The organism is Pseudomonas sp. PICF141, assembly GCF_002286815.1.
In the GTDB taxonomy this organism is placed as follows: domain Bacteria; phylum Pseudomonadota; class Gammaproteobacteria; order Pseudomonadales; family Pseudomonadaceae; genus Aquipseudomonas.
The window spans coordinates 1-56,919 of the sequence record NZ_MUNM01000078.1; the positions used below are offsets into that span (position 1 = coordinate 1).

A 56,919-nucleotide genomic window follows, 5' to 3' on the forward strand; every position below is an offset into this window, starting at 1 on the left:
ACCCGCTTAAAAAGCTAGAACTGGTGCCCACTTAAATTTAAGTGCACACCATGTCTTGGCCTTGAAGGGCTGGGTAGATGACTTGGCCGGACGCATACAGATCACCTCGCTTTAGCCTCACTGTTGTTGCGACGCCTAGAGCAGAGTGGGCTGTTTTAAACCGAGCTGGGCGGGACGTTAAACCTTATCCTCAGCATGGATAGAGGCGGAAATGATGATCCCGCCCCATCGGCGCTCGCCGATGCAGATTGGTACCGGGTTGCCGCTAGCCGTGGTGTTCTTCGCACTTCCGAACGCGTAGCTCGGTGCGTTCTCGGGAGATGCGCTTTGCTTCAGGCCGGTAGCCTGAGGGCTTAGCATCTGGATGACTCCCCCCGCTGCAAGCGCGATACCTGGTGCCAGAGTCGCGCCATTCGTTATTGAGCTCATAGCAATCAAAACAACGCCAAGCACCGTTTGAAATAGGCCTGCGCGCTTGCTGCCGGCAATCACCGGGACGATCCGGATCTCCTGAGCGCTGCCCATCTTCAGTTCCCGCTCGCCGATATTCTTACGGTTCCGGAACACCGCGAACTCCAGTCCTTTCCGCTTGGCGTCTGCGAGATATTTTGCAAAGCCAGGGTGATTGACGTCGATAGCCTTCATCGCCTCGCGCGTATCGCCCGTAGATAGCTCGTAGATGTGTTCGCGCCCGAACAGCTTCGCAGCTGACCCTCCAAGCAGGATTCGGGTCTTGGTGCCGTAGTTTGTGGCCAAAGCCATGATTTACTCCTTGGCGCTCTGGGCGCTGTTATTGGGCACTTCAACGCCCAATCGGATGGCGAGTAGCGAGCGCGACATACGCGCCTGGTCGACCGTTACCTGTTCGTGTCGAGGGTCGTAGTTCCAGATCCGGTCGTAGATTCCCTGGTAGGCGCGGGCGCCCCGGAACGTGCCGCGCAGAAGATCTGCCGACACCCGAGCTTCGTCCTCAGTGAAGAATGGCCCGTCAATGGTTACCTTCTGGCCGTCGCGGACGTGCTGGACATCCCACACCAGGTAGCCAGAATTTGGGCCCTCTTTCAGTGGGTACGACTCAAAGCGGGCTGTCTTGCACGCTTCGGCGAAGCGCTCTTGATAGGTGGTCAAGGTTGGTTCTCCAGTCAAGCTGCGTCCGCATCAACGCCCTCTGTCTCTGCTGCTTGTTCTCCTTTTTCTTCAAGTTTCAGCTTCGTCGCCTCAGGCTTTTCCGCTGGTGTGCGCGACGGGAGTTTATTCAGCCATTCGCGCAGCAGCTCAGAGCCATCGCAGCCGAGGCGCCATTTTTCAAAACGAAGTTTGTAGCCTCCCGAGTTGTCGACAAGGCCGCACAAAGCCATGCAGGTCTGCGAGGTCGTTGCCATGACATCGTCATAGATGGCAAGCATATGGCGGAGCGCGGCAACATCTTCCGCGCGTGATGCTGCGATGCCAGCTCGCTCCAAGCTCCCCGCTGATTCTGAGCTCAGACCGGAGAGCAGGGGATTGGCCCGCAAGATCGCTTCGACAATCTCTGGATGTCCGCCTTGGCGTGCGGCGAAGACAAACGCACGACGATCGTCGCTGCTCATTCCCCGAACCAAACCCCGTAACTCTTGATCAGCCAGAAAGCCGACAACGTCGGTGCTGTTTCGTGGGGATACTGATGAAAAACCTCGCTGTACCGTCTCAGTAAGGGTCTGCATGTTTTGGGTGACAGTCTTGATTTTTGGCAGCAGATTCTCTGTCAACTGTTCGATTTTTTCTTTGCATATCCGCTCAATCGCTGCCGGGTTGAGGTCTTTGTTCCCGCGGACTTTTACGATCTCGGCCCCTACATCGTTGAAGCTCTCCAGAGAGTTCATTTGCAGGTCGCGAAACGGCCTGGCCAGACTGCCGGCCTGCCAGGTCACTTTCCTGCCGTCTGCCTGCAGAATGGTAAAGCTGCGAGACTCGACTGCTGCGTGGTCGTACTCGGAGTAGTGAATGCTCGCGGAGCCGACTTTCAGATTCATTCTCTTGCCGATTTTCATGGGGTTTTCCTTTGGTCAGGTTGAAAGGATGAAAGGATTTCTTGCAAGGTAACTTCCTGGATGGCGAGGCCACCTCCAGCAGCAAGCGCGCTCAGCTCGTCCATCAAGCTGCTGATTTCTCGCACGTCATTGCTGAATTGAGAGCGGCCGGCTTGTTGCTGTAACCGGACAATCTGGCTACGGATGTTCAATGCGGGCCTCGATGATTTCGCTGTATTGGTTGGCGACGTATTCCTGCACGCTGGTCCCCTTGGGCGGACGCTGCATTTGCCAGGCACCCGGAGGCGGGAATGGGCGCATATCCATAATCCCAACTTGTGCAGGGTTCCTTGGGCGCTCCATAGTTCGGACATGAAGGATCATCGCTTTGGCCATCTCCTCGGCCTCTGAACTGTTCATCTCGCAGAAGGGAAAATAGAAAGGGACGTTCAAGTCAGCGATGCGATAGTCAACGACATGACCGACTGTTTCCGGAAGGTCCATCGGTGCCTTGCTGCAATTCACGACCGCGAGGACGATCAGCACCACCATTTCTTCGTCGACGCCGACCTTCTCGGCGATGCGCTTAATTTCGGCTTTCAATGCCTTGAGGCTCATTGCTGCATTCCCTCCATCTGTTCGCGAAGCTCCTCGACGGCCTTTTGCAGTTCGGCAACCTCGATCACCCGGGCAACGGCGCCCAAGCCTTCGATGAGTGACTTGCCCTGGTCAGGAGCGAGTTGCCCGCCGGCGACGGCGCGCATAATTGATCGGGCGGCGCTGGGCAGGTCCGTATCGTCGAGTTCGAATTGCACGGCCTCGGAGGTCGGCTTGATCGGTGGCACCAGGCGCTCAAGGATCAGGCGGCAGGCCTGCATATCGCCCTTCTTGGCCGCTGCCAGAACCTTCTTGGTAACGGCTTCTGCACCCTCGGCCAGTCGGGCGCGGATTTCCTGCGTCTGGCCAGAGCGGCCCCCAGGATTACCCGATTGGCCGGGCTTCCATTTACCGCCCTTGTCGCGCTCAGTCATGCGGCGGGAGATTCCATGGCAATGACCGGTTTGTTTTCTGCGAGTGCGATCAGCAGGGCGGATGCTTGAACGCTTCCATCTGCGGCGGCTTCGCGGAGTCGACCCCAGGCCGCAGCAACTTCAGATCGTGTTGGTCTGTGTTGGCGTCCTCGGGCTGGCTTGGCTGTGTTCATGGGTTGCCTCGAATGGGATTTTGAAGTGCTCAAAAACTCACATTAGGCATGATCTGATTATTTATCCAGTGCTTTTTAGGTGCACCTAAGGTGCTACACGCAACCGGATTAAATGGGACTGAAATAGTTGGTTTGCAGCGGATGGAGGAGGGCGGTTTTGTTGCAGTAAGTCGAAGGTAGGCAAAGTGTTACGTTGAAGGCGCTACCCCGTTTCAAGGTTGTGTTGAGCTGGTCCGTCCAGCCCCCAACGGGGATGAACCGATGCAGGAACGCACGGCGAGCTCGTCCTCAATTCGAGGAATATCCACCGTTGGTGGGAATTGGCTTTGAGTCGGAAACCCAGTAACAAACCTGGTCTCCCATTTCGGTAGGGCAGGTGTCGCGACACGTTTGACGAATTATGAAAACGTGTCGCGGAGCTGACCGAGGCAAAGTGAGAAAATCCCACTTCGGTCCGGATGGCTCAAATGTGAGCCTGGATCACCATTGAATGCGCCTGCTCTGACGTGCTGTCAGGGCTATAAAATTGAGTTAATTATGTCGTTGTAGGCGCCTGAATCATAAGATGTAAAGCCGTTTCCATCCTCGTCTATCATTCCAACGACTAGAAGTATTTTAGGAGAAACACCATTTATGGCGTGAGATCTTAACGCCGATCTGATTTTGTTTACTTCATGTGGGGTTTGGAGAGCGAACGTTAATGTATAGCTGTCGACAACGCCGCTTTGAAGATGCGCATCTGCTCTGGCGATGACATTTTTGATCAAGATAGGGAAAATCGATTCGTCCATCATGAATGGCCTGATCTCGTAACCATGCTTGAGATTATTATATTCAACAATTAAATCTAACTGGTCGCTTGGTATTTCGACTCCTCCCCAAGACAGCACCCACTCTCGCACAACTCTCTTTGCTTCTAGAATATTTGCTAGTAACTGCTTGGGAGACTTTCTAAAGAAGTTCTCTTCGGATGTGTCGCGTACGTCCTCGATAGTCGCTTCGGAGATATCTGTATTTAAAAAGTCTTTGGCGTACTGCAAGAAGCCTTCAGGGTTGTACATGATGAAGGTGTTGATTCCCCCAGTTAAAGTGGCCTCCTCTATTAACTCCGGCCTAGGTCCAATTGTTTTTGGTCCGTCCAAGTTGTATTTGAGCCACCAATCTTCTTTAGCATCGTCTGTTACAAATATTACTTTATTTTTTTTGTTCTCTTTTGCGAATTGCAAGAGTTGCGTCCATATCAAGTAATCACCATATTTTCGCTTGTATATGATGTTGCTATGCGCGAACTCATCGGGGGAGTCCTCGTCTTTTTTGTTATCCATATAGCCAGGAGGGATTTTGAATTTATATCGCTGTTCTGCTAGCTTAAATAAATCGTCAATGGTCTTCTGGTCTGATGGGATAGGGCCAACACGGTTTTCAAATAGACTTTCGATTCGTTCCTTTAAGAAGTCTGGGTCAGTTAGTTTTTGCTGTGTTTTTTGAGAGTTGTCTAGCTGAGCTAGAAAATTTTCAGCTAAAGCGTCGAATTCGGAGGTTAAATAGTCAAAATCGATTAAGGTATGTCGTTTTGCAAGATTTAATCTTGTTGCTTCCGCTGAAATGGCTCCCTTGATTTTTTCAATGCTCTTCCGTACCTCAGAGAATTTTTTTCCCTGCTCCGAGATTACTTTAAGTCTATTTCTTTGGAATTCTAATGCGACATGGAAGGGGATCCATATTTTTTCAGATAATTCTTCTAATACTGACAGTAGTTCATCTCGAGTATTTTCTTGGTATCGATATAAATTTAGTAAAACATTTGTGTCAAATACGAAAATTGCGTCTTTCCACGCAGCTTTGTAATCTAGCTGACGCGATGTTTCGTACTGCGGAAAGAGTCCTTTCATGAGCCCTCCAGGCAGGCGTGCTATTGATATGGCATCATATTGCCGTCTTTTCGTATGCTTGTCTAAACGAACGCCAAGAGCAGCATCTGCGCGAATAGGGTGGCACCTCTTCATGGGGGGCCAGCCACGGTCAACTCTGCAATTCCCTGCCTGATGAAGTCCAGGTCTTCATCCAGCGTGGCAAGCGCGCAGCGCACGTTGTCGGCGATGTCTGCCGATCCGCGCTGCTCTACCCAATTGAAAGCTCCTCCACTGCGGCACGCAGAGCGATCTGGTTTTGGTTCTCCACGATCTGTTAGACAATCAGATCATGGGGCGCGCGGAGCTAAATAAACGGATTACGACCTAAAGGCGGGATTGGGATCTGTACGTCATGGAGATCTCTTATTAGGTCGTTCAATTGATTTTGGTATTGTTCACCAGCGCTGAGATTGAATCGTAGGCGAGTACTTAACTCTGCAGGGATAACAACTTGGTCGGTCGACTGGCGAACAATTGGGATGAATTTTACGGTTCCCAAATCCTGCATTAAGGCACCGGTTACAATCATGTGTTCGAAGCCCACGCCCCCTCTACGCCCAGCCGCTCTCTCGACATAACCCTCACTGCAAATAACAAGGACTCGGTCCGCCTCTCTAATAGAGCGATCCATGAAGGCCGCTAGATCCTCACCACCTCTCACGTGCCATTGATCAAGGATGACGTCTATGCCCTGAGCTCTTAGATTGGCGGCCAATAATGCAACCCATTGCCTATGTTCGGGCGAGTCCCATGAGTAGGATATAAACACTTTTGGTGGTCTTGGTTGAGGTGGAAGCTGAGCGAGGTTTAGAAGGTTAGCCCTCATTAGAACGTTAACCAGATCGACATCTTTTACAGCCCAATGTGTACGACTATGCTCCCAATTTCTTATGTTGATATCCAGCTCCTGGTAAATACTGCTCAAAACAGTCTGCGGTATAGGCGTAACTGCAGGGTCAAGAGCAAGGGTAACTCTCAATTCGTGTTGCAACTGTTGAATTTCGGTAATCCTACCTACCCGCGCTGGCTGATCCCGGAACTCCTCATAAGCAAATAGAGTGGGCATACCTTTAAGCTGCTCGACAACATCACCAGTCAAAGTATTGAATCTGTCCCTAAGCACCGGAACTGTGTGCTCAAGGTAGCGGCCCGTAGACAGTGACCACGTAGGGTTATCCCAGTCATCTTCTCCTGCAGTCATCAATAGGTTGTACATCTCACGCTTCCTTGAGCCTAAGCTCGGTTGTGGTCGTTGATACACAGAGCAGGCGTATCAGGAGGGGGAGCCGTGGGAAGCATAGTCGACGCAAAGGCGGCGCGCGTTGGAAGCCTCCGGCTTGACCGTCACTAGCTGCTAATAAGATCGGCGAGGTTTTCCGCGCATAAGGTGAGGCAAGGCCGTCAAAGTAAGACCATAACGTTATATGTCGCGATATTCCGCTATTAGATTTTGGTATTGCGGGATATTTACCTAGGGTATGGAGATGCACTCAAACCTGAGGGCATTAGCCCGATGCGCGGAATTCTGCTCACATCTCATCCAAGCACCTGGTGTGCTCAGATCTGAGCACATCAACGATGACCCAGTATTGGGCCATCCCCACCCTTCGGATTTGAAATCCAGAAGGGGCGGATTTGATCCGACCCTTGGCTCTGGGTTCTATATGCTGGCTTTTGTTGCGGGCTCTTCAATTGCATCTTGCGCAGCAAGTCCATTTTCGACCTTTTGATTTTCAGCCTTGAGTATGCGTTCTGCCGTTTCACCTAGTTTTTTTGAGATTGCTGAAAAGCCTGGGATTTTAGAGAGTGCTTCCATCGAGTCAGACAGCTTCGCGCTGTTTTCCAATGCATCCATCAATGGATGGTCGGACTTGTTGTAGTCAGTAATGAGTTTGCCTGGGTTTTCAGAACTGACTTGGAGTAAGTTGAAAAGCAGTCTGGTTCTTAATTCGTCTCGCACAAGGTTGTCTCGTGGGAGCGATTCTATTTGATTTGATAGTCCAGAGAAGGTTTTGCCAAGCACGGCTTTGTGTGTGTACTCTTCAATAAGTCGTTTCGAAAGATTGAGCTTTTTATTCGATGAGTAAGCGAACCATAATACAGGAAAGTAAAGAGGTAGGATTGAGACGATCAAGCTTGGTGTGTCCTTGATGACTTGAACTAAGTCGGAACCTTTCCATCCAAGCAGATATATGTCTACGAAAAACGGAATCAATGAAACTGCAACCATTAGCGCAATAGCAATGGCGAAACTTTTCTCATATTTCACTTGTGACAATATTTCATCGTCTTTCTTTTTTTCATATGCTGCGCTCAGGCCTTCTGCCATTGCACCGGGTAATAGGCCGGTTAGCTGTGCATTGATAGCCGCGATCCTGCTGTCTGATTTGTTAATTAGTTCTTCAAAGATGTCGTTGTTTTGTTTTAGTTTGGTTTCATGTTTTTCTGTTATGGTGTCGGTTAAGCTTTTGACTTTGTCATTTAGCTCAAGCGTAGCCTTTTCGATTCCGTCATATGCGGTTTGTAATTCGTCTATTAATCCATCAGTTCGTGCAGTGGTGCCGTCGCTACTTTTTATTTCTGCTCCGAGGATTTCTTTGTGAAGTTCGTCTATTTCTGATTTTCTTTTCATTGAGTGAGAAAGCAAGCTGTCCATGCTTTCACTCAATGTTTTAGAGTTGGTAAGTAGTGTTTTTGTAATTTCCACTTGCTCAGGTAATTTTTGACTTTCAACTAAAGCGGTTTTTATCACTGTATAGTTGGCTGTCACCTCGGATGCTTGAGTTTCAGCCAGTTCTTTGGTGTTTAGTAGTGCTGCGTAAGCCGCTTGATTGCTTGTGATAATTGATTCGGTCAGTGCTTTATCTTGTTCTATAAGTGCTCTGGTTTTTCGTGTTTCAACGAGCTCTGCCTTCGCTTCAGTGTTGCATGCCGCAAGCTCCGTTAACGCGGTGTCGATATTTGCTTTTGTTGCGAGTATTTGCTCTTCAATCGCTTTGGAGTTTTTTGCGGCTTTGTTGGCGATTTCTTCCGAGTCAGTAGCCCTAGTTCTTATTTCTTGTCGCAGTGTTTCAAGTTTTTGCTCAACATCTGAGCGAAATGTGTCAAAAACTTTCTGGTCAACACCTAAAAGAGCCATAAATTCCCCAATATCCTTATACGTGAAAGTTGATTATTAAAACGGCAGAGGCTCAGTAGGCTTCTTTTGCCGCTGGAGCAGGCATCTATTTTCGTGCAAGCAGACAGCTTCCGCCACGTTCGGGGCATCAGTCAACGAGAGGAAAGCGCATTTTTTACAATCATGCGTTGCGTTACCCGTAACGTAGGTTTATAGTATTGGTTCGTTACGGGTAACGGATGGCGATTAGCGGAGGAAATATGACTGACGAGAAGAAACCCAAAGGTCTAGCCGAAAGGCAGCGACTGTTTCGCGAGCGACAGCGTGAGGCCGGGTTCACGCAGAGGACGTTGTGGATTCATGTTGAAGCTGAGGACGCGGGCAGGCGCGCAGCTGCCAATGGTGAGCCTTGTGAGCCCATGGGTACCATGCACCCTCTAAGCTGGGCGGCAGGATGGGTTAGCGAAACAGAAAGCATGGGCCCGGAACTTGTGGAGGATATCCGGCGAAGCAAACACCCTTGATCTGGGTGATTTTTATCGGCTGAGGATTCAGCCCATTTTAGGAAAAGGTGCCAACCCGGTGCGCTAACACCGGGCCTGGCTATCACACGACGCAACTTCAAGGGACACGTCATGCAACTTAAACAGAATACCATCCAAATTCTTGATGCGCGTGGAGAAATCATCGGCACCATGAAGCTGCCGGCCAGCATCAAGCTGACCGATCTGGCCTCGCTGAAAATGCTGGGCGCTATCAGCGTGAAGGTCTTGCCTTGCTCCACTCCGTTCAGTGGAATCACTGTAGGGGGTGCCCAATGAGCCAGGCCAGCGCCAGCATCGCCGACGAGGCTCTTGAGCTACTGCGCGCCACGCATGAACGCATCAACAATATGCGGGTGCTGTTCAACGCCATCATCAAGGACCTAAAGCACGGCGAGTCGCACGATATCGAAGAGCTGGCCAACCTCGGCGGCTTCCTGGGGTACGACTGGGCGAACTATGTCGACTGCGAAATCGAGAAGATGCAGGCCGCTCTGGACACCGCGGAGGTGGCCAAATGATCGGGCAAATCAAAAGCCGTGATGATCTGAGCTTTACGAAGCGCGACGACGGGGGGCGGCTTATCAATTGGCCCCTGTATAACCGCGGTGTGCCGGCGGACTGGGCAAAGGGTATCGCCTGTTTCGATGGTGAGGTCTTTGAGCTGGCCTCCCACGATGAAACCGAAGCCTTCCACGCCATCCAATTCGCCATTGTGGGAATGGGTGGGCGGTGCACAAGCCTCGAAACTGGCTTTATTGATCGCGTGGCCCGGGCGGCGGTAATTGGGCTTCGTGCACTGCGTGATGGAGCCGAGCCGTTCGCTCCCACAGACACTGACTGACAACAACGAAAACTCCGTAGTAACCAGGGCACTACCCCGCAACAGGGTGGTGCCTTCTTGTATCAGGCCCACCGGCGGCGGATGAGCAATGCCTGTTTTGACAGACTGGTATGGTAGATATTTATAAGGGTGTATTGATTCGATACAGGAAGAATTGATTTAGTGGTATTGAATCAATACACGATGGGTTGATTTCTGAACCCAACCGGACAGAACGGTACTGTTAGTTTTTCTACGTGTATTGATTCGATACCGCTCTGTGTATTGATTTGATACCGGATCAAATCGAATTTGTCAGGTCTCGGACCGTTCTCGGCGGGGCGCTAGTTGGGGATATTTCGAGTTCTTTGCCCGGGCAATCGTCGATCGAATACCAGGAAAGCGCGTACAGGGCGCACCGCGAGCCGTGCCGGGAGAAAACGCTGCTTCGGGTCTGGATGATCCATCCACCACTCAAGAGATCAGTCAGCGCCTTTTGCAGAATGTTCGGAGAGCTCACTCCCCACTCTTTCGCCATTGTTCTTGTGGCTGACAGGTCGCCGTTGTTATTCCCGTTGTACTGCATGTGCAGCTCCATCAGCACCCCTCTGGCAGTGAAACTCAGCGCACGATAGGGGGCAGACTGCCCCATCTGCCACAGCATCATGGCAAATGGTTTAGCCTTGGGTTTGAACCCCTTTCTTTTTGTAGCCATACGGCCGCTCACAGGCAGGCGCAGAAATGCCCTCAACGTTGAGGGCATTTCTGCTGTCTTTGGGTTACGACGCTTCGCGCATGAGAATGTACTTGGCCACACGGTGAGGTGGCCGGCCTGGCTCAGTTGACTGATGCGTCCAATAGGTGCGGATCTCGTGACCCTTTTTCCTGAGCCGGCGGATGGTGTTTGGTGGCTGGACGATATCCAGGTCCTTTGCCGCCTCTATGGTCGACACTGGGCCGTTTCTCAGCGCCTCGATCATCTTACGGTCTTGCTCGGTTGAAGAATGGCGTGTCATAGTTTGCCCTTCACGTTGGTGCTATCCAGTGTGTTTTCGCTGAGGCGGTGCTCGAACACCGCCTTGGCAATCTTCCGCGCAGCCCTGCGCAATACTTCCTCCTTATTCTTTTCGCGCTTCACCGTGCGCCTGCCTTAGCTGCACGCTCAATGAACGCCTTCAGTTCGGACGCCAGTGCGAGACGCCGGCGGCCAATCTTGAAAGTTTTGATTTCCCCTTGGGCGATGAGCTCATAAGTAGCTGAGCGCGAGATCCCCAAGATGCGCGCTGATTCTTCGACGCTCACCGATAGCGGTGCCATTTGCTGCTGTGTTTGTTCCATGGTTGTCTCCTAGATTCCGACGCCGAAGAGGGTGCCAGATGTTGCTAGGTTACAACGCATAAATCTATCGGTGCAAGCAAATGCTAAACAGTATTGTACTTGCACGGATTGACAGTGGTTTGCGTGTCGCGCAAGCTGTGCCTATCAGGTCAGTTCCTGACCTTTACAGAACAGATGGAATGGTATGGCCACTAAGACAAGTAAGCGGACCGGCGAGACCAGCACGACAGTCAGCGTGGGAATAAGGATCGACCCAAAGATTAAGTTCGCCCTGGACATGATGGGGAGACTACAAAAGCGATCGCTCACCGCTGTGATCGAATGGGCTATTTCTAATGCGATGAGCCAGCAAGCTATCGATAGCTCGCATGGCGTCACTAAAATTACCGAAGCTATCGATGCGATTTGGTCCACAGACGAAGCGACCAGATTCATCAATATGTGTTTCGAAGTTCCAACGATGCTCACCTACGATGAACTGAGGCTTTGGGATACGATCAAGCTAAGCAAGCTTTTTTGGACTACTGGGTGCGCTACTGAATTTAGGGCGCACCTCGATGAATGGAGGCTCCGGCTAAACTGGAGCTTGCTAAAAGATCACGTCGAAGAGCACAAAAACTCGCCGTCGGTGGTCGAATTTAGTGACGTCCCGTTTTAGCGGATCAACAATCAGATCAACTCCACGGCCGCCGCCTTGGTGCCCGGCGCTAGATGGGCATACCGAAGCGTCATCTTGATATCCGCGTGCCCCAGCAGGTCCCGCACCGTGTTGAGTGGCACGCCGGCCATCACCAAGCGTGACGCGAAGTCGTGACGCATATCGTGCCAGCGAAACCCCTCGATATTGGCTCGCTCTAGTAGCTTGAGCCAGGCGCTTTTAACGTCCTCCAGGCGGCCGCCGGCCTGACTCGGGAAAACGTACCGAGACTTCCCGACCTGCTTTTTCCAACCCTCCAGCACGCCGAAGGTTTCCTTGTTCATTGGGATATGCCGTGTGTCGCTCGTTTTCGTGGTGGCGCCGGCGGCGGTTATCGTTTTCGTTTGGAAGTTCACCGCTGACCATTTCAGGTCAAACAACTCGCCGCGCCTCATGCCGGTATTCAGCGACACCAGCACCATGGGCTTCAGGTGATCTGTGAAGGGCAGTTGCAGCAAACCTTGCATCTGCTCTTTACCGCGGTCTGCTCGCCACTTGTTCGCAGTCTCGCGCTCGGCCCGCGCTTCGTCTTGACGCGCGTCCAGCGCTTGGCGCAGTCGCTTGGTCTCGTCGGCATCCAGATAGCGGACCAGCCCCATGGAGTCGACCTTGAGGGCTTTGAGCCTCTCCATCGGATGGGCGTCGATGTACTCCCATTCAACAGCTCTACTGAAGACGCCGCTGATGGAGCCCATTTTGCGGTTGACCGTCGACGGCTTGTTGCCAGACTGCATCCATCCCGTGCGGATTTGGTCCAAGTCGCGGCCGGTGATCGCGTTGAGACGCTGAGGCATGATCGCCTCGAAGTTGTTGTCGAGCGTGTGCAGGGTTTTCTCATGCCCTTTGTGGTGCGTCTTGAACCACGGCATATAGGTATCGTCGATGAATTGACGCAACGAGGGGAGGGCGGCACCTTTCCGCCCTTGGGCGACGGCCAGCGGCTCCCCGTGGGCGTGCGCATCGGCTAGGTACTGGGCGGCCTCAGTGCGCGCTTGATCAAGCGTCACCACTCCAACGCGGCCGAGGGTGGCATTCTTGTTGCGGCCCCAGGTGACCATGTACGATTTATGCCCGCTTGGCAGCACACGGATGAACAGTCCGGGCTGTACAATGTCATGAACGCGGTAAGCTTTCGGCTCAGTGGGCAGGCTGCTGATGAGTTTTTGGGTGATCTTCGTTTTCAAGCAGTACAGCTCCGTGACAGCACCGTGGCAGCAAAAATAACTATACGGGGCCGTTTTCACGGACGCAACCGGACGAGAAGCCCCGTAAATACTGGCCTACCTCAAGCCATGCGGCTTCTAAACTGACCCTCCTAAGGGGAAGGTTGGCAGTTCGAACCTGCCCTGGGACACCATATAGTTGAAAGCCCCACGCAGAGTGATCTGGTGGGGCTTTTTTGTGGCTGTCTGCAGCGATGGATTCGTTTCCAGCCCAACATCAAGCCGTCAGCGTATGGTCAGCCTCCCCAAACCACGTACGCACCAGATCGGTACCGCTTGTGCCCGTGTTGGCAAGGACCGCCACATCGGCGAAGTTCGTACCATTGGCTGCGCCGTCGGCATCCACCTTCACGGTGATGTCGCTGCCTGATTGCGCCAGTTGGACGAAGTCGGACGCCTGGCTAATACCGCTAACGAAGTTGGCGCTGAGCAGGGCAGAGAGGTCGAGTGCGTCGCCTTCGGCGAAGTTGTAGTCGAGGATGGTGTCCCCGCCTTCCGCCGCGTTGAGGTAGGCGAACATATCGGCTCCCGCGCCGCCACTGAGCGTGTCCTCTCCACCACGACCGGCCAGGATGTCGTTGCCGTCGCCGCCACTGAGTACGTCTGCCGTCATGCTGCCCACGAGTGTGCCGCTGGATGCGCCGTTGTAACTGACCTGGGTACCGGCCTCGCCGTCGGTGACCTGGAAGTCCTCCGCTATGTAATGCCCTAGCAGGTTCACCTCGGCCCGATGCGTGCCGTCGTTCACCGTCAGCAGGCCGCCGCTGCCAGAGGCGTTGGCGCTGTAGCTGAGCTGGGTGTTGGCGCCGAAGGCGAGATCGCCGAAGGTCAGCATGTCATCGCTTTCCAGACCGAGGATGCCGACCAGCGAGCTCGCCGCTTCGGCCTGTGCGATCACCAGCGTGCCCGCACCTTCGCCGTGGAAGGCGACGGACCCGTGGGCGGCGCCGGAAAAGGTCAGGGTCGCGTCGCCGTCGATGGTGGCGCTGCCGTTGCCCATCACGTCGGCCAGCAGACGCATGTCGCCGCCATTGGCCCATAAGTGACCGGAGTTGTCGACCGCACTGGCGACCGTCATGCCGCCTTCACCCGTGGATTCCAGCACGCCGCTGTTGGTAATGCTGTGGGTGCCGGTGTCGAGCACCAGACTGTTCAGTCCGCTGGCCAGGATCAGGCCTGCATTGACCAGTACCAACTGCCCGGCGCCCAACTGGCCGGCGCCGGAAATGCGGTTGTCGACGTTGGTCAGGACGGTGTCGGCGCTGCCACCGAAAATCACGTTTTGCGCGCTGTCGGATAGCAGGACCTGGCCGCCGCCGGTCAAGGTCGCACCGCGGAAAAGAATTTCCAGCTCGGTTGCGCTGCCGGTGGAACCGAGTTCGATGGTGCCGCTGTTATGAATGCTGCCACCGAACGGCATGATCGCGCCGTCGGCAATGGTGAGGGTGCCGGTATTGGTCATGACCGGGTCCACATCGAACTGGAAGTTCGCTTCGCTCAAGTCAGTCGCATCGACACCTTTCAGGGTGACCGACTGGCCGGCGCCGATGCTGACCAGTGCATTGCCGTTGGCGTCGTTAGTGATGTTCAAGTCAGCAAAGCTGTTGATGCCCGGGAAGCCGATCAAGTCGATCTTGTCCGCCGTGGCATCGAAGCTGTAGATCTGGTTGTTGCCGATCGGCTGGGCGAAAACGAAAGTGTCGGCACCGGACGAGCCAGTCAGGTTGTCGTCAGCGGACAAGGCGAAGATTGGTGCGTCGGGGGCATAGACTTCGATGTTGTTGAACACATAAGCGCTACCGTCGCTGCCGTCACTATTGCTCCAGTACATATTGACATCAAGCACCAACGCTCCCGCGAAGTCGCTTGGGGTTGTCACCGTCAATGCGCCAGGATCGCTGGTCTGCACGGTCCAGGTGCCATCGCCGTTGTCGGTTCCCGCATTGAATATCCATCCCGAGGGAACACCGCCGATTGAAACCGTTATCGGGCCGCTGATAGCGCTCGACGGAGTAGTGAGGGCTAGATTGATAGGTTCGCCGGCAACGCCTGCCGGAAGGTTTGCACTGCTCCCGGCAGCCCCAGCATTACCCGCCAGATCGGTGTAGCTATTCGCGCTAACGTCGACTTTCACGCTACCGGTCAGCGTTCTGGTCAGCGTCGCCGTATAGGTATCGCCGTCTACCTGCGTGAAGTTACCCCAGGTTCCGCGAGGGGTTGGCCCTGATGCACTCACCGTGACGTCGGAAAGGCTGAAACCGATCACTGCCTCACTGAACTGGAATGTGACTGTCGATACTGAGCCGATCGCATTCCCTAGCGCGGTCCCCGTCACTACCACCGTCGGTGCCACGGTATCAACCGGCGTCTCAACGACGTTCTGCACATTCACCGTCATCGTCTGCGTGTCAGTTCCCCCATTGCCGTCGGCCACCTGAACATCCACAACATAGATGTTATCACCGTCAGCACCACCGACATCCTGGGCATTCTCGTAATCGGGCGCTGAATTGAACGTCAGCACCCCGCTTGAACTGATCGAGAACTTGCTGAAATCCGTCCCGGCCGTATTCAGGATCGAGTAGCTCAGGGTTTGTGACGACTGATCAGCATCGGTTGCCGTCACTGTCGTGACCGTCGTGGTGTTCTCCGCCACGTTGACCGAAGCCGTCGCACCACCGCCGTTGGAGGTGATTGTTGGCGAGTCGTTGCTGCCGTTGATGGTCACCGTCACTGCAGTCGAGCTGCCGTCGGCACTGAGTACGGTGAAGCTGTCGGTGAGACTGTCGCCGACATTGAGTGCGTCGAAGGCCGAGTTGGCGGTATAGCTCCAATTACCCGAGGCATCGATGGCGAAGGTTCCGTTGGCGCCGGCGGTACCGGATTGGGCCTGGAAGGTTTCCGGGCTGTCGATGTCGCTGATGGTGAGGGTGCCAGCTGTGGTCAGTGGGGCATTGGTTTCGGTCAGCGTGACATTGGCTGAGGACAGCACGGCGGCGTCGTTAGTGCCGGTGACGGTCACAGTCACCAACTGGGTGTCCACGCCGCCGAGGCCATCGCTGACCTGCACGCTGAACACTTCATCGTGACTCTCGCCAGCCCCCAGCGATTGCACCGCACTGGCAACACCATCGGTGCCATTGGCCAGGGTGTACGTCCATTTACCAGTACTATCCACCGCGATCGAACCATAGGTGCCGGTATTCGTACCGGCAATGCTCCAGCTGGCTGTTGCGGCATGATCGACGTCGGCCGAACTGAACTGACCGCTGACGCTGAGCGTGGTGTCTTCCTGCGCCGCGCCGACATCATGGCCGGTGGCGAAACTGAGTACCGGCGCATCGTTAGTGCCGGTGATTGTGATGTTCACCGTCTGCGTCGCCGAGGCAGCATTAGCCGCGCCGCTGTTGTCAGTGGCAACCACCGTGTACGAGAAGGTGATGGTTTCACCCGCACCGAGGAAGTCGAGGTTCTGGTTGCTGCTGTAGTCCCAGCTGTTTTGATCGACCGAGAAACCGGCCACCAGTGCCGAAGCCACGGCCGCATTGAGCACGCCGCCGCTCCAGGCGATGTCGCCGTTGGCGGTCTGCGACACGGTCACCGTGTCGGTACTGTCCAGATCGGCAAAGCTCAGTGCACCGCTGTCGCTCAGCGTGGCGGTGCCATTACCTTCGTTCATTGCGCCGCTGCTGTCGGCGATTGTCAGCGTCGGCCGATCGTTAGAACCGGTGATAGTAATGGTCACGGTCTGCACCGCGCCGTCGCCGATCGCCACGTTATAGGTTTGGGTGACGATCTGGCCTTCGCCGAGGAACTGCAACGCGGCGTTGTCCACTGCGAAGTTCCAGCCCAGCGAACCACTGCCCGTGCCGGTGCTGTCGCTCAGCGGATCAGTGGTGAAACTGCCCAGATAGCCGGAAGCGCCCGGCGTGACGGTAACGCTGTGGATGTCGATCAGGTCGACGTCGGTGAAGGTGATGTTACCGCTGGCTGCGTAGTCGCCGCTGTCTTCCCCGGCATCGCCGGCCTGCACGCCGCTGGTGATCTGCACCTGGTCGTTAATGCCGGTGATGGTGATGGTCACATTCTGCGTGGTCGACGAACCATGCCCGTCACTGAGGGTGACGATATAGGTTTCAGTCACCGTCTGCCCTTGGGCCAGGGATTGGGCTGCCGCATTGTTCAGGGTGTAAGTCCAGTCAACCGTGCCGTCGGCGGCGTTGGCCGCTTCAGTTACTGATGCAAGGGTGAAGTTGCCCAGCGCGGTGGCGTTGCCTGCCGCAGGGACGAAAGAGGCGGTATGCGTGTCGCTCAGATCTACGTCGCTAAACGCAATCACCCCCGTCGCGCTCAGCGAGTCGGTCGGGCTCGATGTCGTGCTCGCATCTTCGGTTACTGTGCCGGCCTGCACATCCAGGCTTATCGTCACGCTGTCATTCGCACCTGCGAACTGCACCTGCGCGGTGGCCCAACTGAGGGTGCCGTTGCCGAGACGAATCGCATAGGTAAAGGTGTCTGTCAGGGTCCCTCCACCCGCCAGCGACTGAAGTTGTGCCTTGAAAGCCGTCGACAATGTTGCGGCGTCGTAGCCGACCTTGCCATCGGAGGTAATCCAGATCTTTGCCCCGTTGAAACTGGTGTCAGTACTCGTTGCCTCAATTCTGCCGGTGTCCTGGACCAGCAGGTCGGCCGGTGCATAAACCTTGGTGGCAGTGGAAAGACTGGTCGCGTCATCGAGTGACCACAGTGTCTTTGCGCTGCCGCCGAGGTCATTGGACATGACGTCCAGGTATACGACTCCCAGCAGGTCTTCAGTGATGGCCGCGGTGCTCGTGCCAATCACACCGGTCGTGAAAATGTCGTCCTGCGCCTGCGCAGTGTTGGAAAGTGAAGTAACGGTGCCGCCGCTGGTCGTTGTAGTGGTAGTCATGTCTGTCTCCCGAGAGGGCGGTTTTTTATTTTTGGAGTTGCCAGGCATTGCTGACAGGACGAAATCCTGTCCTTGCACCGTTCAGATTGTTCAAGACGTATTTTGAGAGAGCACCGACTCAGGGATACGGCCTTTCCTGATATCAGTTTGATGTGTGTTTAGTTGTGGGGGCAGGCTTTGTAAAGGTGTTAACCGCAGCTAACAGTACGACGTGCCAATATTCCGACAGGCGGGTGTTTCGGTGTCAATATTATGTCGATTTGTTTTTGGCGAAGAGGCCATGGGCACTCAATAGTAATTGCCCCGAATGAGCTGAAACCCGCGTGGGGCTTGGGCCGGCTGCGTCATAAGGTGTTGGGCTACGGATTAAATGTCTGTGCTCACCTGTTAGAAAACCTCCGCCAGCGCCTGTGCTCTGGCGATTTTATTACGCTCGAACCAGCCGACGACCTACATGGAAAGTCTGTCATTGCTGTGCCTTACTGCTCATTCCACAAGGAGCCCGGCAATGCGACACAGAGGCGCACAGTTCTGGTTATGGACCGATAATCGGTTATCGCTGCACATCCATGAAGAAGTGCTCAGCGATGGGGTACAAGTGGAAGTTCGTGCGCGGGTGAATCACGAAGGTGTTTCCCAGGTGTTCATCGGTATTTACGATGACCATGGGATCATGCTGTGCGAGGAGTTTCACGACAGGGGTCACGATGAGTCTTACTGCGCGGCGTTGAAATGGGGTGCCCAGCGCGCGAGGGAGATTGTGGCGGACGCCCAAGGGTTCGTCGCACCGCATCGGGTGCAATTGACGCTGGGTCCGGTCATCACCGATGAGTCTGTATTGGCGCTACGGCGCATGGAAATGAGCGAGCGTGAGCGTTTCAAGCTCAGTTGCGAAGACGCATGGTCGGAATACCTGGCCGCCAAAGCGGCCATGCTGAATCTCATGCGTGCGCCTAAGGTCGATCCCAAGGTCTGGGCAGACCACAAAGAGCGTCTGAGGCAGGCGATTGACCGGCGCGTGTGGGTGCAACGCACCTATTTACGCTGAGCGATTATGGCCCTCAGGGCTGGGATTGCCGCAGATTCTCAATGGTTGCGATCAGGTCATCGTAGGAAACCGGTTTTCCAATGTGCTGGTCAAAACCCGATTGGCGGGCCTTCTGAATGTCGCTGCTGGCGCCATAGCCGGTCAGGGCGATGGCCGGCACATCCTTGGCAAGCGGCAACTGACGCAATGCATTCATCAGCTCATGGCCGTTCATCACCGGCATGCCCAGATCCGAAATGATCAGGTCGAAACGAGTGCTCTTCGCTGCGTCCAGAGCGGCCACCGGGCGATCGAAGGCAATGACTTCGGCATCTTCCATTTCCAGCAGCATTTTCAAGGTTTCCAGTACTTCGGCAGAGTCGTCGACCAGCAGAATCGTCAAGCCGCTCAGTTTTCCTGACACATCATCGATTTGAGCTTCGGTTTGGGTTTTGCCTTCGGGGCTGGCCAAGGGCAAGTAGACACTGAAAGTACAGCCTTCCCCGACCCCCGGCGAACTCACCTCTACCGTACCCCGTTGGGCCTCGGTCAATTGGCGCACCAGCGACAAACCGATGCCCAGCCCCTCGCGTTGGTGGTTGGTGTGCTGGGTTTCCGCCTGGCCAAACAGGTCGAATACGTGTTCGAGGTGCTCGGGGGCGATACCAATGCCATCATCCTTGACGTCCAGGCGCGCCATGTTTCCGGTCTGCCGGGCGATCAATTGCACGTGGCCGTTGGGTGGGGTGAATTTCAGTGCGTTGTTCACCAGATTCCAGATGATTTGCTCCAGGCGCGTCGGATCGGCGCACACCATCAACGGCTCCGACGGTACTTGCAACTCCACGGTGGTGCTGTGCCGATCATTGAGCACGACCGTGTGGATATCGTGCAGCACACTGGTCAGGTCCACGGCCACCGGTTTCAGCTTGAGCTTGCCGGTACGGACGCGGGCGACGTCCAGCAGGTCATCGATGATCCGTGCCTGGCTGCTGACGGCATCGCAGATGGTGCTGACGGCTTTGGCGGCCGGCGCCACGGACTTGGTCACCGGCAGGCGCCGCAGCAGTTCGGCGTTGAGCTGGATCAGGTTCAGTGGATGCTTGAGTTCGTGGGACATGACCGCGAAGAACTCATCCTTGAGGTAATTGGTGTTCAGCGTCTCGGCCAGTTGTTGGCTCTGTTCTTCATGCTGGCGTTTGTGGCCGGTCAGGTCACGGGCGATTTTCACGTAGCCTCGCAGGTTGTCACCGCTGAGCAGAGTCACCTCGCCGCTGCAATAGAAACGGCTGCCGTCCTTGCGCAGGTGCCAGCGTTCATCTTCGGAACGGCCATGGGTACGTGCTACTTGCAGCTCGGTTTCGGGCACGCCAGAGGCGCGGTCTTCTGCGGAGAAGATGAAGTCGTAGTAAGCGCCTTCGGCTTCGGCCTTGCTGTAGCCGAAGATCAGCTCGGCGCCTTTGTTCCAGCTGGTGATCACGCCTTGTTCATCAAGGGTGATAATCGCGTAGTCGCGGGTACTTTCGGCCACCAGGCGCATGCGCTCTTCGCCCAGGCGCAGTTCTTCTTCGGCCGCGCGGCGTTTGGTGATGTCGATGAAGGTCAACACCGTGCCGTCGATATGGTCTTCGCTGGAGCGGTAGGGCAGCAGGCGCGCGATGTACCAGCGCTTGTCGGTGCTGCTGACTTCGCGCTCGATCATGTTCAATGATTCAAATACCTGGGCGGCATCACTGGCCAGTTCGTCGTAGTACAGGCGATGGGTGATGTCGAGCAGTGAACGGCCGGTGTCCATCGGCAACATGCTGAAAATGTCGGTGGCGCGCGGGGTGAACCATTTGATTCGCATGCTGCGGTCGACAAAGACGGTGGCAATGTCGGTGGAGGCGATCAGGTTGGTCAGGTAGTCGTTGATCTTGTCGGTTTCTTCGACTTTGGTTTTCAGCTCGTAGTTGACCGTCAGCAACTCTTCGTTGATCGATTGCAGCTCTTCCTTGCTGGTTTCCAGCTCTTCGGTGGCCGAGCGCAGTTCTTCGTTGATCGCCTGCATTTCTTCGTTGGAGGCTTTCAGTTCTTCACTGGAAATTTCCGATTGTTCAATGGTGTCCTGCAAGTGCAGCTTGGTGCGTTGCAGTTCACGCTCCAGGTTGGACAGTACCTGGCTCTCGGTTTGCAGCAGCGTCGTTGTCGTTACTTGCGAAGGGTCGACTTCGACTTCCTCGAAAATCACCAGGATGAACTCGCCGTCCGATTCTTCATCCTTGTAAGGCTGTGCCTCCAGGCTGACCTTGTAGAGCCGATCTTCGCGCTTGATCGGCACCTGGCGAGATTTGACCGCCAGGCCACTCTGCTGGACCTGAAACAGTGTGGTGCGGATCTCCAGGCGCAGCTCCGGAAGAATCAGCGTGAGCAAGTTGCGTGATAGTTCACCGCCCACATGTCGCAGGAAACGCCCGGCACTTTCGCTCATGTGCAGGATGTCGGCGTGGGCATCGACGATCATGCTCGGCGGGGCGGCGCGCTCGAGGGCGCGCTGGTGGATGTCGGCGAAGGACAACTTGCGCGGTGCTGTGCTTTGCGGTGTCTGCCGGGAAACATTGCTGCGCACATAGCCGCCGCGTGGCACGGTCGGCATGCGGCGGCTATTGGCGGTGCCGGTCTTGGCGCGGAAGATCCGGTTGCGTTTGTCTACGGGCGTGAACAGCTCATGACAAGCATCCGCGCTTTCGGAAGACCCCAGGAACAGGAAGCCGCCGGGCCGCAATGCAAAGTGGAACATCTGAAGAATTTCGCGTTGCACGCTGCGATCCAGATAAATCAGCAGGTTACGGCAAACGATCAGGTCGATTTGCGAAAAGGGTGGGTCGGACAACAGGCTGTGCTTGGCAAACAGCACTTTCTCGCGGATTTCCTTGCGAATCCGATAGTGGTCATCTTCCTTGATGAAGTAATTCCGCAGCCGTGTTGGCGGCACATCCGTGATAATCGCTTGCGGGTACAGGCCGGCCCGGCCGAAGCTGATGGCGCGCTCGTCGATGTCGGTGGCGAAAACTTGCAGCGAGGCCTTGCTGGACTCCAGTTGCAGCTGATCGCTGACCAGCATCGCCAGGCTGTAGGCCTCTTCGCCGGTGGAGCAGCCAGCCGACCACACTCGAATTTCTTCTTTCTCTGGCTGCGCCGAGACAGCGGCGCTGACCAGTTGCGGCACGATATCGCGCTCCAGTGCTTCAAAGGCTTCGCGATCACGGAAAAAGTTGGTTACGCCGATCAGCATGTCCCCCAGCAACGCTTTGGTTTCTTCGGGATTGCTTTGCAGGTACTGGTAATAAGCTTTCAGGTTTGGCTGCGCGGTGACCTGCATCCGGCGCTCGATCCGCCGCAATACCGTCGCGCGCTTATAGTGCTTGAAGTCGTGGCCGGTGCCGGAGCGCAACTGGATGAGGATGTCATGCAGCATTTGTTCGGCGAATGCAACATCGCGCTCGGACATCGAGGCGACGGCTTGCTGTTCCGGCTCGTTGAGGATGGGCAAACTGATTTCCTGGGAGTTATGCCATAGATCCAGCAGTTTTTGCGGCATTTCGACCACGGGCAATACGAGATCGACCATGCCGGTCTCGATGGCTGCGCGTGGCATTCCGTCAAATTCGGCGTCTTCCGGCACTTGGGCCATGGTGATGCCGCCCTGTTCCTTTATACGTGACAAACCGACCGCGCCATCGGAGCCGCTGCCAGAGAGCACCAGGCAAAAGGCGCGTTCCCTATGTACGTTGGCCAGGTCACGGAAGAACAGATCGATCGAGGCGTGGCGGCCCAACTGCGGATCGTTTTCACTGACCTCAAGGTTGCCGTCATTCATCGTCAGCCGTTGTGCCGGTGAGATGACGTACACCCGGTTTTTTTCGATCGGCACGGTTTCGGTGACCTGCAGGACCGGCATCCGGGTCGATTCCTGGATGATCTTGTCGGCGATGCTCTGATGGTCGGGCGACAGATGAAGAATGATCACGAACGCCATGCCGTTATCTTGAGGCATGTTCTCGAAGAACAATTTAATGGCTTGCAGCCCGCCCGCCGACGCGCCAATGCCCACCACCGGAAAGTCCAGGGTGCTGGGGCTCAGGGCCTTTTGCTCAGAGGCGGTGGCCGAGTGCTTGGGGTTGGTGGTCATTTCTTCTGCCTTTGCTGGCGATGTAAAGCGTACAGAGTTCAAGCAGATATAAACGCGCTTCATAAAATCAGAATAATCCCGTTTTTCAATAAGGCGTTCAATTATTTAGCGCGCATTTGTGGGGTTATATAAGTTTTTGACCACCAAACGTACGATTGCATTCCCGTCGCTTCAAGGGAACGCGACTACTGGCCGATAACCCGATCGGCTGTGCGAGTTTCGTCGCTGACGGCCGGCAAGTGTGATCACGCAATTGTGCGAAATTGCTTGATAGCCTATGGCCTCTCGCTATCATCTGCGCGCCCGAAAAACGGGCGCGACGCTGAGTTCACCCGTGTCACTGTCTTTAGGTTGTTCTTCTTAAATTGCCTGGAAATCTTCGATGCTGTCGTATCACCAAAAAAGCTTCCTGATCGTCGATGATTTCTCGGATTTCCGCAGTTCCGTGAGGTCCATGCTGCGGGAGCTGGGCGTCAAGGACGTGGACACCGCTGATACCGGTGAGCAGGCACTGCGTATGTGCTCGCAGAAATCCTACGATTTCATCCTGCAGGATTTCCACCTGGGCGACGGCAAGAAGAACGGTCAGCAGGTACTCGAAGACCTGATGATCGAGAAACTGATCAGCCATGAAAGCGTGTTTGTCATGGTCACTGCCGAAACCAGCCAGGCCATGGTGCTCAGCGCCCTGGAGCACGAGCCTGATGCTTACCTGACCAAGCCATTCAACCGTTCCGGCCTGGCCCAGCGCCTGGAACGGCTGGAGCAGCGCAAGACGTTGCTCAAACCGATCCTGCAAGCACTTGATCGGGGCAAACCGGTTGAAGTGCTCAATGCCTGCATCGCCCTGTGCAAACAGGACATTCGTTATTCGCCGCTGTGCCTGCGTTACCGCGCCGATGCGTTGCGCGATTTGAACCAGAACGAAGCGCTGGAGCGGCTGTACGACAGCATCATCGCTGATCGGCCTTTGCCTTGGGCGTTTGCCGGATTGGGCCAGCTGCTGTTCAAGCGCGGCCAGGTGAGCCAAGCCAAAGGCGTATATGAAAAGGCCCTGAAAGTTTTTCCGATGATGCCGGCCCTCTACGACGGCATGGCCGATGTGCTGGTCGCCGAAGGGGACACCAAAGGGGCGCAGAGAGTTCTGGAAGAGGCTATTCGCCTGTCGCCGCTGGCGGTGCGCCGGCAAGCGTTGCTGGGCAAACTGGCAATGGCCAACGAGGATTTCGATACCGCTTCCAGAGCCTATCGCCAAGCGGTGGCCCAAGGGGCGCAGTCACGTTTCAAAGATGCGGAAAGTAACCTCGGCCTGGCCCATGCCTTGATCAGCAAGGGCAGTGAAAAAGGCCTGGACACCCGGACCCGCCTCGAAATCAACACCACGCTGAGTGCCGTGGCGAAGGAGAACCCTTCCGACCCCGGCTTGCAGATTCGTGCGCGCCTGATGAAAGCCACCAGTCTGCTGCTCAACGATGCCGAAACCGCCGAGAAGCTCACCGAGCAGGCGATGATGCGCCTCGACGGCATGGAGCAGTTCATGAGCGCCGAAGCGGCGCTGCTGGTGGCCAAGCAGCTGCAAATGTTGGGGCAGGCGAGTGCCGGCGCTTCAATGCTGAAAAACTGTGCGGAAATCTACGGCGACGATCCGACTGTAATGAAAGGCATCGCCAAACTGACCGACGACCCGACCATCCTCAACTCCGGCAACGCGGCCGCCGACCTCAATCGTCAGGGCGTACGGGTGTACAAGACCGGCAACCTGGTGGAGGCCCGGGATGTATTTCGCAAAGCCCTGGCGCTACAGCCCAAGAACATCAGCATCGCCCTGAACATGGCGCAGTCGCTGTTGCATGGCACTGACACCAGCGTGCCGTCGGCCGAACTGGAAGAATGCCGGGCCTGCCTGAAAACCGTCGGCCTGATGCCCGATACCGACGCGCGTTATCCGCGCTACCAGAAACTGAAAATCAAGGCGTTCGGCGAATGATCGACAGCGAACCGTCACTCGACTTTTCCACGGTGATTGCCTCCACCGTGCATGACATGAAGAATTCCCTGGCCATGCTGATGCAGGCGCACAGCCAATGGCTGGCGCGCTTGCCCGATCCCGAGCAACACACCCCGGAGCAGGGTGTGATCGGGTTCGAGTTCGCCCACCTCAATGGCATGCTGGTGCAATTGCTGGGGCTGTACAAACTCGGCGTCAACCAGATGCCGTTGCAGCCGGCTTACCATGAGTTGGATGATTTCATCGAGGCGCAACTGGCGGCTCACCAGGAAGTGTTCGCCAGCCGCGGCATTATCGCCAGCTATGAAGTGGATCCGTTGAGCCCCCTGGGTTTTTTCGACCGGGAGCTGATTGCCTCGGTACTCGCCAACTGCATCAACAATGCCATGCGTTATGCCCGCCATGCCTTGTTGATCAGCGTCAACGATGAGGCCGGGCAACTGGTGCTGACCATCAACGATGATGGCGAGGGTTATCCGCCCGAGATGATCGAGCGTCAGGCCGATTACGTGCAGGGTATCAACCACAGCAGTGGCAGCACCGGCCTGGGCCTGTACTTTGCCGGACGGATTGCCGCCTTGCATCAGCGCAATGGCGTGGGTGGACGCACAGAAATCAGCAATGGCGGCCCGTTGGGCGGTGGCGTGTTCAGCCTCTATCTCCCCTGACAGACACAATCCCCTTCGGCGGTTCCTACGTCTTTTTGTTTGACGCTGCTTGATATTCCGAACAGCCGAAGCCTATTTTGTACGGGTCGCCGTTCGCGGCTCGTACAACAACAAGGATTGCGTCATGACAACCGATGGCCATCGTTCACTCGCGCAGCGATTGACGGGCATTGATGAGATTGAATGTGTCACGCCGGACCTGAACGGCGTACCCCGCGGCAAGGTGATGACCGCCGAAGGATTTCTTGAAGGGCGGCGTTTGCAGATGGCGCGGGGCGTGCTGCTGCAATGCATCATGGGCGGTTATCCGCCGGCGCGTTTTTATGGCAGCGATGATGGCGACCTGGCGCTGGTGCCTGATCCCGCGCAGATCCACCGCTTGCCCTGGAGCTCGCAGCCTCGGGCGCTGGCCATTTGCGATGCGGACGAACTGACTGGCGATAGCTCGCCATTGTCGACTCGCGGCCAACTCAAGGCCGTGATCGCTCGATACGCCGCCCTCGGTCTGGCACCAGTGGTGGCGACCGAGCTGGAATTCTTCGTCTTCGCGCCCAACCCTGACCCGACGCAACCCTTCCAGCCGCCACTGGGCCTGGACGGTCGTCGCGAGGATGGTCATTCGGCGTTCAGCGTCAGCTCCAATAACGGCTTGCGGCCGTTCTTCAATGAAGTCTACGAATGCATGGCGGCGCTGGGCTTGCCGCGCGATACCTTCATGCACGAGATGGGTGTCAGCCAGTTCGAGATCAACCTGCTGCACGGCGATCCGCTACTGTTGGCCGACCAGACGTTACTGTTCAAGCATCTGCTCAAGGAAGTGGCGCTCAAGCATGGCCTGACCGTGGTCTGCATGGCCAAGCCATTGGCGCACACGCCGGGCAGTTCGATGCATATTCACCAGAGCATCGTCGAGATCGGCACCGGGCGTAACGTGTTCAGCGACAAGGCCGGCGAGCCGACCGCGACCTTCCGTCATTTCATCGGTGGCCAGCAGGCCGGTATGGCGGATTTCACTGCGCTGTTTGCGCCGAACGTGAACTCTTACCAGCGCCTGTGCCATCCTTTTGCATCGCCGAACAATGCCTGCTGGTCCCACGACAATCGCGCGGCCGGGCTGCGCATTCCGGCCAGTTCACCGGTCGCTCGTCGGGTCGAAAACCGCTTGCCGGGGGCTGATGCCAATCCGTATCTGGCGATCGCCGCGAGCCTGGCCGCGGGGTTGTACGGTATCGAGAACAAACTGGAGCCGAGCGAGCCGATCCAGGGTGAGTTCGTTGTGCCGGATAATCTTTCGTTGCCGTGTACCTTGCATGCCGCTCTTGAACGTCTGAAACGTAGCCAATTGGCGAAGGAACTGTTCGGCAAGGAGTTCATCGAAGGCTACATTGCTTCGAAGACCATGGAGTTGACCAGCTTCTTCGATGAAATTACTCCCTGGGAACGGCGTGTTCTAGCAGCCCAGGCCTGACGACCCGTCGCCGTCGGGCTATCGTTTGTCGATAGCCCGATACTCACCGCAAGGAGCCGCTCGGAACGCCGATGCGCCAAATCTTGAAATCTTTTCGGGGGCTGTATTTCGCCTCGCTGATGATGTTGATCGGCTCTGGCCTGTTGAGTACTTACCTTGCCCTGCGCCTGGCAGCCGATAAAGTCGACAGCCTGTGGGTCGGTGCGTTGATGGCGGCCAACTATTTCGGCCTGGTGCTGGGCGGCAAGATCGGCCATCGGCTGATTGCCCGGGTCGGGCATATTCGAGCTTATTCAGCCTGCGCCGGGATCGTCGGTGCAGCAGTGCTGGGCCATGGCCTGGTGGATTGGTTGCCCGCGTGGCTGTTCCTGCGGGTGATCGTCGGCTTGGGCATGATGTGCCAGTACATGGTGATCGAAAGCTGGCTCAATGAGCAGGCAGAAGCCAATAAACGTGGCGTGGTGTTCAGCGGCTACATGATCGCTTCGTACCTGGGGTTGGTGCTGGGTCAGCTGATTCTGGTCATGCACCCGGGCCTGGGGCTGGAACTGCTGATGCTGGTCGCCCTGTGTTTCGCCCTGTGCCTGGTACCGGTGGCCCTGACGCGGCGGATTCACCCCGCACCTTTGCATCCGGCACCGATGGAACCACGCTTCTTCATCAAGCGCGTGCCGCAGTCGTTGAGCACGGTGTTGGGATCGGGCTTGATCGTCGGTTCGTTCTACGGTCTGGCCCCGTTGTATGCCTCGCAACAAGGGCTGTCCACTGAACAGGTCGGTCTGTTCATGGGTAGCTGCATTTTTGCAGGCCTGGTGGTGCAGTGGCCGTTGGGTTGGCTGTCGGACCGCTATGACCGGGCGCTGTTGATCCGCTGTTTCGCATTCAGCCTGGCGCTGGCTGCGTTGCCGCTGGCAATCATGCAGCAAGTGCCGCTGGAGGTGCTGTTCATCGCCGGGTTTTTCTGTTCGTTGGTGCAATTTTGCCTGTACCCGTTGGCGGTGGCGTTCTCCAACGACCATGTCGAGGCTGATCGTCGGGTGTCACTGACGGCGATGCTGCTGGTGACCTATGGTGTCGGCGCGAGTGTTGGACCGCTGGTGGCCGGGGTATTGATGAAGCTGTTCGGCAGTCAGATGCTCTATGCCTTCTTCAGCTTCTTTGCGCTGGTGCTGGTATGGCGAATTCGCCCCAAAGCGGTCACCAACCTGCATCAGGTGGACGATGCTCCGCTGCATCACGTGGCCATGCCGGACAGTATGTCGAGTTCGCCCTTGGTCGCTTGCCTGGACCCGCGAGTCGATGAACAGGTGGTGCAGGAGCAGATGCAGAACCCGGTCAACCCGGAGGATGATTTCAATCCGGAGGCCGAGCCCGCATCAGCAGTTGAAACGGAAGCTGAAACAGAAACGGAATCAGAAGACCCTGACACAGGTCGCGAGCAAAGTTTTACCGAAGCACGGCCTTGACCAAGGCATAAAAAAACGGGCAGTCACCGCAAGGGACTGCCCGTTTTTCATGGGCGTGGCGTATCAGAAGTCGTCTTTATCGAAGCGCCGCGCTTCACGCTGAAGCTGATAGACGAACCGTTCGACCTGACGCTGCACCAGGCCACTCATGTTGTGAAAGCGCACGCCGGCGAAGGTGGTGTTGATCTTTTCTTCAAAGTGCAGGTAACGCAGTTCGACCGGGGCCGTCATGTTGCCGAAGGGCAGGGCCGCGACAAAACGGTCGTAGACCTGGCCCAGTTGCAGCTTGGCGGTGATATCGCCCTCAAAGCGCAGCTTGCAGCCGGTGGCAGAGATGTCCAGCAGTTTGCCGCCGATGGCCGATTTGAGTTTGTCGCCACCCAAGTCGACATCGACCAGTTGCGCCAGCTTCAACGCGGCGCGGAAAGCGTTGCGACGCTGGTGATAAACCACTTCAGCGGGCAGTGCGCCACGGTAGCAGCGGCCATCGCCAGAGTCATGGATGGTCAGCGGGCCATTGCTTTCCCAGGCGATGCGCACGCCGTCGTGGAAGCCTTCGACCTTGAACGGTTCGCCGGCGAGCAAGAAGCGCTCGCCATCGCGCGGGATCATTTCGTCCAGGGCGATCATGTTGCTGTCACGGTCGATGTCCACCAGATAACTCTGGAAGCGCTGGCTGCGCTCATGGAACGTGATGATCAGCGGGTCATGGCTGTCTTGCAGCTGACGCAGATTGCCGGAGATTTCCAGGGGCGTAGTGAGCACCTTGGGCGGCTGCGGAGCATCTTCCGCGTTTAAGGCATTGAACACGGGGCATCAATCTCCAGACCAATATGACTATTTGCCAGCATTCTGCCAGCATGTTTCGCGTCTTGATAGAGCGTGCGCGTTGAAAGGCTCAAGCCTGACTGAGCGGGCGTGGCTTTGCGAGCTTGGAGGTTGATCCGCGGGCATCATAAAGCGCTGGCGGCTCGCCGCCGGTGAGGATCTTCAACTGGTTGGCCGTGGCGGCCTGCTGCACCAGAATCGACTGGCCATTGTTGACGTTGGCGGCCTGGCACCGGGCCAGGAGGTCAGTCAGCACATCGCTCTGTGCCAGCAACTGATCGCCAATGCTCGAATGGCTGGCAAGTTGTTCCAGGCCCTGGCGATTGGTTGGCAGGTTGAGACCGGCGAGGATTTCACTGCGCTTGCGGCCATGCTGCTCAAGCAAAATGATCAATGCCTGTTTCTGCGCCAGAATCTCTTCGAGCAGTGGCATGTCGCGACCGTGCAGCGCGAGGGACTCGGTTTGCAGCAGCTCCAGCAAGTGTTGCGCCGGGGCAAAGTCGTCGATGATCAGTTGCAGTAAATTAGTGTCGTGCATGGCTGGCCTTGGGTTTTAAGCGTCCAAAAGCCTGGCGCGGCCGTGGCCTAGCGCTGGGCTTCGAAGTTGAGCAGTTTGCTGGCTACACGGTTGCTGTCGACTTTATAGCTGCCATCGGCAATCGCTGCTTTCAACTCGGCCACGCGGGCCTTGTCGACGGCAGGCTGATCACGCAGCTTGTCAGTGACCTTCTGCAACTGTTGAGCCTCATTGCTGAGGTGTACCGACTCCCCGCTTTTGGTGGTACTGGCCTGTTCGGCCGGGGTATTCAGCGGCGTGGATTGGCCGGCTTCGGCGGTTTCCTTCGCTGCGCTGGTACGTGTACTGCCCGTAAGTGACGAGGAGCTGTTTAAACGACTGAAATCGATGACCATGACAAAAAACCTCTGGGTATTTGGACGCTTGCCATGTTTTCGGCCATTGCTGTGAAAACTTTAGGCCCATTTATCAATGAGCTTGCATGCGCCAGCGTGTGTCCTGCATGCGGCACAGTTTAGGCAACAGCCCAGTGGCGCGCCATCTCTTCACAAACTACATGGTCGCTTACATAGACACTTCCACCTGCCCGGGCGCGGTGACTTGCGCCTTGATAACCCGCTGGGAGTTCAGGTTTTTCACCCGAATCTGTTCGCTCATGCCGCCATTGGACAGCGCTTCACCCGGCATACGCACACTGAGCGTACCGCTACGGGCAGTAATCACTACCTGATCGCCCTTGCGAATGACTTCCGCCTGTTCGAGATGCACCAGGGTAATCACCTGATCGGCGACCATTGGTCGGGTCAGTTTTTGTCCGATCGCTTGATCGACGGAAGTCAGAAAGCCTTGATTTATCAGGCTGATATCGCGCTCTCGCAGGGTTACGTCCTGAGGTTCGATAATTCCTGTGCGTTTGAGTGGGCGGGTGGTGGTCACGATGTCGCGAAACAGCCGTACTTGAGCGGGTACAAAGACTGTCCAGGGAGAGGCGCCGTCGCAGCGAACCTTGACCGTAACCCGGCCCAGAGGCCTTGACGGGCTCTCAAGGCTGGCTGTCAATTCCTTGTCGCACATAGGCATGCGCAAGCGCGGATCGAGCTGGCTGACCTCGATCTCGTAGCGTCCTTGCGTTTGACTGGTGGCCAAATAGTCTTCTACGGTGAATTCAAGAAAGCCCTGAGTGACGCCGATAAGCATGTCAGGCAAGGTAACTGCGTCAGCAAGGGCAGGGCTGCCAGCGTTGAACAGGCAAGCGGCCGACACCGCGCAGAGTAATCTGCGGCAGGCTGAAGCCAGGTGTCGGAAAAATGTCGGTTCTGTGTTCATAAAAGTTAAAAAGCAAGCGCCGTGCCGTTTCGTGAAGAATGTGCGTCGCAACACACTTAGCGTTGGTGTAGGAGTCTGGGCATGGCTGGTGTAATGGATTCGGTGAACCAGCGCACGCAACTGGTGGGGCAGAATCGCCTTGAGCTGTTGTTGTTCCGTCTCGACGGCCAGCAGCTGTATGGGATCAACGTGTTCAAGGTTCGTGAGGTGCTGCAATGCCCCAAGCTGACCCTGATGCCCAAGTCCAGTCCTGTCGTGTGCGGTGTGGCGAATATTCGGGGGGCGACCATTCCGATTCTGGATCTGGCGATGGCGACCGGTTCCGGAGCGCTGAAAGATCAAAGCAATCCCTTCGTGATCATCACGGAGTACAACACCAAGACGCAGGGTTTCCTGGTTCGGTCGGTGGAGCGGATCGTCAACATGAACTGGGAGGAGATTCATCCGCCTCCCAAGGGCACCGGGCGCGATCACTACCTGACGGCGGTGACTCGGGTCGACAATCAGTTGGTCGAAATCATCGACGTCGAGAAGGTGCTGGCGGAAGTGGCCCCGACACCGGAAGCCATTTCGGCGGGCGTGGTCGATGTCGAAACGCAGCACAAGGCGTTGTCTTTGCGCGTGCTGACGGTCGATGACTCATCGGTGGCGCGCAAGCAGGTGACCCGTTGCCTGCAAACCATCGGCGTCGAAGTGGTGGCGCTGAACGACGGTCGGCAAGCGCTGGATTACCTGCGCAAGCTGGTCGACGAGGGCAAGAAGCCGGAAGAGGAGTTCCTGATGATGATCTCCGACATCGAGATGCCGGAGATGGACGGGTACACCCTGACGGCCGAGATCCGCAACGACCCACGCATGCAAAAGCTGCATATCATCCTGCATACTTCGTTGTCGGGTGTGTTCAATCAGGCGATGGTCAAGAAGGTCGGTGCCGATGACTTCCTGGCCAAATTCCGTCCTGATGACCTGGCATCCCGGGTAGTCGACCGGATCAAAGCAGCAGATAACAGCTAGGGGCCTTCTGCCCCTGGCGGTCAACACGATTTAAGAGGCGGCATCTTTGTCTACGGGTAATTTGGATTTCGAACAGTTCCGGGTCTTCCTGGAAAAAGCCTGTGGCATTTTGCTCGGTGAAAACAAGCAATACCTGGTCTCGAGCCGTCTCAACAAACTGATGGAACAGCAGGGCATCAAGTCGCTGGGTGAGCTGGTCCAGCGCATCCAGACCCAGCCGCGCAGCGGATTGCGCGAGATGGTGGTGGATGCCATGACGACCAACGAAACCCTATGGTTTCGTGATACCTATCCGTTTGAAGTCTTGAAGAACAAGGTGTTGCCTGCAGCGATCAAGGCAAGCCCCGGCCAGCGCTTGCGGATCTGGTCGGCGGCGTGTTCGTCGGGTCAGGAACCGTATTCGCTGTCGATGTCCATCGATGAGTTCGAACGGGTCAACATGGGCCAGTTGAAGATGGGCGTGCAGATCGTTGCCACTGACCTGTCCGGCACCATGCTGACCAACTGCAAGACCGGCGAATACGACAGCCTGGCCATCGGCCGCGGTCTGTCGCCCGAGCGCCTTCAGCGTTACTTCGACCCGAAAGGGCCAGGGCGCTGGGCGATCAAGGCGCCGATCAAGAGTCGGGTTGAGTTTCGCTCGTTCAACCTGCTGGACAGCTACGCGAGCCTGGGCAAGTTCGACATCGTGTTCTGCCGCAACGTGCTGATCTACTTCTCTGCGGAAGTGAAGAAGGACATCCTGTTGCGCATCCACAGCACGCTGAAGCCGGGCGGTTATCTGTTCCTTGGCGCGTCCGAAGCGCTGAACGGTTTGCCGGACCATTACCAGATGGTCCAGTGCAGCCCGGGGATCATTTACCAGGCGAAGTGATTCGTTGACGGCATAAAAAAACGGGAGTCCTCAGGGGCTCCCGTTTTTTTTGTGCCTGATTTCTCATTCTCGCCGCATTACCTGTAGGAGCGAGGCTTGCCCGCGAAGGCGGTGTATCAGACACAAAATCGCTGACTGACACATCGCTTTCGCGGGCAAGCCTCGCTCCTACAGTGGTCGGTGTAGTTCCTGATAAGCGGCAGAAAAGCGGCAGGCGGCGGAAACCGGTTGCCGCTTTTCTGGCATTGCCGGTTTGCCACCGCGCGCAAAGCCCCGGTTTACGGGGTTTTTTGAATTGGCACGACGCTTGCTATGTCCCTGTTACGAAAAATCAGGTCACCCGAAGGTTTCCCGACATGAGCATCAGCTTCGATAAAGCGCTCGGTATCCATGAACAAGCCCTGGGCTTCCGCGCCCAGCGTGCCGAAGTCCTGGCCAATAACATCGCCAACGCCGACACCCCGAACTACAAGGCTCGGGATCTGGACTTCTCGAAAGTGCTCGCCGAGCAGAACGAGAAAACCAAAAACGGCAAGTTCGCCTTGAACATGACCAACAGCCGTCACATCGAAGCTGAAGGCATGGGCAATGGCGACGAGTCGCTGATGTATCGCACGCCGATGCAACCGTCGATCGACCAGAATACCGTGGACGCTCAACTGGAACAGTCGAATTACGCGGAAAACGCGGTCAACTTCCAAGCCAGCTTCACCCTGCTCAACAGTAAATTCAAAGGGCTGGTATCAGCCCTGCGCGGAGAGTAAGTCATGTCCCTTGCCAGTGTTTTCAACATTGCCGGTAGCGGCATGAGTGCCCAGACCACTCGTCTGAACACCGTCGCCTCGAACATCGCCAACGCCGAGACCGTCTCCTCGAGCATCGACCAGACCTATCGTGCCCGTCATCCGGTGTTCGCCACCATGTTCCAGGGCAGCCAGAGCGGCGGCAGCGATTCACTGTTCCAGAACCAGGACGCTGCCGGTCAAGGCGTGCAAGTGCTGGGTGTGGTCGAAGACCAGAGCAACCTTGACGCGCGCTACGAGCCGAACCATCCGGCTGCCGATGGCAAGGGCTACGTCTATTACCCGAACGTCAACGTCGTCGAAGAAATGGCCGACATGATTTCCGCGAGCCGTTCGTTCCAGACCAACGCCGAAATGATGAACACCGCCAAAACCATGATGCAGAAGGTCCTGACCCTGGGTCAGTGATAAGGGGCGATTCATATGAGCGTTATCAGCGATGTTCTGGCCAATTCTTCGGTCCAGACCCCAACCACCAAAGACAGCCTGACTTCCGCCGCTACCGGCGGCCAGGCGCTGGGCAAGGACGCGTTCCTGCAACTGTTGGTGACTCAGCTGAAAAACCAGAACCCGCTCGATCCTCAGGACAACAGCGAGTTCGTGGCGCAACTGGCGCAGTTCAGTAGCCTGGAAGGTATTACCACGCTGAACGATACGGTCAGCGGACTTGCCAACAGCTACAGCTCCTCGCAAGCCTTGCAGGCTTCTTCGCTGGTGGGGCGCTCCGTCATTGCGCAGACCGACAAAACCCTGGTCGACACTTCCAAGAGCCTTAACGGAACCGTCGTGGTGCCTACCTCGGTTTCCGCCGCCACCGTCAAGATCACCAACTCGGAAGGCAAGACCATCCGTACGCTCGAGTTGGGCAGTCAAAGTGCCGGTAATGCCAGTTTCATCTGGGACGGTAAAGACGATGCGGGCGCGGTGGCACCGGCGGGTACCTACACCTTCGGCGCAACGACCACCATCGACAGCAAGGCGACATCACTGATTACTTACCTGCCAGCGACCGTTAACAGCGTGACCATCAGCCAGACCGGCGGTGAGTTGATGCTGAACCTGGCAGGCATGGGCAGCGTTGCCCTGTCCAAAGTACAAACCATTGGTATATAGAGCCGACTACACGGCACAAGGAGTGGAATATGTCTTTCAATATCGGCCTTAGCGGTCTCTATGCAGCCAACAAACAACTGGACGTGACCGGCAACAACATCGCCAACGTCGCGACCACCGGTTTCAAATCCTCCCGTGCAGAATTCGAAGACGTGTACTCGGCCACTCGCCTGGGTACCGGCAGCAAGACCGTCGGCAACGGCGTGCGTCTGGCCAACGTTTCCCAGCAGTTCGGCCAGGGCGATGTGAACAACACCGGCAACGTGCTGGACATGGGCATCCAGGGCAACGGCTTCTTCATTCTCAGCGACAACGGCTCCCTGAGCTACACCCGTGCCGGTGCGTTCAAGACGGATGCTGAAAACTATGTGGTCGATAACAACGGCAACCGTTTGCAGGGCTATGGCGTTGATGCCAACGGCAAGATCATCAATGGTGTGTTGACGGATTTGAAGATCGATACCTCGAGCCTCAAGCCGAATCCGACGACCAAGGTCGATCAGACGATGAACCTGAATTCGGCGGAAACATTACCGACCGTGACCACGTTCAGCCCGACCGACACCAACAGCTATAACAAGACCATTTCCACCAAGGTCTACGATAGCCAGGGTAACGAGCACACCATGGATCAGTACTACGTGAAAACGGGTACCAACGCCTGGCGTGTCCACACCTACATGGATGGTCGTTCCCCGGGTAACCCCGCCACCACGCCACCCGTGGCGATTACCGCCGACATCACTTTCAACTCCGATGGCAGCATCAATACGCTGACGGCGGGTGCTGGGTGGACCCAGACCGGCAACACCTTGACCATGACCGGTTGGGTGCCAGGCACCATTACCAACGCCGCAACGATCCCTGTGACCTGGGGGCCGAACGGTTCCGTCGCTGCCACTGGCGGTATCGCGTTCAACATGGCGCTGACCACTTCTTACAATTCGCCAACCGCTCGTACCGCCCAATTCCAGGATGGTTACGCCACTGGCCAGATCTCCAGCCTGACGATCGACGCTACCGGCGTCATGACCGCCAACTTCAGCAACCAGCAAACCAAGGCCATCGGCCAGGTTGCAGTCGCCAGCTTCGCTAACGAGCAAGGCTTGCAACCGATTGGCGGTACCCGCTGGAAAGAAACCTTCGCCTCGGGCGTGGCGGGTGTCGATGCGCCGACGACCGGCACGCTGGGTTCGGTTGTGTCCAACTCCCTGGAAGAGTCCAACGTCAACCTGACCAATGAATTGGTCGAGCTGATCAAGGCCCAGAGTAACTACCAGGCCAACGCCAAGACCATTTCCACCCAGAGCACCATCATGCAGACCATCATTCAGATGACCTGATGTTGGTGAGCGAATAGCGTTTCACAAAGGGCCCCTCGCAAAAGGGGCTTTTTTGTGGATGGTAGATACAGTTCAAGATCAAAGATCGCAGCCTCGCTTCGCTCGACAGCTCCTACGTTGATCCCTGTAGGAGCTGTCGAGCGAAGCGAGGCTGCGATCTTTTGATCTTAAGAGGCTGCGATTTTTTGACTTAAAGCAGGCAAAAGAAAACCCCCGACCAGCCAGAGGCTCATCGGGGGTTATCGAGGTCAGCGCCTTTCAGCGCTCACCGACTCAGCTTATTGGCAAGCTTCGCAATCCGGCTCGTCGATGGCGCACGCCTTCGGCACTGGAGCAGGGCCGGCAGGGGCTGCCAGGACCGAGTCGTCGCCGTGGTTGCCGCCGCTGGAAACAGCGTTCAGCTTACCGGTGTTGATGGTCGACTTCTCGGTGCTGGTCGCGGCCAGGGCACGGAGGTAGTAGGTGGTTTTCAGACCACGGTACCAGGCCATGCGGTAGGTCACGTCCAGCTTCTTGCCCGAAGCGCCGGCGATGTACAGGTTCAGCGATTGAGCCTGGTCGATCCACTTCTGACGACGGCTGGCCGCGTCAACGATCCACTTGGTGTCCACTTCGAATGCAGTCGCATACAACTCTTTGAGTTCTTGCGGGATGCGCTCGATCTGCTGTACCGAACCGTCGTAGTACTTCAGGTCGTTGATCATGACCGAGTCCCACAGACCGCGAGCCTTCAGGTCGCGAACCAGGTACGGGTTGATCACGGTGAATTCGCCCGACAGGTTCGATTTCACGTAGAGGTTCTGATAAGTCGGTTCGATCGACTGCGACACGCCAGTGATGTTGGCGATGGTCGCGGTCGGTGCGATGGCCATGATGTTGGAGTTACGAATACCTTTCTGTACACGGGCGCGAACCGGTGCCCAATCCAGGGTTTCGTTCAGGTCGACGTCGATGTACTTCTGGCCACGCTGCTCGATCAGGATCTGTTGCGAATCCAGCGGCAGGATGCCTTTGGACCACAGCGAACCCTGGAACGTCTCGTAGGCGCCGCGCTCGTCGGCCAGGTCGCAGGACGCCTGGATCGCGTAGTAGCTGACCGCTTCCATCGACTTGTCGGCGAACTCGACGGCGGCGTCGGAACCGTAAGGGATGTGCTGCAGGTACAAAGCGTCCTGGAAGCCCATGATGCCCAGACCGACCGGACGGTGCTTGAAGTTGGAGTTCTTCGCTTGTGGCACCGAGTAGTAGTTGATGTCGATAACGTTATCGAGCATGCGAACAGCGGTGTTCACAGTGCGTTGCAGCTTGGCGGTGTCCAGCTTGCCGCCCACGATGTGGTTCGGCAGGTTGATCGAGCCCAGGTTGCAAACGGCGATCTCGTCCTTGTTGGTGTTCAAGGTGATCTCGGTGCACAGGTTCGAGCTGTGAACCACGCCCACGTGCTGCTGCGGGCTGCGCAGGTTGCACGGGTCTTTGAAAGTCAGCCATGGGTGACCGGTTTCAAACAGCATGGACAGCATTTTGCGCCACAGGTCTTTGGCCTGAATGGTCTTGAACAGCTTGATCTTGCCTGGGTACTGGGACAGGGCTTCGTAGTACTCGTAACGCTCTTCGAAAGCCTTGCCGGTCAAGTCGTGCAGGTCCGGAACTTCGGATGGCGAGAACAGGGTCCACGGGCCATCATCGAAGACGCGCTTCATGAACAGGTCAGGGATCCAGTTGGCGGTGTTCATGTCGTGGGTACGACGACGATCATCACCGGTGTTCTTGCGCAGTTCGATGAACTCTTCGATGTCCATGTGCCAGGTTTCCAGGTAGGCACAGACAGCGCCTTTGCGCTTGCCACCCTGGTTGACGGCGACGGCGGTGTCGTTCACCACTTTCAGGAACGGTACAACGCCCTGGGATTTGCCGTTGGTGCCCTTGATGTACGAGCCCAGCGCACGAACCGGTGTCCAGTCGTTGCCCAGGCCACCCGCGAATTTCGACAGCATGGCGTTGTCGTGGATCGCGTGGTAGATGCCCGACAGGTCATCTGGCACGGTGGTCAGGTAGCAGCTCGACAGCTGTGGACGCAAAGTACCGGCGTTGAACAGGGTCGGGGTCGAGGACATGTAGTCGAAGGACGACAACAGGTTGTAGAACTCGATCGCACGGTCTTCCTTGTTCTTCTCTTCGATTGCCAGGCCCATGGCCACGCGCATGAAGAAAATCTGCGGCAGTTCGAAACGCACGCCATCCTTGTGGATGAAGTAACGGTCGTACAGGGTTTGCAGGCCCAGGTACGTGAACTGCTGATCGCGCTCGTGGTTGATGGCCTTGCCGAGTTTTTCCAGGTCGAAGGACGCCAGAACCGGGTTCAGCAATTCGAATTCGATACCTTTGGCGATGTACGCCGGCAGCGCCTTGGCGTACAGGTCGACCATTTCGTGGTGAGTCGCGCTCTCGGCGACGCCCAGGAAGTTCAGGCCTTCGGCACGCAGGGTGTCCATCAGCAGGCGGGCGGTCACGAACGAGTAGTTCGGCTCACGCTCGACCAGCGTACGGGCGGTCATCACCAGGGCGGTGTTGACGTCGGTCAGGGCCACGCCGTCGTACAGGTTCTTCAGGGTTTCGCGCTGGATCAGGTCGCCGTCGACTTCTTCCAGGCCTTCGCACGCTTCGGTGACGATGGTGTTCAGACGACCCATGTCCAGAGGTGCAAGGCTGCCATCGGCGCGGGTGATGCGGATCGACGGGTGAGCCTGTACCGCGTCCTCGGCAGGGGCACGTACAGCACGCTCCTTGGAACGGGCGTCGCGGTAGATCACGTAGTCGCGGGCCACTTTCTGCTCGCCGGCACGCATCAGGGCCAGTTCGACCTGGTCCTGGATTTCTTCGATGTGGATGGTGCCGCCCGATGGCATGCGACGCTTGAAGGTGGCGGTGACTTGTTCGGTCAGGCGGGCAACGGTGTCGTGGATGCGCGACGAAGCGGCAGCGGTGCCGCCTTCAACTGCAAGAAACGCTTTGGTGATGGCGACGGTGATTTTGTCATCGGTGTAAGGAACGACAGTCCCGTTTCGCTTGATCACGCGCAGCTGGCCAGGCGCGGTGGCGGACAGATCCGAAGTCGAATCGGCGGCCTGCGGCAAGGTGCCCTGCGGGTTCTCGCGAGTTGTGTCGGTTTGCATGGGGGGTTGTCTCCACATTCTCTATGTTTGTTTGGGCACCATAACGATGCCCACCGTTCCGTCCTGAAGCACTACAACCGGCGAGCGCCGGACATAACAACTTCGGGACAGTAGGAAGAAGGCTATTGATGCCGCTTCCATGCCGAAGTCTTTGGTCTCACGCCTTGGGCCTGAGACCGGAGTTCCTGTCGGGGGCAGTTTGAGGACTGCAACACCCGTACCGTTTTCGCCATTTCGGTGTGAAAAACAGCAGCCATCCGCAGGTGCGGTTTGGTCTTTCGAAAATACGTTTGGTTCAACCCGTTGGAAGCAAGAAAATACTTGAGTTTCTTGTCTGATTCGTGTTTGGGTTTTTTAGTGAAAAACCCCATATGTAGGGTTTTTTTTCACGCGGGCTACAAGATAGTGCGTTTTTGGGGGTGTTGCAACGTACTACCTGTGGATAAACCTGTGCGTAAATTGTGAGTGAAAGGTGGAATCAGCGTGTAAGCCGCGACGCTGCTGGAGCGGACTATTTTTCATCAATTTTCAATGATCGAAAACGCTCAAGCGAATTTTTAAGGGCGCGAACCCTATCACAAAAAAACGCTGTGTCCGAACGCATTTACCTGCTTGTGTTCCAGACGTGCGCCGTTTATACAATCGGCCAATGCAGATGCATTCTTATCCTCCCCAATCATTACAAAAAGACGGGCGGATCCTTCCTTTAAGTGATGTTGGCAAGCAGAGGTCACCGTGGAGCAAGAAGTCTGGCAGGTATTGATTGTCGAGGATGACCAGCGTCTGGCCGAACTGACTCGCGACTACCTGGAAGCCAATGGCCTGCGTGTGTCGATCGAGGGCAACGGCGCCCTCGCCGCGGCCCGCATCATCAAGGAGAAACCGGACCTGGTGATCCTCGACCTGATGCTCCCGGGCGAAGACGGCCTGAGCATTTGCCGCAAGGTTCGCGACAAGTATGACGGCCCGATCCTGATGCTCACCGCGCGCACCGATGACACCGATCAAATCCTTGGCCTCGACCTCGGTGCCGACGACTATGTGTGCAAACCGGTGCGTCCGCGTTTACTGCTGGCGCGCATCCAGGCCTTGTTGCGGCGCAGTGAACCCCCTGAAACCGCGCCCGAAAAACAACGCCGTCTGCAATTCGGTCCGTTGGTGGTGGACAACGCGTTGCGCGAAGCCTGGCTGCATGACAAAGGCATCGAGTTGACCAGCGCCGAGTTCGATTTGCTCTGGCTGCTGGTGGCCAATGCCGGGCGTATTCTGTCGCGCGAAGAGATTTTCACCGCGCTGCGCGGGATCGGTTATGACGGCCAGGACCGCTCCATCGACGTGCGCATCTCACGCATCCGCCCGAAGATCGGCGATGACCCGGAGCATCCGCGACTGATCAAAACCATCCGCAGCAAAGGCTATCTGTTCGTTCCTGAAGCCTGCGCAGATTTGTCGCTGTGAACTCGATCTTCCTGCGCATCTACGGCGGCATGTGCGCGGCGCTGATTCTGGTGGCCGTGCTTGGCGTGCTGGCCTTGCACCTGCTCAATCAGGTGCGCAGCGAGCAATACCGCGAGCGTCTGGCCCACGGCACGTTCTCGTTGATGGCCGACAACCTGCAGCCGATGAACGAAACCGAGCGTCACCGGGCCTTGCTGGTGTGGGAGCGCTTGCTCGGGATTCCATTGGCGCTCAAGACATTCCCCCAGACCGGTCTCGACCTGACCCAGCGCACCCGTGTACTGCGCGGCCAGGTCTTGGTGGAGCAGACCGGGCCGCACGCGGCGAAGGTTTACCGCTTGGTCAGCGACAAGGAACAACTGGTGCTCACCGGGGAAGTCCAGCAGATCAGCGAGCAACTGGCGCGAGCGACCATTTACCTGTTGGCCGATGAACTGGTGCGTTTCCCGGTGGCCGAGCAGCCCAAACGTCTGGCGCAATTGAAGGAAGAGAAGGGTTTCGGTTTTGACCTGAAGCTGGTCACGATCGATCAGGCCGACATGGACGAAGACCAGAGCCGGCGCGTATCCGAAGGCGACACGGTGATGGCGCTGGGCAAGGGAGGGGATTCGATCCGGGTGTTCGCCGGCATGGTCGGTACGCCGTGGGTGCTGGAAATCGGCCCGCTGTATCAGATGAATCCTTACCCGCCCGAGTGGCTGGTGCTGATCGCGGCCCTCGGCCTGAGCCTGATCGGTTTGATTGTCTATCTGTTGGTGCGTCAGCTGGAGCGCCGTTTGCGCGGGCTGGAAGCCGCCGCCACACGCATCGCCAAGGGCAGCCTGGAAACCCGCGTACCGGCCCGCGGCGCGGACTCGGTGGGGCGTCTGGCCTCGGCGTTCAACGGCATGGCCGAGCACTTGCAGCAATTGTTGGCGATTCAGCGAGAACTGGTGCGCGCCGTGTCCCATGAACTGCGCACGCCGGTGGCGCGCTTGCGGTTTGGCCTGGAGATGATCGGCTCGGCCACCACGCCTGAGGCGCTGGAAAAATACCGCGAAGGGATGGACCACGACATTGAGGACCTCGATCGGCTGGTCGATGAGATGCTCACCTATGCGCGGCTGGAGCAGGGCTCACCGGCGCTGAATTTTCAGCGGATCGATCTGGATGCGTTGGTCAATCAGGTGATCGAAGAACTGGCGCCACTGCGCGCCGAGGTCACGGTGCAGCGCGGTTTGTGCCTGTCGGCTGCCGATTGCGACGACGCCTGGGTCGAGGCCGAGCCACGCTACCTGCACCGGGCGTTGCAGAACCTGGTGAGCAACGCCATGCGCCACGCCCATTCACGGGTGACCGTCAGTTATCAGGTCGGCCAGCAGCGCTGTCGGGTCGATGTCGAGGATGATGGGCCGGGCGTGCCGGAAACGGCCTGGGAGAAAATCTTCACCCCGTTCCTGCGCCTCGATGACAGCCGCACCCGTGCCTCGGGCGGGCATGGGTTGGGGTTATCGATCGTGCGGCGCATCATCCATTGGCATGACGGGCGAGCATTGATCGGCAAGAGCAAAAGCCTGGGCGGGGCCTGTTTCAGTTTGAGCTGGCCGAGGAATCAGGAGCGGCGGTGAGGTTGGGCATATGACCTGTAGCAGCTGGCGAAGCCTGCGTTCGGCTGCGAAGCAGTCGTCAAACCATACATCCGCGGTGTTTCAGGCAAATCGCGTGCTCAGGATTTACGACTGCTTCGCAGCCGAACGCAGGCTTCGCCAGCTGCTACAGGGCTTCAGGCCTTGATGCTGACCAGGCTCAACAACTGCCCATCCATCACCGCAAATTGCGCGTCCAGCTCAGTGCCGCTACGCCATTCACCGGACAGGTCAGTCAGCAACCGCAACCGCACTTCACCGCCCGCGCTCCACTCCAGCACTTCGGCGTGTTCGAAATAAAAGCGCTTCTGCACAATAGGGTAGAGCGCCTTGAACAGACTCTCCTTCACCGAAAACGTCAACGTCACCAGCATCGCCAATTGATCGCCTGCCCCGGCAGCCATGCGCTGCATTTCAGGCCCGGTGAGAATTTCCCCGGCCAGGCGTTCGGCACGCTCTGCGTCGAGCAGGTTTTCCAGGTCCATTCCCAAGCCACGCCAATGGGCTTTATTCGCGACAATCGCTGCGGCCCGGCCGGTGCTGTGGGTGATTGAACCAGTGATGTGCGCCGGCCATACCGGGGCGCGGTCTTCGCCGATGGCGGGAATGAAGCTCAGCCCCTCCAGTTGTTGCAACGCCGCCCGGGCGCAGACTCGCCCGGCGAGAAACTCGGCCTGGCGCTTGGCTACTGAACGCTGAATGCTCGCAGGCGGCTCGATGGCGCTGCGCTGGAAATCATCACTGGCCAGTTGCCTGGTATCGAAGTGGGTGCCCAACAGGACGGTATCGGCCAGCACAAACGGCAGCGGCCAATGGGCGTCGAGTGGGGTGCAGCAGACGGGTAGGGCGGGGACGGGATTCATGACGGGCATTTTGCCGTCTGGCGCGATTGCTGGGTAGTGGCAGCACGGCTTTTGTGGCGAAGGGGCTTGCCCCCGTTGGGTTGCGAAGCAACCCCAAACCCTGCAATCGCGTTTCGATAGATACAACGCGTTCGCCGGTTCACGACTGCTTCGCAGCCGAACGGGGGCAAGCCCCCTCGCCACAGGGAGCAATGCTCGGCTCAGTGCTGTCGGTGTGTCAGCCAAATATCTTCTTGAAAAACGCCTGCATGTCCGCCCAGGACTTCTCATCGGCGGTCTTGCTGTAACCAATGTCCGGCCCGCCGTGGTCGCCATGGCTCAGACGATCCGCCTCCGGATTGCTGAACCCATGCTTGGCGCCTTCGAGGGTGACGAATTTGTAGTCGGCACCGGCCTTGTCCATTTCCGCTTTGAACGCCGCCACGTTTTCCGCGGTGACCATGCTGTCCAGATCGCCATGCTCCACCAGGATTTTCGCCTTCACGCTGCCAGGCGTCGCTGGCGTATTGGTCACCAGCGCGCCGTGGAAACTCACCACGCCCGCCAGCGGCACACCTTGACGCGCCGCATCCAGCACCACTTTGCCGCCGAAGCAATAACCGATGGCCGCCAGTTTGTCCGGATCGGTCTGCGGTTGTTTCTTCAGCAGGTCGAGCCCGGCCTGAAACCGTGCGCTGGCTGCTGCGCTGTCCTTCAATGCCGCTTGCATGAAGGCCATGGCATCCTTGGCATGTTCGGTGTTCTTGCCGTCGCCAAACATGTCGATCGCCAGCGCACTGTAGCCAAGACCGGCCAGATCACGGGCGCGGCGCTTGGCGTAATCGTTGAGGCCCCACCACTCATGCACCACCACCACGCCCGGGCGCGGGCCTTTGATGGCGTCGTCGTAGGCGTAATAACCGATCAGCTTGGTGCCGTCGGCACTCTGGTAGGGAATTTCCTGGGTCTGGATGGCGGCCTGGCTGACCCCGCTCAGAGCCAGTAACACGAGGGCGAGGAACACACGCATGATCAAATCTCCATATTAAGAATCGTCAGGACAGCGTAGTCGATTTGATTCAGCTCAGGTTCAGTGTGCGTTCAGGGGCCGTACAGGGAGGGGGCAGTAACCTTGCCCCGTACCCAAAAAGCACATAGCTCATGAGGAAACCCCAATGACTACTTTTAAAAAACTGCTTCTGGCTTTCACCATGCTGGGCGCCAGTGTGGCAGCCCACGCCGACACCACCAATTTCGCCGGCCTGAGCTTTGGCCAGACCAGCGACAAGGTTAAAAAATCCAGCGCCCTGAACGACAATCTCAACCACCCGAATGCCGATGGTGTGATTGGCAAGGACAACACCTGGGGCGTGCGTCTGGGCCAGCAAGACAGCAAGGGCCGCTACTACGCCACTTACGACAACGTATCGGGCTCGCACAATGGCATTAAACTGCGTCAGGAAAACCTGCTGGGCAGCTACGATCTGTTCTACCCGTTGGGCGGCAGCACCAAACTATTCGGCGGTGCCACGGCCGGTTTGACCAAGCTGACCCAGGATTCGCCAGGCTTCAGCCGCGACAGCGACATCGGTTACGCCATTGGCGGCCAGGTCGGTGTATTGCAGCAAGTTTCGCAAAACACCTCGGTCGAGCTGGGTTACCGTTACCTGCGCAGCAACGCCAGCACCGAGATGAGTGAGCGCGGCGGCAGCAAACAGGGTTCGCTGGACTTGACCAGCAGCGCCCAGACTTACCTGTCCGCCAACTACGCTTTCTAAAAAGTGTTTGGCGGCCAGTCGGTTAAGCCGCACAACCGGTGGGAGCGGGCTTGCCCGCGATGACGGCAACACATTCACCATTGATGTGTCACCGATCGCTATCGCGGGCAAGCCCGCTCCCACAGGTTCTGCGGCTTGATTGCTGGCGTCGCCCTGTCAGCCATTGAGGTGCTGTGCCTTTGCATATATTGCGCCTTTGGAGATGTTGATTTGCCCAGGAGAGCGTTATGAAATTGCTGGTCGTCGAAGATGAAGCGCTGTTGCGCCATCACCTGCAAACCCGCCTGACCGATAGCGGCCATGTGGTCGAATCCGTGGCCAACGCCGAGGAAGCGTTGTACCAGGCCGGGCAGTTCAACCATGACCTGGCGGTGATCGACCTCGGCCTGCCGGGCATGGGCGGGCTCGACCTGATTCGTCAATTGCGCTCCCGGGGCAAAACCTTTCCGATCCTGATCCTCACCGCGCGTGGCAACTGGCAAGACAAGGTCGAAGGCCTCGCCGCCGGTGCCGATGACTACGTGGTCAAGCCGTTCCAGTTCGAGGAGCTGGACGCTCGCCTCAATGCCTTGCTGCGCCGCTCCAGCGGTTTCACCCAGTCGACCATCATCGCCGGGCCGCTGTTGCTGGACCTCAATCGCAAACAGGCCTGCCTCGATGAACAACCGTTGGCGCTGACCGCGTACGAGTACCGGATCCTCGAGTACCTGATGCGCCATCACCAGCAAGTGGTGGCCAAGGACCGCTTGATGGAACAGCTCTATCCGGATGACGGCGAGCGCGATCCGAATGTGATCGAAGTGCTGGTCGGCCGCTTGCGCCGCAAACTCGAAGGCCCGGCCGGCTTCAAGCCAATCGATACCGTGCGTGGCCTTGGCTACCTGTTTAACGAGCGCTGCACTTGATTCGTTCCCTTCGCGTCCGGTTGATGCTCGCCGCCACCCTCCTGGCGGTTTTATTCATGCTGGCGTTGCTGCCGGCGATGCAGGGCGCGTTCAGCCTGGCCTTGCAGGACTCTATCGAGCAGCGCCTGGCGTCGGACGTCACCACGCTGATCTCTGCTGCCCGGGTGAATAACAACCGCTTGCAGATGCCGGCGCAACTGCCCGACGAACGCTTCAACCTTACCGACAGCCGATTGCTCGGCTACATCTATGACCGCGAAGGTCACCTGGTCTGGCGCTCGAAGGCTACCCAGGAAGAGAAGATCAACTACAAACCGCGTTACGACGGACGCGGTAACGAGTTCGCAAGGATTCGCGAAACCAACGGGGAAGAGTTCTTCGTCTATGACGTCGAGGTCAAACTGCTCGGCGGCCAAAGCGCAGCGTTCAGCATTGTCGCGTTGCAACCGGTGCGCGAATACGAAATCACCGTCGAAGGCCTGCGGGAAAACCTTTATCTGGGCTTTGGTGCGGCTTTGCTGGTGTTGCTCGCCTTGCTGTGGATCGGTCTGACCTGGGGCTTGCAGGCGTTGCGCCGGCTGAGCCAGGAACTGGACCAGATCGAAAGCGGCACCCGGGAAAGCCTCAGCGAACAACACCCGCGTGAATTGTTGCGCCTGACCGGCTCGCTCAACCGTTTGTTGCACAGCGAACGCGAGCAGCGCAGCCGTTATCGCGATTCCCTCGACGACCTGGCCCACAGCCTGAAAACTCCGCTGACGGTGTTGCAAGGGGTCAGCGAAGACATGGCGCAAAAGCCGCAAGAGCGCGATCAGGCCTGGGTGCTGCAAACCCAGATCGAGCGCATGAGCCAGCAAATCAGCTATCAACTGCAACGCGCCAGCCTGCGCAAAAGCGGCCTGGTGCGCCACCAGGTACGCCTGCGCCCGGTACTGCAAAGCCTCTGCGACACCCTGGACAAGGTCTACCGCGACAAACAGGTGCGAGTCGCTTTCGATCTGTCCGATCAATGTTATATGCCGATCGAGCAAGGTGCCTTGCTGGAAATGATGGGCAACCTGCTGGAAAACGCCTATCGCCTGTGCCTCGCCGAAGTGCGCATCAGCGTGCGCGAAACCCTCGGCGGCATTGAGTTGTGCGTCGAGGATGATGGGCCGGGCGTGCCACCGGATCAGCGCGCGCGGATTCTGCAGCGGGGCGAACGGCTGGATCGCCAGCATCCGGGGCAGGGGATCGGGTTGGCGGTGGTCAAGGACATCATCGAGAGCTACAGCGCGAAGCTGACGCTGGGGAATTCGCCAATGGGCGGGGCGGCGTTCCGGGTTCATTTTCCGGGGGGTTGAACCTGTCACTGATCGTTCCCACGCTCCGCGTGGGAATGCCTCAAGGGACGCTCCGCGTTCCAGCTCTGAAGGGACGCGGAGCGTCCCGGGCTGCATTCCCACGCGGAGCGTGGGAACGATCATAAACAGTGGTGTTTAAATAACCTCGATCCGCGAGGCTAGCGAAGAACCTGTAACCGATCGTTCCCACGCTCTGCGTGGGAATGCCTCAACGGACGCTCCGCGTTCGGCTCTGGAAGGGACGCGGAGCGTCCCGGGCTGCATTCCCACGCGGAGCGTGGGAACGATCATCGCAGAGCGTGGGAACGATCATCTTAAAGCTCTTGGGCCCGATAGGCCCCCGGCGTCAACCCCGTCCATTTCTTGAACGCCCGGTGAAACGCCGACGGCTCGGAAAACCCCAACTGCTCGGCAATCTGTTGCAACGACAGATCCGCGCGCCCCAGGTGATAAATCGCAATGTCCCGCCGCAACTGATCCTTCAATTCCTGAAAACTCGTGCCTTCTTCGCGCAAATGCCGGCGCAAGGTTTGCGGGCTGATGTGCAGGTGCGCGGCCACGGCTTCCAGGTCCGGCCAGCGAGCACTGTCGCGGCTGAGCAAGCGCCGCAACTGGCTGCTCAGGCTGTCGCCTTCGTCGGGGCGCGATAGCAGGTCGGCGGGGGAGCGCTCGAGAAAGTGCTTGAGGGTTCGTTCGTCCTGCAACAGCGGCATGTTCAGGTAGCGACTGTGAAACAGCAGGCTGCTTTGCGCCGTCGTGCTCTTTGCGTCGGCAAAGCTCAGCGGGCAGGAAAACAGCAAGTCGTATTCGGCCCCGTGTTCGGGCCTGGGGTAGCTGAACGTGGCCTGCTCCAGACGAATGCGCTGGCCTATCAGCCAACTGCCGAACCGATGCCAGATCACCAACAGGCTTTCGCTGAGGAAATGGTCCGGATCCCACAGCGGCGAATCGTCCAGGCTCAGGCGAACCATCTCGCCTTCGCGGCTCAGCGTCAGACGCGGCGCGCCGGGGAACAGGCTGTAAAACAATAGTCCGCGATTGAGCGCTTTCTCCAGGGTGCGGCAGTGAATCACCGCGTGGCACATCATCGCGAAGCTGCCGGGTTTGCTCGGCGCATGCCCGAAGCCCAGGTATTCATCATCCAGAGCCAGCCATAGACCCTGGATCAATCGGGCGAACTGCTCGGGTGCGATTCGGGCGCGCGGCTCCTCGAGCAACTCGGGGCTGATCCCCAGTTGCTGCAACAAACTTGAATAGTCGTAGCCACGCCGACGCGCGCCACCGAGGGCGGCGCGGGCGAAATGACTGGCGATGGTGCGTTCGCGCATAGGGGGTAGGTCCATCCATTGAGCAATGGATGGTAGCGGTGCCTGTCGAGAATGAACAAGGCGGATATCCGCCAAATTGCAGGACGAGGTTCGGCTGGCGGGCGGAAATCCGCCACATCGTTGTGACGGGGCAGTGACCCCAAAAAACCTGTAACCCTTGATGTCACAAGGCTGGCGGGGTTTTTTTCGAAGGTGGCACGACGCTTGCGATACAAGCCGCAGAGGTCTGCCGGCGTGCAGCTCGACAAAACAAATCCCTCCAGTGCAGGAGGGTTCGCAATTGAGGTGTCAGGGGCAACAGATGGATGTTGCTACTGAGGCACTCTTGAGGAACTTTGCAATGACGACTCGTCAGCCACTGTATAAATCCCTGTACTTCCAGGTGATCGTTGCCATCGCTATCGGCATCCTGCTCGGTCACTTCTACCCGCAGACCGGTGTAGCCCTCAAACCGCTGGGTGACGGGTTCATCAAACTGATCAAAATGGTCATCGCGCCCATCATCTTCTGTACCGTCGTCAGTGGTATCGCCGGCATGCAGAACATGAAATCGGTCGGCAAGACCGGTGGCTATGCGCTGCTGTACTTCGAAATCGTCTCCACCATTGCCTTGCTGATCGGTCTGATCGTGGTCAACGTCGTGCAACCGGGTGCCGGCATGCACATCGACGTGACGACCCTGGACACCAGCAAAATCGCTGGCTTCATCTCCGCCGGTAAAGACCAGAGCATCATTGCTTTCGTCCTCAACGTGATCCCGAACACCATCGTCGGCGCCTTCGCCAACGGCGACATCCTGCAAGTGCTGATGTTCTCGGTGATCTTCGGTTTCGCCCTGCATCGCCTGGGTGCCTACGGCAAACCGGTGCTGGACTTCATCGATCGCTTCGCTCACGTGATGTTCAACATCATCAACATGATCATGAAGCTCGCTCCAGTCGGCGCGTTCGGTGCGATGGCTTTCACCATCGGTGCCTACGGTGTCGGTTCGCTGGTGCAACTCGGTCAGCTGATGATCTGCTTCTACATCACCTGCATCCTGTTCGTGGTTCTGGTTCTGGGCGCCATCTGCCGCGCGCACGGTTTCAGCGTGATCAAACTGATTCGCTACATCCGTGAAGAACTGCTGATCGTGCTGGGCACTTCCTCTTCGGAATCCGCGCTGCCACGCATGTTGATCAAGATGGAACGCCTGGGTGCGCAGAAATCGGTTGTGGGTCTGGTGATCCCGACAGGCTACTCGTTCAACCTCGACGGTACCTCGATCTACCTGACCATGGCGGCGGTGTTCATCGCTCAGGCGACTGATACGCCGATGGACCTCACTGCCCAGATCACCTTGCTGCTGGTGCTGCTGTTGTCCTCCAAAGGCGCTGCGGGCGTGACCGGCAGTGGCTTCATCGTGCTGGCCGCTACCCTGTCTGCCGTCGGCCACTTGCCGGTTGCCGGCCTGGCGCTGATCCTGGGTATCGACCGCTTCATGTCCGAAGCCCGTGCGCTGACCAACCTTGTGGGTAACGCCGTGGCTACCATCGTGGTCGCCAAATGGGTCAAAGAGCTGGATGAAGACACGCTGCAAGTCGAGCTGGCTTCCGGCGGTCGCGGTATCTCCGACGAGCGTGAAGTAGACGACCTGGGCGTGGCCGAAGGCCCGGCTCCGGCTAGCCTCAAGTAAGCGCTTCACTGACATACAGGCTGCACTGAAAAACCCGCTTCGGCGGGTTTTTTCATGGGGGCGATTTGAGCACAACGGTCACCGCCGCTGACACATAAGGTGATTGCTGCACTGTCCTCGGCTGCCTAGGCTTGGGGGATTGCACTGGAGAACGCTTATGCTCGGTCCACTGGTATCCCTCAAGGTTCTGGATTTCTCTACACTGCTGCCGGGGCCGTTCGCCTCGTTGCTGCTGGCAGACATGGGCGCCGAGGTGCTGCGCATCGAATCGCCGACCCGCATGGACCTGCTGCGAGTATTGCCACCGCATGATCAAGGCGTGTCGGCCAGCCATGCGTACCTCAATCGCAACAAACGCAGCCTGGCGCTGGACCTCAAGCACCCCGAGGCGCTGGAGGTGATCAAACAATTGCTGCAAGACTACGACATCGTGCTGGAGCAGTTTCGTCCCGGCGTGATGGACCGGTTGGGTTTGGGGTATGACGCCTTGAAAGCGATCAACCCGAAGCTGATTTATGTGTCGATCACCGGTTATGGCCAGACCGGCCCCTACAAAGATCGCGCCGGTCACGACATTAACTACCTGGCGTTGGCGGGGCTTTCGAGCTACACCGGTCGCGCCGACAGCGGCCCGGTGCCGTTGGGCATGCAGGTGGCGGATGTCGCGGGCGGCTCGCTGCACGGGGTGATCGGTCTGCTGGCGGCGGTGATCGCGCGACAGCAGACAGGGCAGGGGCAACATCTGGATGTGAGCATGACCGACTGCGCCTTCAGCCTGAACGCCATGGCCGGTGCCGGGTACCTGGCCTGCGGGGTTGAGCCGGGCAGGGAAAATCAGATGCTCAATGGCGGCAGCTTCTACGATTACTACCGTTCCCGCGATGGACGCTGGTTGTCGGTGGGCAGTCTGGAGCCGGGTTTCATGCAGCAACTCTGTACGGCGCTGGGCCGGCCGGAACTGGCGGCCCAAGGGCTGTCGCCCGAGCCGGCCCGGCAACAGGCGCTGAAGGAGGCGTTGAAAGTTGAATTCGAAAAATACGACTTTGCCCAGTTGTGTGAACTGTTCGCCGGGGTCGATGCCTGCGTCGAGCCGGTGTTGAGCCTGGGCGAAGCGGTGCGGCATCCACAGTTGAAGGCGCGGGAATTGGTGACGGAGGTACCGAGGGGCGATGGTTCGACTCAGGCGCAGATGGCTTGCCCGTTGAAGTTTTCGGATGGGTTGCCTGAGCCTCGGCATATTGGCGCGACGCTGGGAGCGCATACCGATCAGGTGTTGGGGGAGTTGGGGTTCAGTGTTGAGCGGATCGAGGAATTGCGGCGTGCCAGGGTCGTTACATAGATCGTTCCCATGCTCCGCGTGGGAATGCATCCCGTGACGCTCCGCGTCACAGTGGACGCGGAGCGTCCATCGCGGCATTCCCACGCAGAGCGTGGGAATGATCATGTGGGTCACTCGACCCGCATCTCGCCACTGAACACCAATGTGCTCCTGCACCGCCGACACAAATACCGTCGCCCCTGTCTCACCAGACCATGTCGCTGCGCCGAAAACGGGAAATCGCTGTCGGGGCAGGGGCATTTGTAGATGTAGCGGGTCACGCTGCGGCGTTTGACGTCGTAGGTGTGGCAGCGGTTGGGCGGCAGTTCGTACACACCGCGCATGATCAGTTGCCACTCTTCGCCGTGAGGCTGGATGCGATCGCCGAACAGTTGATGGGCGATCAGGTGCGCGACTTCGTGCGCCACGGTCTGCTTGAGGAAGTCTTCGGTGTTTTCCCGGTACAGCTGCAGATTGAAACGCAGCAGGTTCTCGTGCAAATGCGCGACACCGGCTTTTTGCCCGCGCAGCTTGAGGCTCACCACAGGGCGTTTGAAAGGTCGTTTGAAAAAGGATTCGGCTTGTTGGAAACAATCTTCGACGCGGGTGTTGAGTTGCTCGGGCATGCTTGATGGATCTCCAGAGTCGTCGAGTATGCCGCAACCCTCGGGACTTGCGAATCGCCGAGGTGCCGAATGGTCGTACCTCCTGCTCTTTCCTGGAGCTAGAAGGCCGCCTTGCGGCGGCCTGTGTTGGCAGATCTTGTTTTTGGTGGGGGTGTTGCTAATTCGTATAGACCGGCCCCACGCCGAGTCCCCAGACAATCACCGTGAACGCCATGATCGCCACCAGCACCACCAGTCCTACGGCAAGCACCGAGCTTGAAAACAGAAATCCCTCGTCCGACGGAATGTTCATGAACGTTGGCAAGCCCACATACAGCAAGTACACCGTGTAGCAGACGGCCGCGGTGCCGACGATCATCCCCAGCCACAGGTGCGGGTACAGCGCCGCCAGGCCGCCGATGAACAGCGGCGTTGCGGTGTAGGTGGCGAACGCGACACAGCGTGCCAGGCTCGGGTTGGCGTCATAGGTGCGAGCCATCCAGTGAATGAACGCGCCCATCACCGCGACACCGCCAAGCATCGCCAGGTACGACATGATGGTCATCCACAGCGCGCTTTCCATGGTCAGCATCACCGGCGCCCGGTTACCAATGACCCAACCGACCTGCGTGGTGCCGATAAACGCCGATACGGCAGGGATCGCCGCCAGAATCAGGGTGTGCGTGAGGTACATGTGGCTGATGCTTTCCTCCTGGTCGCCACGGATTTCTTTCCATTCCTGGTCAGGGTGGGTGAAGAGCCCCACTACGTGATGGATCATGCCAGTCACTCCTCTTGTTGTTGCCATCGCCCCCCAGCGGAGCGCTTACGGGCCAAAGTGGCCAGGTAAGTACAGGTCTGAATACGTGTGCGACCTTATGCCGCAGTATAGAAAGGAGTTGCCGGAAATAGTGCGAGGGGCTTAGAGCAAATCGCGCTGTAAATGTTATGGGTAATCGCCGATGGGTCTGTGCCTTTTAAACCCTGTGGCGAGGGGGCTTGCCCCCGTTGGGTCACGAAGTGGCCCCCAATCAGTCGACTATATTTTCCAAGAGGAACCGCAGTGTTTGTTTTACGACTGCTGCGCAGCCGAACGGGGGCAAGCCCCCTCGCCACAAGTGCAATGTTTTTGCGTAAAATGCCGGCCTTTCGTCACACCTCACGGATTTCGCGTCATGGGCACTCTTACGGTCAACCAGAACAAACTGCAAAAGCGCCTTCGCCGTCAGGCGGGTGAGGCTGTCGCCGATTTCAACATGATTGAAGATGGCGACAAGGTCATGGTCTGCCTGTCCGGTGGCAAGGACAGCTACACCATGCTCGATGTGCTGATGCATTTGCAGAAAGTCGCCCCGATCAAGTTCGAGATCGTTGCCGTGAACATGGATCAGAAACAGCCGGGCTTTCCTGAGCACGTGCTGCCGGCTTACCTTAAAGAACTGGGCATCGAGTACCACATCGTCGAGAAAGACACTTACTCGGTGGTCAAGGAGCTGATTCCGGAAGGCAAGACCACCTGCTCGCTGTGCTCGCGCCTGCGTCGCGGCACGCTCTATACCTTTGCCGATGAAATTGGCGCGACCAAAATGGCCCTCGGTCACCACCGTGACGACATCGTCGAGACGTTCTTCCTCAACATGTTCTTCAACGGCTCGCTCAAGGCCATGCCGCCCAAGCTGCGCGCCGATGACGGGCGCAACGTGGTGATCCGTCCGCTGGCCTACTGCAACGAAAAAGACATTCAGGTTTACTCGGACTTCAAGCAATTCCCGATCATCCCCTGCAACCTCTGCGGCTCCCAGGAAAACCTGCAACGCCAGGTGGTCAAGGAGATGCTGCAGGAGTGGGAACGCAAGACCCCGGGCCGTACCGAAAGCATTTTCCGCAGCTTGCAGAACGTGATTCCGTCGCAATTGGCGGACCGCAACCTGTTCGATTTCACCACCCTGAAGATTGACGAAACGGCGGCTTCGCGCTTCGTCAACGTTGTAAACCTCTAAACACAATCACGGTGGGTGCCAGCAGGCTGGCTCCCACATGATGAACTGCCCCCCAAAAGTTGGACACCGATCCTGTCTTTTGGGGGGCAGTTCATGAGTCTATTCACTTACTCATCAGGAAAGGGCATGCGCGATTACAAGTGGCTGCACGAATACTGTCTGAACCGCTTCGGTTCGGCGGCTGAACTGGAAGCCCATTTGCCCGTTCCCAAGACCCCGGCGCAATTGCGCAAGATCAGCGACGATCGCTACCTCTCGACCATGGCGTTGCGGGTATTCCGCGCCGGGCTCAAGCACAGCCTGGTGGACGCCAAGTGGCCGGCTTTCGAAGAAGTGTTCTTCAAGTTCGACCCGGAAAAAGTCGTGCTGATGAGCGCCGAACACCTGGAACGCCTGATGCAGGACGCGCGGATCATCCGCCACCTGGGCAAGCTCAAGAGCGTGCCGCGCAATGCTCAGTTCATTCTGGACGTGGCCCAAGAAAAGGACAGTTTTGGCGCGTTGATCGCCGAATGGCCGGTGACCGATATTGTCGGCTTGTGGACCTATCTGAAGAAACACGGGCATCAGTTGGGCGGGTTATCGGCACCGCGATTCTTGCGCATGGTCGGCAAGGACACCTTCGTGCCCAGCTATGACGTGGTGGCAGCGCTGAATGCGCAGAAGATCGTCGACAAGGTGCCAACCAGTTTGCGGGACATGGCCACGGTGCAGAATGCGTTCAACCAGTGGCACGAAGAGAGCGGTGGGCGGCCGATGAGCCAGATTTCGATGATGCTCGCTTACACAGTGAATCATTGAGACCGAGTTGAGCCCATCGCGGGCAAGCCCGCTCCCACAGGTATTGGATTGAGCACAAAATATGTGAACGACTCCGGTCCTGTGGGAGCGGGCTTGCCCGCGATAGGGGCCTTTCAGGCGACGCTGGTCTGGCCTTCACCCGCCAACTTGCGGTTCAATTGATACCGCCACCGCACATACAACATTGCCGAGCAGAACACCGCCAGGCTCGCGCCCATCTCCAGTAACCCGAACAGCTGCCGGTTCGGGTCGTACGCGGCCAATGCGCCTTTCATGAAATACAGGTTCACCACAAAACACATCCACGAATGCCCGCGGGCGCTGCCAACGATCATCCCCGGCGCCAGCAATAGCAGTGGCACCAGTTCGATCAGCAGAATCACCCACGGTCGCGCGCCATGCAGGTCGGCGAATACCAGGTAGTAGGCGCAGAGCAGTCCCACCAAGCCGAAAAAGCACAGCAGGCTGATGATGCGCATCGCCCGTACTCGCGGTTCGAGCCATTCGATGGAAGGCAGAATCTTCGGCTTTTTGGCCATCTCAGCTCACCAACTTTTGCGCAGTCTTCGCCAACCGCAGGCCCAAGGCCCGGCACAGCGCAACTTCGTGTTCATTCAAACCGCTTTTACCATCGGCCCCAGCGTGATGGCTGGCGCCGTAAGGCGTGCCGCCACCGCGGGTTTCCAGCAGCGCCGACTCGCTGTAAGGCAGGCCGGTGATCAGCATGCCATGGTGCAGCAACGGCAACATCATCGACAGCAGCGTGGTTTCCTGGCCGCCGTGCAGGCTCGCGGTGGAGGTGAAGACCCCGGCCGGTTTGCCCACCAGGGCGCCGGTCAGCCACAGATTGCTGGTGCCATCGAGAAAGTACTTCAAGGGGGCGGCCATGTTGCCGAACCGGGTCGGGCTGCCGAGGGCCAGGCCGGCGCAGTTTTTCAAGTCGTCGAGGCTGGCGTACAGCGCGCCTTCATCGGGAATGTCCGGCGACACGGCTTCGCATTCAGTGGAAATCGCCGGCACGGTGCGCAATCGGGCTTCAAGGCCGGCTTGCTCGACACCCCGGGCAATCTGCCGGGCCATTTCATTGGTCGAGCCGCTGCGGCTGTAATACAGCACCAGAATGTACGGCGCGCTCACGGCAGCAACTCCAGCACTTGCTCCGGCGGACGGCCGATGATGGCTTTGTCGCCGACTTCCAGAATCGGCCGCTCCATGAGTTTCGGGTGCGCGGCGATGGCCGCGATCAATTGCGCCTCGCTCAGGCTGCTGTCGGCCAGGTTGAGGGTTTTGTACTCATCCTCGCCCGTGCGCAGCAATTGCCGGGCGCTGATGCCGAGCTTGCTCAGCAGGCTCTGGATTTGCGCGGCGTCCAGCGGCGTTTCCAGGTAACGGACCACGGTCGGGGCCAGGCCACGATCCTGGAGCAGTTCGAGCGCACCGCGGGATTTCGAGCAGCGCGGGTTGTGATAAAGCGTCAGATCGGTCATGTGCGGGTCGCATCTTGCGTAAGGTGGCGGCTATTCTAACCGTGCGGCGCGTAATCCAGAACCTTGGGAGGCGATGGGTCGCCGGTGTATTTCATTTTTGACAAGGATCCGGACATGACAAGGCGACTGGCAGCGGCATTGGCGATCTTGGGGGCATT

The 56,919-nt window shown here is 57.6% G+C and carries 53 protein-coding genes and 1 pseudogene (1 of these 54 only partly in view); 25 read left to right on the forward strand and 29 right to left on the reverse strand.

Features of this window, described 5'->3' with window-relative positions; genetic code table 11:
* Positions 1-177 precede the first annotated feature (177 nt).
* The 10 genes and pseudogenes from BZL43_RS22500 to BZL43_RS22545 form a co-directional block, all read right to left on the reverse strand.
* A complete protein-coding gene (locus BZL43_RS22500) occupies positions 178-762 on the reverse strand; it encodes a tail assembly protein (protein WP_095634329.1) in 585 nt (194 codons plus the stop codon).
* 3 nt (positions 763-765) lie between these two features.
* A complete protein-coding gene (locus BZL43_RS22505) occupies positions 766-1,128 on the reverse strand; it encodes a hypothetical protein (protein WP_095634330.1) in 363 nt (120 codons plus the stop codon).
* Positions 1,129-1,142: 14 nt separating this feature from the next.
* Entirely contained in the window at positions 1,143-2,030 is an 888-nt protein-coding gene (locus tag BZL43_RS22510; protein ID WP_256582893.1) for a hypothetical protein, read from the reverse strand.
* A complete protein-coding gene (locus tag BZL43_RS22515) occupies positions 2,027-2,221 on the reverse strand; it encodes a hypothetical protein (protein WP_095634331.1) in 195 nt (64 codons plus the stop codon). The genes BZL43_RS22510 and BZL43_RS22515 overlap by 4 nt, the downstream gene beginning before the upstream one ends.
* Positions 2,208-2,627, reverse strand: a complete 420-nt coding sequence (locus BZL43_RS22520) for a hypothetical protein (protein ID WP_095634332.1) — start codon at positions 2,625-2,627, stop codon at positions 2,208-2,210. The genes BZL43_RS22515 and BZL43_RS22520 overlap by 14 nt, the downstream gene beginning before the upstream one ends.
* Positions 2,624-3,040, reverse strand: a complete 417-nt coding sequence (locus BZL43_RS22525) for a DUF5681 domain-containing protein (protein ID WP_095634333.1) — start codon at positions 3,038-3,040, stop codon at positions 2,624-2,626. The genes BZL43_RS22520 and BZL43_RS22525 overlap by 4 nt, the downstream gene beginning before the upstream one ends.
* 691 nt (positions 3,041-3,731) lie before the next feature.
* Entirely contained in the window at positions 3,732-5,105 is a 1,374-nt protein-coding gene (locus BZL43_RS22530) for a PIN domain-containing protein (protein WP_095634334.1), read from the reverse strand.
* A 110-nt stretch (positions 5,106-5,215) separates the two neighbouring features.
* A pseudogene (locus BZL43_RS28645) lies at positions 5,216-5,397 on the reverse strand (hypothetical protein).
* A gap of 33 nt (positions 5,398-5,430) precedes the next feature.
* On the reverse strand, positions 5,431-6,342 hold the full coding sequence (locus BZL43_RS22540; RefSeq protein ID WP_095634335.1) for a toll/interleukin-1 receptor domain-containing protein: 912 nt from the start codon (positions 6,340-6,342) through the stop codon (positions 5,431-5,433).
* A 444-nt stretch (positions 6,343-6,786) separates the two neighbouring features.
* The gene (locus BZL43_RS22545) at positions 6,787-8,265 is read right to left on the reverse strand and encodes a hypothetical protein (protein ID WP_095634336.1); all 1,479 of its coding nucleotides are present in this window, start codon (positions 8,263-8,265) and stop codon (positions 6,787-6,789) included.
* Between the two features lie 614 nt (positions 8,266-8,879).
* On the opposite strand from BZL43_RS22545, the gene BZL43_RS22555 reads away from it, so the two are divergent.
* From BZL43_RS22555 to BZL43_RS22565, 3 genes are read left to right on the forward strand one after another with little or no spacing between them, the layout of a single operon-like run.
* The gene (locus BZL43_RS22555; RefSeq protein WP_095634338.1) at positions 8,880-9,065 is read left to right on the forward strand and encodes a hypothetical protein; all 186 of its coding nucleotides are present in this window, start codon (positions 8,880-8,882) and stop codon (positions 9,063-9,065) included.
* Positions 9,062-9,307, forward strand: coding sequence for a hypothetical protein (locus BZL43_RS22560; protein WP_095634339.1), 246 nt, complete (start codon positions 9,062-9,064; stop codon positions 9,305-9,307). Before BZL43_RS22555 ends, BZL43_RS22560 begins: the two co-directional genes overlap by 4 nt.
* Positions 9,304-9,630 carry a hypothetical protein gene (locus BZL43_RS22565; RefSeq protein ID WP_095634340.1) on the forward strand — a complete coding sequence of 109 codons (327 nt, stop codon included), beginning with the start codon at positions 9,304-9,306 and terminating at the stop codon, positions 9,628-9,630. The genes BZL43_RS22560 and BZL43_RS22565 overlap by 4 nt, the downstream gene beginning before the upstream one ends.
* A gap of 280 nt (positions 9,631-9,910) precedes the next feature.
* Here the strand turns inward: BZL43_RS22565 and BZL43_RS22570 are convergent, their stop codons facing one another.
* The 3 genes from BZL43_RS22570 to BZL43_RS22580 all read right to left on the reverse strand — a co-directional run bounded on the left by BZL43_RS22570 (position 9,911) and on the right by BZL43_RS22580 (position 10,947).
* Positions 9,911-10,372 (reverse strand): hypothetical protein, encoded by a 462-nt coding sequence (locus BZL43_RS22570; protein ID WP_256582894.1) that lies wholly within the window; start codon positions 10,370-10,372, stop codon positions 9,911-9,913.
* A 16-nt stretch (positions 10,373-10,388) separates the two neighbouring features.
* Entirely contained in the window at positions 10,389-10,625 is a 237-nt protein-coding gene (locus BZL43_RS22575; protein WP_095634341.1) for a helix-turn-helix domain-containing protein, read from the reverse strand.
* A 118-nt stretch (positions 10,626-10,743) separates the two neighbouring features.
* The gene (locus tag BZL43_RS22580; RefSeq protein WP_095634342.1) at positions 10,744-10,947 is read right to left on the reverse strand and encodes a helix-turn-helix domain-containing protein; all 204 of its coding nucleotides are present in this window, start codon (positions 10,945-10,947) and stop codon (positions 10,744-10,746) included.
* Positions 10,948-11,131: 184 nt separating this feature from the next.
* Here BZL43_RS22580 and BZL43_RS22585 point away from each other — a divergent pair, with 184 nt between their 5' ends.
* Entirely contained in the window at positions 11,132-11,605 is a 474-nt protein-coding gene (locus BZL43_RS22585) for a hypothetical protein (RefSeq protein ID WP_095634343.1), read from the forward strand.
* Positions 11,606-11,616: 11 nt separating this feature from the next.
* Here the strand turns inward: BZL43_RS22585 and BZL43_RS22590 are convergent, their stop codons facing one another.
* Positions 11,617-12,828: a site-specific integrase gene (locus tag BZL43_RS22590; RefSeq protein WP_095634344.1), complete on the reverse strand. Its 1,212-nt coding sequence runs from the start codon at positions 12,826-12,828 to the stop codon at positions 11,617-11,619.
* Between the two features lie 256 nt (positions 12,829-13,084).
* Complete coding sequence (locus tag BZL43_RS22595) at positions 13,085-17,797, reverse strand: S-layer family protein (protein ID WP_095634345.1); 4,713 nt, start codon at positions 17,795-17,797, stop codon at positions 13,085-13,087.
* A 508-nt stretch (positions 17,798-18,305) separates the two neighbouring features.
* Here BZL43_RS22595 and BZL43_RS22600 point away from each other — a divergent pair.
* Positions 18,306-18,845 carry a hypothetical protein gene (locus BZL43_RS22600; RefSeq protein WP_095634346.1) on the forward strand — a complete coding sequence of 180 codons (540 nt, stop codon included), beginning with the start codon at positions 18,306-18,308 and terminating at the stop codon, positions 18,843-18,845.
* 13 nt (positions 18,846-18,858) lie between these two features.
* Here the strand turns inward: BZL43_RS22600 and BZL43_RS22605 are convergent, their stop codons facing one another.
* Entirely contained in the window at positions 18,859-22,995 is a 4,137-nt protein-coding gene (locus BZL43_RS22605; protein WP_095634347.1) for a CheR family methyltransferase, read from the reverse strand.
* A 382-nt stretch (positions 22,996-23,377) separates the two neighbouring features.
* Between BZL43_RS22605 and BZL43_RS22610 the strand changes: the two genes are divergently transcribed.
* The 4 genes from BZL43_RS22610 (at position 23,378) to BZL43_RS22625 (ending at position 28,605) form a co-directional block, all read left to right on the forward strand.
* Positions 23,378-24,982, forward strand: coding sequence for a tetratricopeptide repeat-containing response regulator (locus tag BZL43_RS22610; protein ID WP_095634348.1), 1,605 nt, complete (start codon positions 23,378-23,380; stop codon positions 24,980-24,982).
* On the forward strand, positions 24,979-25,671 hold the full coding sequence (locus BZL43_RS22615) for a sensor histidine kinase KdpD (RefSeq protein ID WP_095634349.1): 693 nt from the start codon (positions 24,979-24,981) through the stop codon (positions 25,669-25,671). Before BZL43_RS22610 ends, BZL43_RS22615 begins: the two co-directional genes overlap by 4 nt.
* A 226-nt stretch (positions 25,672-25,897) precedes the next feature.
* A complete protein-coding gene (locus BZL43_RS22620; RefSeq protein WP_177409350.1) occupies positions 25,898-27,139 on the forward strand; it encodes a glutamine synthetase family protein in 1,242 nt (413 codons plus the stop codon).
* Between the two features lie 71 nt (positions 27,140-27,210).
* Complete coding sequence (locus BZL43_RS22625; RefSeq protein ID WP_095634351.1) at positions 27,211-28,605, forward strand: MFS transporter; 1,395 nt, start codon at positions 27,211-27,213, stop codon at positions 28,603-28,605.
* A 63-nt stretch (positions 28,606-28,668) separates the two neighbouring features.
* Here the strand turns inward: BZL43_RS22625 and BZL43_RS22630 are convergent, their stop codons facing one another.
* From BZL43_RS22630 to flgA, 4 genes are all read right to left on the reverse strand, one after another.
* Positions 28,669-29,415: a flagellar brake protein gene (locus tag BZL43_RS22630; RefSeq protein WP_095634352.1), complete on the reverse strand. Its 747-nt coding sequence runs from the start codon at positions 29,413-29,415 to the stop codon at positions 28,669-28,671.
* Between the two features lie 88 nt (positions 29,416-29,503).
* Entirely contained in the window at positions 29,504-29,971 is a 468-nt protein-coding gene (locus BZL43_RS22635; protein WP_095634353.1) for a flagella synthesis protein FlgN, read from the reverse strand.
* A 47-nt stretch (positions 29,972-30,018) separates the two neighbouring features.
* A complete protein-coding gene (gene flgM / locus BZL43_RS22640) occupies positions 30,019-30,345 on the reverse strand; it encodes a flagellar biosynthesis anti-sigma factor FlgM (RefSeq protein WP_095634354.1) in 327 nt (108 codons plus the stop codon).
* 169 nt (positions 30,346-30,514) lie between these two features.
* On the reverse strand, positions 30,515-31,276 hold the full coding sequence (gene flgA, locus BZL43_RS22645; protein WP_095634355.1) for a flagellar basal body P-ring formation chaperone FlgA: 762 nt from the start codon (positions 31,274-31,276) through the stop codon (positions 30,515-30,517).
* An 81-nt stretch (positions 31,277-31,357) separates the two neighbouring features.
* Between flgA and BZL43_RS22650 the strand changes: the two genes are divergently transcribed.
* From BZL43_RS22650 to flgE, 6 genes are all read left to right on the forward strand, one after another.
* Positions 31,358-32,290, forward strand: a complete 933-nt coding sequence (locus BZL43_RS22650; protein WP_095634356.1) for a chemotaxis protein CheV — start codon at positions 31,358-31,360, stop codon at positions 32,288-32,290.
* Between the two features lie 46 nt (positions 32,291-32,336).
* Complete coding sequence (cheR, locus tag BZL43_RS22655) at positions 32,337-33,164, forward strand: protein-glutamate O-methyltransferase CheR (RefSeq protein ID WP_008071786.1); 828 nt, start codon at positions 32,337-32,339, stop codon at positions 33,162-33,164.
* 356 nt (positions 33,165-33,520) lie between these two features.
* Positions 33,521-33,928, forward strand: a complete 408-nt coding sequence (gene flgB / locus BZL43_RS22660; protein WP_095634357.1) for a flagellar basal body rod protein FlgB — start codon at positions 33,521-33,523, stop codon at positions 33,926-33,928.
* A gap of 3 nt (positions 33,929-33,931) precedes the next feature.
* A complete protein-coding gene (gene flgC, locus BZL43_RS22665) occupies positions 33,932-34,375 on the forward strand; it encodes a flagellar basal body rod protein FlgC (protein ID WP_095634358.1) in 444 nt (147 codons plus the stop codon).
* Between the two features lie 15 nt (positions 34,376-34,390).
* Positions 34,391-35,080 (forward strand): flagellar hook assembly protein FlgD, encoded by a 690-nt coding sequence (flgD, locus tag BZL43_RS22670; protein ID WP_095634359.1) that lies wholly within the window; start codon positions 34,391-34,393, stop codon positions 35,078-35,080.
* Between the two features lie 29 nt (positions 35,081-35,109).
* Complete coding sequence (flgE, locus tag BZL43_RS22675) at positions 35,110-36,423, forward strand: flagellar hook protein FlgE (protein WP_095634360.1); 1,314 nt, start codon at positions 35,110-35,112, stop codon at positions 36,421-36,423.
* A gap of 278 nt (positions 36,424-36,701) precedes the next feature.
* Here flgE and BZL43_RS22680 read toward each other — a convergent pair whose 3' ends face one another.
* Positions 36,702-39,596 carry a ribonucleoside-diphosphate reductase subunit alpha gene (locus BZL43_RS22680; protein ID WP_095634361.1) on the reverse strand — a complete coding sequence of 965 codons (2,895 nt, stop codon included), beginning with the start codon at positions 39,594-39,596 and terminating at the stop codon, positions 36,702-36,704.
* A 735-nt stretch (positions 39,597-40,331) separates the two neighbouring features.
* Here BZL43_RS22680 and BZL43_RS22685 point away from each other — a divergent pair.
* Together BZL43_RS22685 and BZL43_RS22690 are read left to right on the forward strand one after the other, a co-directional pair.
* Positions 40,332-41,054: a response regulator gene (locus BZL43_RS22685; protein WP_095634362.1), complete on the forward strand. Its 723-nt coding sequence runs from the start codon at positions 40,332-40,334 to the stop codon at positions 41,052-41,054.
* Positions 41,051-42,661: an ATP-binding protein gene (locus BZL43_RS22690; protein ID WP_095634363.1), complete on the forward strand. Its 1,611-nt coding sequence runs from the start codon at positions 41,051-41,053 to the stop codon at positions 42,659-42,661. Before BZL43_RS22685 ends, BZL43_RS22690 begins: the two co-directional genes overlap by 4 nt.
* Before the next feature lie 155 nt (positions 42,662-42,816).
* Here BZL43_RS22690 and BZL43_RS22695 read toward each other — a convergent pair whose 3' ends face one another.
* Positions 42,817-43,542 (reverse strand): 4'-phosphopantetheinyl transferase, encoded by a 726-nt coding sequence (locus BZL43_RS22695; RefSeq protein WP_218228040.1) that lies wholly within the window; start codon positions 43,540-43,542, stop codon positions 42,817-42,819.
* A 217-nt stretch (positions 43,543-43,759) separates the two neighbouring features.
* The gene (locus BZL43_RS22700; protein ID WP_095634365.1) at positions 43,760-44,551 is read right to left on the reverse strand and encodes a dienelactone hydrolase family protein; all 792 of its coding nucleotides are present in this window, start codon (positions 44,549-44,551) and stop codon (positions 43,760-43,762) included.
* Between the two features lie 145 nt (positions 44,552-44,696).
* Between BZL43_RS22700 and BZL43_RS22705 the strand changes: the two genes are divergently transcribed.
* From BZL43_RS22705 to BZL43_RS22715, 3 genes are all read left to right on the forward strand, one after another.
* Positions 44,697-45,299, forward strand: a complete 603-nt coding sequence (locus BZL43_RS22705) for a hypothetical protein (RefSeq protein WP_095634366.1) — start codon at positions 44,697-44,699, stop codon at positions 45,297-45,299.
* Between the two features lie 227 nt (positions 45,300-45,526).
* Positions 45,527-46,204 (forward strand): response regulator, encoded by a 678-nt coding sequence (locus BZL43_RS22710; RefSeq protein ID WP_095634367.1) that lies wholly within the window; start codon positions 45,527-45,529, stop codon positions 46,202-46,204.
* A complete protein-coding gene (locus BZL43_RS22715; RefSeq protein ID WP_095634368.1) occupies positions 46,201-47,547 on the forward strand; it encodes an ATP-binding protein in 1,347 nt (448 codons plus the stop codon). The genes BZL43_RS22710 and BZL43_RS22715 overlap by 4 nt, the downstream gene beginning before the upstream one ends.
* Positions 47,548-47,861: 314 nt before the next feature.
* Here the strand turns inward: BZL43_RS22715 and BZL43_RS22720 are convergent, their stop codons facing one another.
* Positions 47,862-48,875, reverse strand: a complete 1,014-nt coding sequence (locus tag BZL43_RS22720; RefSeq protein WP_095634369.1) for an AraC family transcriptional regulator — start codon at positions 48,873-48,875, stop codon at positions 47,862-47,864.
* Positions 48,876-49,215: 340 nt separating this feature from the next.
* Here BZL43_RS22720 and BZL43_RS22725 point away from each other — a divergent pair, with 340 nt between their 5' ends.
* On the forward strand, positions 49,216-50,550 hold the full coding sequence (locus tag BZL43_RS22725; protein ID WP_095634370.1) for a dicarboxylate/amino acid:cation symporter: 1,335 nt from the start codon (positions 49,216-49,218) through the stop codon (positions 50,548-50,550).
* 157 nt (positions 50,551-50,707) lie between these two features.
* Positions 50,708-51,889, forward strand: coding sequence for a CaiB/BaiF CoA-transferase family protein (locus tag BZL43_RS22730; RefSeq protein WP_095634371.1), 1,182 nt, complete (start codon positions 50,708-50,710; stop codon positions 51,887-51,889).
* Positions 51,890-51,999: 110 nt separating this feature from the next.
* Here BZL43_RS22730 and BZL43_RS22735 read toward each other — a convergent pair whose 3' ends face one another.
* Together BZL43_RS22735 and BZL43_RS22740 are read right to left on the reverse strand one after the other, a co-directional pair.
* Positions 52,000-52,494 (reverse strand): SprT family zinc-dependent metalloprotease, encoded by a 495-nt coding sequence (locus BZL43_RS22735; protein ID WP_095634372.1) that lies wholly within the window; start codon positions 52,492-52,494, stop codon positions 52,000-52,002.
* Between the two features lie 157 nt (positions 52,495-52,651).
* Positions 52,652-53,254 carry a Yip1 family protein gene (locus BZL43_RS22740; protein ID WP_095634373.1) on the reverse strand — a complete coding sequence of 201 codons (603 nt, stop codon included), beginning with the start codon at positions 53,252-53,254 and terminating at the stop codon, positions 52,652-52,654.
* A 394-nt stretch (positions 53,255-53,648) separates the two neighbouring features.
* Between BZL43_RS22740 and ttcA the strand changes: the two genes are divergently transcribed.
* The gene (gene ttcA / locus BZL43_RS22745) at positions 53,649-54,473 is read left to right on the forward strand and encodes a tRNA 2-thiocytidine(32) synthetase TtcA (RefSeq protein WP_095634374.1); all 825 of its coding nucleotides are present in this window, start codon (positions 53,649-53,651) and stop codon (positions 54,471-54,473) included.
* 126 nt (positions 54,474-54,599) lie between these two features.
* The gene (locus BZL43_RS22750; RefSeq protein WP_095634375.1) at positions 54,600-55,274 is read left to right on the forward strand and encodes a DNA-3-methyladenine glycosylase I; all 675 of its coding nucleotides are present in this window, start codon (positions 54,600-54,602) and stop codon (positions 55,272-55,274) included.
* Positions 55,275-55,387: 113 nt separating this feature from the next.
* On the opposite strand, the gene BZL43_RS22755 is transcribed toward BZL43_RS22750, so the two are convergent.
* From BZL43_RS22755 to arsC, 3 genes are read right to left on the reverse strand one after another with little or no spacing between them, the layout of a single operon-like run.
* On the reverse strand, positions 55,388-55,813 hold the full coding sequence (locus BZL43_RS22755) for a DUF2069 domain-containing protein (RefSeq protein WP_095634376.1): 426 nt from the start codon (positions 55,811-55,813) through the stop codon (positions 55,388-55,390).
* 1 nt (position 55,814) lies between these two features.
* Positions 55,815-56,411, reverse strand: coding sequence for an NAD(P)H:quinone oxidoreductase (gene wrbA / locus BZL43_RS22760; RefSeq protein WP_095634377.1), 597 nt, complete (start codon positions 56,409-56,411; stop codon positions 55,815-55,817).
* On the reverse strand, positions 56,408-56,761 hold the full coding sequence (arsC, locus tag BZL43_RS22765) for an arsenate reductase (glutaredoxin) (RefSeq protein WP_095634378.1): 354 nt from the start codon (positions 56,759-56,761) through the stop codon (positions 56,408-56,410). Before arsC ends, wrbA begins: the two co-directional genes overlap by 4 nt.
* A 114-nt stretch (positions 56,762-56,875) precedes the next feature.
* Between arsC and BZL43_RS22770 the strand changes: the two genes are divergently transcribed.
* A protein-coding gene (locus tag BZL43_RS22770) for a TlpA disulfide reductase family protein (RefSeq protein ID WP_095634379.1) crosses the window boundary here: on the forward strand, positions 56,876-56,919 show its 5' end (the start). 424 nt of this gene lie beyond the right edge of the window; only the first 44 of its 468 coding nucleotides appear in the window; the start codon lies at positions 56,876-56,878; its stop codon lies beyond the right edge, outside the window.

Bases quoted from the DNA above. Each gene is read 5' to 3' on its own strand.
- BZL43_RS22525 (WP_095634333.1), bottom strand. From the start codon at position 3,040: ATGACTGAGCGCGACAAGGGCGGTAAATGGAAGCCCGGCCAATCGGGT.
- BZL43_RS22610 (WP_095634348.1), top strand. From the start codon at position 23,378: ATGCTGTCGTATCACCAAAAAAGCTTCCTGATCGTCGATGATTTCTCG.
- BZL43_RS22620 (WP_177409350.1), top strand. From the start codon at position 25,898: ATGACCGCCGAAGGATTTCTTGAAGGGCGGCGTTTGCAGATGGCGCGG.
- BZL43_RS22540 (WP_095634335.1), bottom strand. From the start codon at position 6,342: ATGTACAACCTATTGATGACTGCAGGAGAAGATGACTGGGATAACCCT.
- BZL43_RS22750 (WP_095634375.1), top strand. From the start codon at position 54,600: ATGCGCGATTACAAGTGGCTGCACGAATACTGTCTGAACCGCTTCGGT.
- flgM (WP_095634354.1), bottom strand. From the start codon at position 30,345: ATGGTCATCGATTTCAGTCGTTTAAACAGCTCCTCGTCACTTACGGGC.
- BZL43_RS22740 (WP_095634373.1), bottom strand. From the start codon at position 53,254: ATGATCCATCACGTAGTGGGGCTCTTCACCCACCCTGACCAGGAATGG.
- BZL43_RS22680 (WP_095634361.1), bottom strand. From the start codon at position 39,596: ATGCAAACCGACACAACTCGCGAGAACCCGCAGGGCACCTTGCCGCAG.
- BZL43_RS22710 (WP_095634367.1), top strand. From the start codon at position 45,527: ATGAAATTGCTGGTCGTCGAAGATGAAGCGCTGTTGCGCCATCACCTG.
- BZL43_RS22555 (WP_095634338.1), top strand. From the start codon at position 8,880: ATGCAACTTAAACAGAATACCATCCAAATTCTTGATGCGCGTGGAGAA.
- BZL43_RS22585 (WP_095634343.1), top strand. From the start codon at position 11,132: ATGGCCACTAAGACAAGTAAGCGGACCGGCGAGACCAGCACGACAGTC.
- BZL43_RS22600 (WP_095634346.1), top strand. From the start codon at position 18,306: ATGCGACACAGAGGCGCACAGTTCTGGTTATGGACCGATAATCGGTTA.
- BZL43_RS22615 (WP_095634349.1), top strand. From the start codon at position 24,979: ATGATCGACAGCGAACCGTCACTCGACTTTTCCACGGTGATTGCCTCC.
- BZL43_RS22545 (WP_095634336.1), bottom strand. From the start codon at position 8,265: ATGGCTCTTTTAGGTGTTGACCAGAAAGTTTTTGACACATTTCGCTCA.
- flgD (WP_095634359.1), top strand. From the start codon at position 34,391: ATGAGCGTTATCAGCGATGTTCTGGCCAATTCTTCGGTCCAGACCCCA.
- BZL43_RS22705 (WP_095634366.1), top strand. From the start codon at position 44,697: ATGACTACTTTTAAAAAACTGCTTCTGGCTTTCACCATGCTGGGCGCC.
- arsC (WP_095634378.1), bottom strand. From the start codon at position 56,761: ATGACCGATCTGACGCTTTATCACAACCCGCGCTGCTCGAAATCCCGC.
- BZL43_RS22500 (WP_095634329.1), bottom strand. From the start codon at position 762: ATGGCTTTGGCCACAAACTACGGCACCAAGACCCGAATCCTGCTTGGA.
- BZL43_RS22730 (WP_095634371.1), top strand. From the start codon at position 50,708: ATGCTCGGTCCACTGGTATCCCTCAAGGTTCTGGATTTCTCTACACTG.
- BZL43_RS22595 (WP_095634345.1), bottom strand. From the start codon at position 17,797: ATGACTACCACTACAACGACCAGCGGCGGCACCGTTACTTCACTTTCC.
- BZL43_RS22700 (WP_095634365.1), bottom strand. From the start codon at position 44,551: ATGCGTGTGTTCCTCGCCCTCGTGTTACTGGCTCTGAGCGGGGTCAGC.
- BZL43_RS22510 (WP_256582893.1), bottom strand. From the start codon at position 2,030: ATGAAAATCGGCAAGAGAATGAATCTGAAAGTCGGCTCCGCGAGCATT.
- BZL43_RS22650 (WP_095634356.1), top strand. From the start codon at position 31,358: ATGGCTGGTGTAATGGATTCGGTGAACCAGCGCACGCAACTGGTGGGG.
- flgA (WP_095634355.1), bottom strand. From the start codon at position 31,276: ATGAACACAGAACCGACATTTTTCCGACACCTGGCTTCAGCCTGCCGC.
- BZL43_RS22565 (WP_095634340.1), top strand. From the start codon at position 9,304: ATGATCGGGCAAATCAAAAGCCGTGATGATCTGAGCTTTACGAAGCGC.
- BZL43_RS22625 (WP_095634351.1), top strand. From the start codon at position 27,211: ATGCGCCAAATCTTGAAATCTTTTCGGGGGCTGTATTTCGCCTCGCTG.
- BZL43_RS22755 (WP_095634376.1), bottom strand. From the start codon at position 55,813: ATGGCCAAAAAGCCGAAGATTCTGCCTTCCATCGAATGGCTCGAACCG.
- BZL43_RS22570 (WP_256582894.1), bottom strand. From the start codon at position 10,372: ATGCCCTCAACGTTGAGGGCATTTCTGCGCCTGCCTGTGAGCGGCCGT.
- BZL43_RS22695 (WP_218228040.1), bottom strand. From the start codon at position 43,542: ATGAATCCCGTCCCCGCCCTACCCGTCTGCTGCACCCCACTCGACGCC.
- BZL43_RS22575 (WP_095634341.1), bottom strand. From the start codon at position 10,625: ATGACACGCCATTCTTCAACCGAGCAAGACCGTAAGATGATCGAGGCG.
- BZL43_RS22580 (WP_095634342.1), bottom strand. From the start codon at position 10,947: ATGGAACAAACACAGCAGCAAATGGCACCGCTATCGGTGAGCGTCGAA.
- flgE (WP_095634360.1), top strand. From the start codon at position 35,110: ATGTCTTTCAATATCGGCCTTAGCGGTCTCTATGCAGCCAACAAACAA.
- flgC (WP_095634358.1), top strand. From the start codon at position 33,932: ATGTCCCTTGCCAGTGTTTTCAACATTGCCGGTAGCGGCATGAGTGCC.
- BZL43_RS22605 (WP_095634347.1), bottom strand. From the start codon at position 22,995: ATGACCACCAACCCCAAGCACTCGGCCACCGCCTCTGAGCAAAAGGCC.
- BZL43_RS22635 (WP_095634353.1), bottom strand. From the start codon at position 29,971: ATGCACGACACTAATTTACTGCAACTGATCATCGACGACTTTGCCCCG.
- ttcA (WP_095634374.1), top strand. From the start codon at position 53,649: ATGGGCACTCTTACGGTCAACCAGAACAAACTGCAAAAGCGCCTTCGC.
- flgB (WP_095634357.1), top strand. From the start codon at position 33,521: ATGAGCATCAGCTTCGATAAAGCGCTCGGTATCCATGAACAAGCCCTG.
- BZL43_RS22725 (WP_095634370.1), top strand. From the start codon at position 49,216: ATGACGACTCGTCAGCCACTGTATAAATCCCTGTACTTCCAGGTGATC.
- BZL43_RS22520 (WP_095634332.1), bottom strand. From the start codon at position 2,627: ATGAGCCTCAAGGCATTGAAAGCCGAAATTAAGCGCATCGCCGAGAAG.
- BZL43_RS22530 (WP_095634334.1), bottom strand. From the start codon at position 5,105: ATGAAAGGACTCTTTCCGCAGTACGAAACATCGCGTCAGCTAGATTAC.
- BZL43_RS22720 (WP_095634369.1), bottom strand. From the start codon at position 48,875: ATGCGCGAACGCACCATCGCCAGTCATTTCGCCCGCGCCGCCCTCGGT.
- BZL43_RS22735 (WP_095634372.1), bottom strand. From the start codon at position 52,494: ATGCCCGAGCAACTCAACACCCGCGTCGAAGATTGTTTCCAACAAGCC.
- BZL43_RS22560 (WP_095634339.1), top strand. From the start codon at position 9,062: ATGAGCCAGGCCAGCGCCAGCATCGCCGACGAGGCTCTTGAGCTACTG.